48 protein-coding genes (1 of these 48 running past the window's edge) are annotated in these 57,671 nt (G+C 35.1%); 18 read left to right on the top strand and 30 right to left on the bottom strand.

Translation table 11 applies throughout. The features are described 5' to 3' along the window. Positions 1 to 155, bottom strand: a 155-nt coding sequence (locus KKG99_01100; protein MBU1011575.1) for a guanylate kinase, incomplete at its 3' end; no start/stop codon positions are given. Positions 156 to 157: 2 nt separating this feature from the next. After that, the gene (locus KKG99_01105; protein MBU1011576.1) at positions 158 to 1,033 is read right to left on the bottom strand and encodes a YicC family protein; all 876 of its coding nucleotides are present in this window, start codon (positions 1,031 to 1,033) and stop codon (positions 158 to 160) included. A 148-nt stretch (positions 1,034 to 1,181) separates the two neighbouring features. On the opposite strand from KKG99_01105, the gene KKG99_01110 reads away from it, so the two are divergent. Further along, the gene (locus KKG99_01110) at positions 1,182 to 2,258 is read left to right on the top strand and encodes a phosphatidylserine/phosphatidylglycerophosphate/cardiolipin synthase family protein (GenBank protein MBU1011577.1); all 1,077 of its coding nucleotides are present in this window, start codon (positions 1,182 to 1,184) and stop codon (positions 2,256 to 2,258) included. Positions 2,259 to 2,560: 302 nt separating this feature from the next. Here the strand turns inward: KKG99_01110 and KKG99_01115 are convergent, their stop codons facing one another. Next, a complete protein-coding gene (locus tag KKG99_01115; GenBank protein MBU1011578.1) occupies positions 2,561 to 3,091 on the bottom strand; it encodes a ferredoxin in 531 nt (176 codons plus the stop codon). Between the two features lie 138 nt (positions 3,092 to 3,229). Here KKG99_01115 and rocD point away from each other — a divergent pair, with 138 nt between their 5' ends. After that, a complete protein-coding gene (rocD, locus tag KKG99_01120; protein ID MBU1011579.1) occupies positions 3,230 to 4,450 on the top strand; it encodes an ornithine--oxo-acid transaminase in 1,221 nt (406 codons plus the stop codon). A gap of 173 nt (positions 4,451 to 4,623) precedes the next feature. Here rocD and KKG99_01125 read toward each other — a convergent pair whose 3' ends face one another. After that, positions 4,624 to 6,135 (bottom strand): C69 family dipeptidase, encoded by a 1,512-nt coding sequence (locus tag KKG99_01125; GenBank protein MBU1011580.1) that lies wholly within the window; start codon positions 6,133 to 6,135, stop codon positions 4,624 to 4,626. Positions 6,136 to 6,667: 532 nt separating this feature from the next. Here KKG99_01125 and KKG99_01130 point away from each other — a divergent pair. After that, entirely contained in the window at positions 6,668 to 7,069 is a 402-nt protein-coding gene (locus KKG99_01130) for a hypothetical protein (protein MBU1011581.1), read from the top strand. Between the two features lie 222 nt (positions 7,070 to 7,291). On the opposite strand, the gene KKG99_01135 is transcribed toward KKG99_01130, so the two are convergent. The 5 genes from KKG99_01135 to KKG99_01155 are packed head-to-tail and all read right to left on the bottom strand — an operon-like array spanning position 7,292 to position 14,520. Beyond that, entirely contained in the window at positions 7,292 to 10,693 is a 3,402-nt protein-coding gene (locus KKG99_01135) for an efflux RND transporter permease subunit (protein ID MBU1011582.1), read from the bottom strand. A 31-nt stretch (positions 10,694 to 10,724) separates the two neighbouring features. Continuing rightward, positions 10,725 to 11,855 carry an efflux RND transporter periplasmic adaptor subunit gene (locus KKG99_01140; protein MBU1011583.1) on the bottom strand — a complete coding sequence of 377 codons (1,131 nt, stop codon included), beginning with the start codon at positions 11,853 to 11,855 and terminating at the stop codon, positions 10,725 to 10,727. Between the two features lie 4 nt (positions 11,856 to 11,859). Continuing rightward, on the bottom strand, positions 11,860 to 12,480 hold the full coding sequence (locus KKG99_01145; GenBank protein ID MBU1011584.1) for a TetR/AcrR family transcriptional regulator: 621 nt from the start codon (positions 12,478 to 12,480) through the stop codon (positions 11,860 to 11,862). Positions 12,481 to 12,499: 19 nt separating this feature from the next. Beyond that, entirely contained in the window at positions 12,500 to 13,891 is a 1,392-nt protein-coding gene (locus tag KKG99_01150) for a TolC family protein (GenBank protein MBU1011585.1), read from the bottom strand. Between the two features lie 5 nt (positions 13,892 to 13,896). After that, a complete protein-coding gene (locus tag KKG99_01155) occupies positions 13,897 to 14,520 on the bottom strand; it encodes a hypothetical protein (protein MBU1011586.1) in 624 nt (207 codons plus the stop codon). A 262-nt stretch (positions 14,521 to 14,782) separates the two neighbouring features. Here KKG99_01155 and KKG99_01160 point away from each other — a divergent pair, with 262 nt between their 5' ends. The 3 genes from KKG99_01160 (at position 14,783) to KKG99_01170 (ending at position 18,550) form a co-directional block, all read left to right on the top strand. Continuing rightward, complete coding sequence (locus KKG99_01160) at positions 14,783 to 16,078, top strand: dicarboxylate/amino acid:cation symporter (GenBank protein ID MBU1011587.1); 1,296 nt, start codon at positions 14,783 to 14,785, stop codon at positions 16,076 to 16,078. A gap of 25 nt (positions 16,079 to 16,103) precedes the next feature. Continuing rightward, the gene (locus tag KKG99_01165) at positions 16,104 to 17,399 is read left to right on the top strand and encodes a dicarboxylate/amino acid:cation symporter (protein ID MBU1011588.1); all 1,296 of its coding nucleotides are present in this window, start codon (positions 16,104 to 16,106) and stop codon (positions 17,397 to 17,399) included. A 101-nt stretch (positions 17,400 to 17,500) separates the two neighbouring features. After that, the gene (locus KKG99_01170) at positions 17,501 to 18,550 is read left to right on the top strand and encodes a 6-phosphofructokinase (protein ID MBU1011589.1); all 1,050 of its coding nucleotides are present in this window, start codon (positions 17,501 to 17,503) and stop codon (positions 18,548 to 18,550) included. Between the two features lie 11 nt (positions 18,551 to 18,561). Here the strand turns inward: KKG99_01170 and KKG99_01175 are convergent, their stop codons facing one another. The 4 genes from KKG99_01175 to KKG99_01190 form a co-directional block, all read right to left on the bottom strand. After that, entirely contained in the window at positions 18,562 to 19,125 is a 564-nt protein-coding gene (locus KKG99_01175; protein ID MBU1011590.1) for a nitroreductase family protein, read from the bottom strand. Positions 19,126 to 19,314: 189 nt separating this feature from the next. After that, the gene (locus tag KKG99_01180; GenBank protein MBU1011591.1) at positions 19,315 to 21,459 is read right to left on the bottom strand and encodes a S46 family peptidase; all 2,145 of its coding nucleotides are present in this window, start codon (positions 21,457 to 21,459) and stop codon (positions 19,315 to 19,317) included. A 46-nt stretch (positions 21,460 to 21,505) separates the two neighbouring features. Next, positions 21,506 to 21,883 carry a RidA family protein gene (locus KKG99_01185; protein MBU1011592.1) on the bottom strand — a complete coding sequence of 126 codons (378 nt, stop codon included), beginning with the start codon at positions 21,881 to 21,883 and terminating at the stop codon, positions 21,506 to 21,508. Positions 21,884 to 22,131: 248 nt separating this feature from the next. Then, positions 22,132 to 24,789 (bottom strand): hypothetical protein, encoded by a 2,658-nt coding sequence (locus tag KKG99_01190; protein MBU1011593.1) that lies wholly within the window; start codon positions 24,787 to 24,789, stop codon positions 22,132 to 22,134. Positions 24,790 to 24,899: 110 nt separating this feature from the next. On the opposite strand from KKG99_01190, the gene KKG99_01195 reads away from it, so the two are divergent. Further along, complete coding sequence (locus KKG99_01195) at positions 24,900 to 26,000, top strand: N-acetylmuramoyl-L-alanine amidase (GenBank protein MBU1011594.1); 1,101 nt, start codon at positions 24,900 to 24,902, stop codon at positions 25,998 to 26,000. A gap of 26 nt (positions 26,001 to 26,026) precedes the next feature. After that, complete coding sequence (locus KKG99_01200) at positions 26,027 to 26,974, top strand: MCE family protein (protein ID MBU1011595.1); 948 nt, start codon at positions 26,027 to 26,029, stop codon at positions 26,972 to 26,974. Here KKG99_01200 and KKG99_01205 read toward each other — a convergent pair. Further along, a complete protein-coding gene (locus KKG99_01205; protein MBU1011596.1) occupies positions 26,971 to 28,494 on the bottom strand; it encodes a hypothetical protein in 1,524 nt (507 codons plus the stop codon). The genes KKG99_01200 and KKG99_01205 overlap by 4 nt on opposite strands. Positions 28,495 to 28,770: 276 nt before the next feature. On the opposite strand from KKG99_01205, the gene gatE reads away from it, so the two are divergent. After that, on the top strand, positions 28,771 to 30,774 hold the full coding sequence (gene gatE, locus KKG99_01210; GenBank protein ID MBU1011597.1) for a Glu-tRNA(Gln) amidotransferase subunit GatE: 2,004 nt from the start codon (positions 28,771 to 28,773) through the stop codon (positions 30,772 to 30,774). 20 nt (positions 30,775 to 30,794) lie between these two features. Beyond that, positions 30,795 to 32,180 (top strand): Glu-tRNA(Gln) amidotransferase subunit GatD, encoded by a 1,386-nt coding sequence (gene gatD, locus KKG99_01215; protein MBU1011598.1) that lies wholly within the window; start codon positions 30,795 to 30,797, stop codon positions 32,178 to 32,180. Between the two features lie 50 nt (positions 32,181 to 32,230). Here gatD and KKG99_01220 read toward each other — a convergent pair whose 3' ends face one another. After that, positions 32,231 to 34,006 carry a chloride channel protein gene (locus KKG99_01220; protein ID MBU1011599.1) on the bottom strand — a complete coding sequence of 592 codons (1,776 nt, stop codon included), beginning with the start codon at positions 34,004 to 34,006 and terminating at the stop codon, positions 32,231 to 32,233. Between the two features lie 223 nt (positions 34,007 to 34,229). Between KKG99_01220 and xth the strand changes: the two genes are divergently transcribed. Next, entirely contained in the window at positions 34,230 to 34,997 is a 768-nt protein-coding gene (gene xth, locus KKG99_01225; GenBank protein MBU1011600.1) for an exodeoxyribonuclease III, read from the top strand. 226 nt (positions 34,998 to 35,223) lie between these two features. Then, positions 35,224 to 35,754, top strand: coding sequence for a hypothetical protein (locus tag KKG99_01230; GenBank protein MBU1011601.1), 531 nt, complete (start codon positions 35,224 to 35,226; stop codon positions 35,752 to 35,754). A 582-nt stretch (positions 35,755 to 36,336) separates the two neighbouring features. Here the strand turns inward: KKG99_01230 and KKG99_01235 are convergent. The 4 genes from KKG99_01235 to KKG99_01250 form a co-directional block, all read right to left on the bottom strand. Beyond that, complete coding sequence (locus KKG99_01235) at positions 36,337 to 36,522, bottom strand: PLDc N-terminal domain-containing protein (GenBank protein ID MBU1011602.1); 186 nt, start codon at positions 36,520 to 36,522, stop codon at positions 36,337 to 36,339. Further along, complete coding sequence (locus KKG99_01240; protein MBU1011603.1) at positions 36,515 to 37,033, bottom strand: TlpA family protein disulfide reductase; 519 nt, start codon at positions 37,031 to 37,033, stop codon at positions 36,515 to 36,517. The genes KKG99_01235 and KKG99_01240 overlap by 8 nt, the downstream gene beginning before the upstream one ends. Before the next feature lie 33 nt (positions 37,034 to 37,066). After that, positions 37,067 to 37,669 (bottom strand): hypothetical protein, encoded by a 603-nt coding sequence (locus KKG99_01245; GenBank protein MBU1011604.1) that lies wholly within the window; start codon positions 37,667 to 37,669, stop codon positions 37,067 to 37,069. A 629-nt stretch (positions 37,670 to 38,298) separates the two neighbouring features. Then, positions 38,299 to 38,592: a hypothetical protein gene (locus tag KKG99_01250; GenBank protein MBU1011605.1), complete on the bottom strand. Its 294-nt coding sequence runs from the start codon at positions 38,590 to 38,592 to the stop codon at positions 38,299 to 38,301. A 217-nt stretch (positions 38,593 to 38,809) separates the two neighbouring features. On the opposite strand from KKG99_01250, the gene KKG99_01255 reads away from it, so the two are divergent. Next, positions 38,810 to 41,191 carry an ABC transporter permease gene (locus tag KKG99_01255; protein MBU1011606.1) on the top strand — a complete coding sequence of 794 codons (2,382 nt, stop codon included), beginning with the start codon at positions 38,810 to 38,812 and terminating at the stop codon, positions 41,189 to 41,191. Between the two features lie 271 nt (positions 41,192 to 41,462). Here KKG99_01255 and KKG99_01260 read toward each other — a convergent pair whose 3' ends face one another. From KKG99_01260 to KKG99_01290, 7 genes are all read right to left on the bottom strand, one after another. Then, the gene (locus KKG99_01260; protein ID MBU1011607.1) at positions 41,463 to 41,771 is read right to left on the bottom strand and encodes a hypothetical protein; all 309 of its coding nucleotides are present in this window, start codon (positions 41,769 to 41,771) and stop codon (positions 41,463 to 41,465) included. Between the two features lie 162 nt (positions 41,772 to 41,933). Continuing rightward, positions 41,934 to 43,304, bottom strand: a complete 1,371-nt coding sequence (gene radA, locus KKG99_01265; GenBank protein ID MBU1011608.1) for a DNA repair protein RadA — start codon at positions 43,302 to 43,304, stop codon at positions 41,934 to 41,936. 36 nt (positions 43,305 to 43,340) lie between these two features. Continuing rightward, positions 43,341 to 43,832 carry a D-glycero-beta-D-manno-heptose 1-phosphate adenylyltransferase gene (rfaE2, locus tag KKG99_01270; protein ID MBU1011609.1) on the bottom strand — a complete coding sequence of 164 codons (492 nt, stop codon included), beginning with the start codon at positions 43,830 to 43,832 and terminating at the stop codon, positions 43,341 to 43,343. Further along, positions 43,819 to 44,838: a flippase-like domain-containing protein gene (locus KKG99_01275; protein ID MBU1011610.1), complete on the bottom strand. Its 1,020-nt coding sequence runs from the start codon at positions 44,836 to 44,838 to the stop codon at positions 43,819 to 43,821. The genes rfaE2 and KKG99_01275 overlap by 14 nt, the downstream gene beginning before the upstream one ends. 4 nt (positions 44,839 to 44,842) lie before the next feature. Next, complete coding sequence (locus tag KKG99_01280; GenBank protein MBU1011611.1) at positions 44,843 to 45,190, bottom strand: aspartate 1-decarboxylase; 348 nt, start codon at positions 45,188 to 45,190, stop codon at positions 44,843 to 44,845. Positions 45,191 to 45,247: 57 nt separating this feature from the next. After that, complete coding sequence (gene panC / locus KKG99_01285) at positions 45,248 to 46,093, bottom strand: pantoate--beta-alanine ligase (GenBank protein MBU1011612.1); 846 nt, start codon at positions 46,091 to 46,093, stop codon at positions 45,248 to 45,250. A 29-nt stretch (positions 46,094 to 46,122) separates the two neighbouring features. Beyond that, positions 46,123 to 46,641, bottom strand: coding sequence for a thioredoxin family protein (locus KKG99_01290; GenBank protein ID MBU1011613.1), 519 nt, complete (start codon positions 46,639 to 46,641; stop codon positions 46,123 to 46,125). A 108-nt stretch (positions 46,642 to 46,749) separates the two neighbouring features. Here KKG99_01290 and KKG99_01295 point away from each other — a divergent pair, with 108 nt between their 5' ends. Continuing rightward, positions 46,750 to 47,412 carry a metal-dependent transcriptional regulator gene (locus KKG99_01295; GenBank protein MBU1011614.1) on the top strand — a complete coding sequence of 221 codons (663 nt, stop codon included), beginning with the start codon at positions 46,750 to 46,752 and terminating at the stop codon, positions 47,410 to 47,412. Positions 47,413 to 47,579: 167 nt separating this feature from the next. Beyond that, on the top strand, positions 47,580 to 48,086 hold the full coding sequence (locus tag KKG99_01300; GenBank protein MBU1011615.1) for a flavodoxin: 507 nt from the start codon (positions 47,580 to 47,582) through the stop codon (positions 48,084 to 48,086). Positions 48,087 to 48,142: 56 nt separating this feature from the next. Here KKG99_01300 and KKG99_01305 read toward each other — a convergent pair whose 3' ends face one another. Next, a complete protein-coding gene (locus KKG99_01305) occupies positions 48,143 to 51,052 on the bottom strand; it encodes a pyruvate, phosphate dikinase (protein ID MBU1011616.1) in 2,910 nt (969 codons plus the stop codon). A gap of 678 nt (positions 51,053 to 51,730) precedes the next feature. Here KKG99_01305 and KKG99_01310 point away from each other — a divergent pair. After that, entirely contained in the window at positions 51,731 to 52,390 is a 660-nt protein-coding gene (locus KKG99_01310; GenBank protein ID MBU1011617.1) for a response regulator transcription factor, read from the top strand. A gap of 210 nt (positions 52,391 to 52,600) precedes the next feature. On the opposite strand, the gene KKG99_01315 is transcribed toward KKG99_01310, so the two are convergent. Then, entirely contained in the window at positions 52,601 to 53,707 is a 1,107-nt protein-coding gene (locus KKG99_01315) for a hypothetical protein (protein ID MBU1011618.1), read from the bottom strand. 254 nt (positions 53,708 to 53,961) lie between these two features. On the opposite strand from KKG99_01315, the gene gdhA reads away from it, so the two are divergent. Further along, complete coding sequence (gene gdhA, locus KKG99_01320; GenBank protein MBU1011619.1) at positions 53,962 to 55,305, top strand: NADP-specific glutamate dehydrogenase; 1,344 nt, start codon at positions 53,962 to 53,964, stop codon at positions 55,303 to 55,305. A gap of 122 nt (positions 55,306 to 55,427) precedes the next feature. Here gdhA and KKG99_01325 read toward each other — a convergent pair whose 3' ends face one another. Further along, positions 55,428 to 56,309 carry a transglutaminase-like domain-containing protein gene (locus tag KKG99_01325; GenBank protein MBU1011620.1) on the bottom strand — a complete coding sequence of 294 codons (882 nt, stop codon included), beginning with the start codon at positions 56,307 to 56,309 and terminating at the stop codon, positions 55,428 to 55,430. Positions 56,310 to 56,408: 99 nt separating this feature from the next. Beyond that, a complete protein-coding gene (locus KKG99_01330; protein ID MBU1011621.1) occupies positions 56,409 to 57,281 on the bottom strand; it encodes a nucleoside phosphorylase in 873 nt (290 codons plus the stop codon). Positions 57,282 to 57,354: 73 nt separating this feature from the next. Between KKG99_01330 and KKG99_01335 the strand changes: the two genes are divergently transcribed. After that, positions 57,355 to 57,671, top strand: the beginning of a protein-coding gene (locus KKG99_01335) for a competence/damage-inducible protein A (protein MBU1011622.1). It continues 919 nt past the right edge of the window; 317 of the gene's 1,236 nt are visible here — the first part of the coding sequence; it begins with the start codon at positions 57,355 to 57,357; its stop codon lies off the right edge, out of view.

Here is a 57,671-nt window from a genome sequence, read left to right on the forward strand (position 1 = left end):
TAGTAATCCTGCCCATTTATTTCAGTCTCTCGTTTTGGACGGCTACATGCAGAAATTGAGAACTCAAGTCCGAATTCCTGATTCAGCATTTCTTTAACGATGGTAGTTTTACCTGCACCAGATGGTGCCGAAAATATGACAACTTTACCATCCATGCTTACAAAATATTAAATAATTGCTCTTTGATTTTCTCCAGTTCATCCTTCATTTGAATGACGATCTTTTGCATGTTCACTTCATTGGCCTTTGAACCTAAGGTATTGATTTCTCGTCCGATTTCCTGAGATATAAAACCCAATTTTTTACCTAAACTTCCATCGCCAACGATGGTTTCTAAAAAATAATCGCAATGCTGTTTTAACCTTACTTTTTCTTCAGTAATGTCAATTTTTTCAATATAATAAATCAACTCCTGTTCGAAACGATTCTGGTCAATATTCAACTCAGTTTGTAAGTTGTCCAGATTTTTTTGAATACGTGCCTTAATTTGATCAATGCGCGCAGTTTCAAAAGGCTCAACTTCCGCTAACAAATTTACAACTGTGTGAATTCTGTCTGTAATTTCCTTTTGTAAATGTGTACCTTCCTGCAAACGAAATTCATCAACCTGAACGATGGCATCTTTGATAATTTTTTCCAATTCGTTCCACTCACTCTCATCCAAATCTTCCTTGTCGGCTTTTAGTACATCCGGCATCTTAAGAATGATTGGCAGGAAATTTGTAAAATCAGACTGGTCAAGATCATCGGCCAGGCCTTTTAACTGATCGTAATATTTGCGGGCCAAGGTCTTATTAATTGAGAAATTTGAATCTTGACCAGTTTGTTCCAACTGTATGTTCAACTCTATTTTACCACGTTCTAATTCCTGACTGAGCAGATTTCTGATTTCAAGCTCTTTTGCTCTGTAAACAGAAGGCATTCGTGTGTTTAAATCCAGTTGTTTACTATTAAGGGTCTTGATCTCAACCGTTACTTTTTTATGATTAAGTTCAGATTCAGCTTTACCGTAACCGGTCATTGATTTGATCATAAATACTTGTTTTTAAAGCAAAGATAAGAATGATAGGCCTTATATCAAACAATATAAATTTCGATTAGATTTATTGCAGGTATCAAAATTTTGTATCTTGTTAACAAATCTGAAATGGAATTATTTTAACAGATTTCTTTTTTTACGAATGAAAAAAATTACCGAACCTTACCATATTTTTGACGATCCGATGAGGTATTATTCTTCGATGTTAGAAGACATTGAAAGTGCCAGGTATACAATTTATTTACAAACATATCGTGTTGGAAACGATTCAATTGGAATAAAATTCAGGGATGCGCTAACTAAAAAAGCAAGTCAAGGTATAAAAGTTAAAATTTTAATTGATTCGTGGGGGGGAAATGCCATTCCGGACTATTTTTTCAAAGAACTTATAGCACATAAAGGTGAGGTGCGCTATTTTGAAAAATTAAAGTTCAATTTCGATTTTTTCACCAAAGGCCATCGCCGAAATCACCGTAAATTGCTGATCATCGACAATCAGATCACTTATATAGGATCGACAAATATCACGGAATATAATTTAAACTGGCGGGAATCGGTACTTCGCCTCACTTCTGATATTGCACTCAAATTTATAATGCTATTTGATGAAGATTGGGAGAATTACAATAAAAACATCATTGACAAAAAAGTTAATTCCCGCATGGTTCGTCACGAAACATGCGAGATTTTAAGGGACGTACCATCCATTGCCATCCAACGTATAAATAAGCGATATGTCCAGTTGATTCAAAAAGCGGAAGATCAGGTACTTGTTGAAACCCCGTATTTTCTCCCGGGCTACTTACTTCGAAAAGCATTGATGGATGCTGCCAAACGTGGCGTTCAAGTCACCATTATCCTTCCGAAACATTCGGATGTTGGTTTAGTTGATATTTTAAGGAATAAATACCTCGGGCATCTTTATAAAAGCGGCATCAATTTTTTGTTTTACATTCCGCACAACCTTCACGCAAAAGTAATGCTGATTGATGATAATAGATATTCCATTGGCTCTTCCAATTTCGATTACCGCAGTTTCAGATATATGTACGAAATTGTTTTATTGGGAAAAGACCCTCAAATTATAGATCAATTGGAAACCCATTTTAGCGAAACCATTAAAAACACCCATGCTTTTGATTACGAACGTTGGTTAGATCGCCCTGTGATAAATAAGTTTTTTGAGTGGATACTCTTGCCTTTCAGGCATCTGCTTTAATTTGAAAATATGATGATTTGAAGATTTGAAAATGATCATGTGTTTTATAGTACTTACTTCCCAATAGCCATATTATCAAAATTTCAAATTAAATTTACTCTTTGTAAAAAATGGTTGCTTTCTTAATAGTGCAGATCCAAAAATCCACGATGTCAGGGAGTGGCTTGTGCGAAGGTTTGATTCGGATTTTTTTGATTTTTTGGTTCTATTATCTTGATACAAATGAACAGAATAAAATTAAATACATAATTAATTATGTCGAAATCAGCACATTTTCAAATCATCAAATTTTCAAATCAAATTTACCCTCTATCAAAAAACGGATTTTTAGAAGTTGATGTCAGCGGAATACCATAAGCAATCTTAACTTTATCCCCCAATAAATTCATATCCAAAACAGCTTGTCCAACCGTATACATGATGCGATTATCCGCACGGTTATCCATTGCAATACTGGCTGCCGATCCAATGGCAATCCCTAAATCTCCGGTATTAAAAACACATGGTATGTTTGGATGTTTATTTTTTTCGGTACAATTTTTAAACCCGCACATTCCACATTTAATCAATCCCAATGATTTAATCTCAGTGCCGAGTAAAACCATAACAGGAGAATTCAAAATATTTGCGGCATCACGAATAAAGGCCTGAGCTCCTGATTCGTTTCCAATTTCGATCATGCGATCAGAAATGGCTTTAATTTCATCCCCTTCAACCAAACTAATTACCATGTTATCGGTTCCTTTTCCTTTGGGTGCCGTTCTTGCAGCAAGCATCATTTTCTTAGCAACTTCTTTTAGCGTTGCGTTGTTTAGTTCTTGTTCGCGTATCATCAGAATCTTATTAAATTAATCAAGGTTAAAATCGGAGATAAATTTAAGTAAAATCAATTGTTTCATCCAATCTATTCTTGTTAAAATATATACCTTTGCAAAATATATTAAATATTTAAAAATTTAAATTTTCTACTGATGACGGAAATGACTTCAAAATTGGCAATGGAATTGGAAAATAAGTATGGAGCACATAATTATCATCCATTACCTGTTGTTTTAGCAAAGGGCAAAGGCGCCTTTGTTTGGGATGTAGAAGGTAAGAAATACTTTGATTTTTTATCAGCTTATTCAGCTGTGAATCAAGGCCACTGCCATCCTAAAATTGTTGATGCCATGGTTGACCAGGCTCGTACTCTTACGTTGACGTCCCGTGCATTCTATAACGACCAACTTGGTCCTTATGAAAAATTTGTGACCGAATATTTTGGTTACGATAAAGTATTACCCATGAATACGGGTGCAGAAGCAGATGAAACTGCTTTAAAATTAGCGCGCAAATGGGCTTATTTAAAAAAAGGTATTCCAGCTAATCAGGCAAAAATTATTGTTTGCGAAAACAATTTCCACGGACGAACCATAACGATTGTTTCCATGTCGACTGATCCTGATGCAAGAAAGGATTTCGGGCCATTCACACCCGGGTTTGCGACTATTCCTTATAATAATTTGGATGCCCTTGCAAAAGAACTCGAAGATCCTAATGTTGCAGCCTTTCTGGTTGAACCTATTCAGGGCGAAGCAGGTGTTTATGTTCCGGATGAAGGATATTTGAAAAAATCTTATGACATGTGTAAAGCAAAGAATGTACTTTACATCGCCGATGAGGTACAAACCGGAATTGCACGTACAGGTAAATTATTGGCTTGCGACCATGAAAATGTTCATCCTGATATTTTAATTTTAGGAAAAGCGCTTTCAGGTGGGGTTTTCCCTGTTTCCGCCGTTTTGTGCAACGATGAAATTATGCTTTGCATTAAACCGGGCGAACATGGTTCTACTTTTGGAGGAAACCCAATTGCCGGTAGGGTAGCTGTTGCTGCATTAACCGTTGTTAAAGAAGAAAAATTGGCAGAAAATGCTGAGCGTTTAGGCAAACTTTTCCGTGAAGAATTAAGAAAAATAAAATCAGACATGATTGAATTGGTTCGTGGAAAAGGTTTATTAAATGCAATCATTATCAAACCAAAGAATGGTAAAGAAGCGTGGGATGTTTGTTTAAAAATGGCTGAAAATGGTCTTTTAGCAAAGCCGACCCACGGTCATATCATTCGATTTGCGCCTCCTTTAATTATAACTGAAGCCCAAATTCTGAACGCGGTTGAAATTATCAGAGAATCAATACTTTCGTTTGAATAAAAATTATTTGAGGAGTTAATAGCTCCGTCAGTTCTATCTTCCGCCTTAGGCGGATAAATGTCGTGAACTGAAGTCACATCTCGACATGCTTCGAGCTCAGCACAACTGCTCGATATGACACAAAAAAAGCCCGCGAACTAATTCGTGGGCTTTTTTATGAATGGGTGTTTCATTTAGAAATTCCAACGCATTTTAACCCATAGTTCGTCACCTAATTCCCACCATCTATTAATGGCTGCACCGGCAAATGCATTGGTGTATTGAGTTAAATATTCTCTACACAATTGGGTTGGGTTGCCCTTTTTGGCATTTTCCTGATCTTTTGCATATAATTCTTTTGCTCTGGTTTCGACGAATTCACTTTCATCGAATAATTTATTTTCGTATTCGGCAACAACCGGATCAATTACCTTTTGTCCATCAGCCCATTTTACTAAGGCCAGGCGGCTAGCACGTCGGAAGGACCAACCTGCTGCATCACGATTGAAATGATCTTGATTATCGATGCTGAAACTATTTGGCAAATGTAAATTGCCTGCATAAATTGGGATTCTGGGAGTTGTACGAGGTAAGTCAAATCCGAACAATAATCGTCCACCAATTTCATCAGGTAACCAATCGCGCAATTGAACTACAAATGAATAAGCACAATATTGAACGGCAATCGGACGATTCCCTCCATATGAATTGGGTTTTAGGGTATTTATTAAATTTTTCATATCACGGTTCATCCATGGATGTGCAGATGGGCTGATGATTGAGTCGGTATATTCTTTTCCGTCTTTGTCTTTAAGGGTTATTGCTACCTTCAAATCTTTAATGGGGCTCCATTCAGTTCCGTCATAAGACTCACGATACAAAGCCAATACATCACGCACACTTAATTTTTCCTCAGGTTTAACAGAGAATGGTAATTCATCTGAGTTTAAATCCAATTTTAATGATGGCGCAACTTTATTGAATACATAAAAATCGCGAATTCCAAATGGTTTTCTTCCGGTATATGCTTTCCAAAATTTGAACGTTTCTTTACCATCCCAGAATTTCATTTTTTTGGCAACTTCATAAACATTCTCTGAAGCCATGTAAAAATCTTTGTTTTTTAGGTCGATTTCTCCAATTCGGCAAATATTGGCAGAAATTCCAATGTGATCATCAGGAATCCTTTGTGCAGCCCATACCCCACCAATCTTGTCAGGGCCTTCGCCCATGATCTCCATTTGCCAGACTTCCTTTTTATCGGCAATGGTTATACATTCGCCGCCATCACCATAACCATATTCTTTAATAAGGTCACCGATTAATTTTATGGCCTGTCTGGCTGTAGAGCATCTTTGCAAGGCAATGCGTTCCAATTCTTCGATCAAAAATAAACCGTTTGTGTTTTGTAATTCACGTTTGCCACCAAAGGTTGTTTCGCCAATGGCTAATTGTTTTTCATTAAGACTTGGATAGGCTGTGTTTAAATATGCAAAGGTTGATTTAGCTTCAGGAACAGTTCCTTTTAGAACAAGTTTTTCATTGCTCCATGCCGTAGAAGTATGCATTGTCCCCCAAAATACATTATGAGTGGTATCTCTTTCAAATTTCATAGCAGGAACAATGTTAACCCATGTTCGGTAATATGCATCACAAGTATGAGCAGTCATTACTGAACCATCAGTGCTGGCATGTTTGCCAACCATAATACTGGTGCAGCTTTCTTTGTAAGCCGGATCATCATCTTGAGCCTTAGTTGTTTGAACAAAACTGAAATGGGCCAAGAATAGTATCATGGCCGTTTTAAGAAGGAAATTAGCTTTCATGTTAGTTTGATTTATTTTAAAATAAGTGCTAAAGATAAAAAGAATAGCTAAATGATAAAAACTACTTGTCGTCATTAAGATAGATTTATCTACAAACACTCAAGCTTTTTATCGCAACACTATAATCTTCGCTCTCAACGTTTTTTTGGAGTTTGAACTGTAATAAAAGACATCCCTTTTGGAAACTCATTAAAATACTTTAAAATTCAAATTAGATGAGGAGAAAAAGAAATTTAAAATTTACTATTAAATTATATCTTTGAATCAAAAAGAATTACACTCAGTATTGTCAAATATTGCTATGAAACTCCAGAATAGATTAAAAAAGATTTGGATATTGGGTATATTGGGATTATGCATTATTACATCCTGCAAAAAAACGAGCGAATTCTCTTATTTTAAGGATATCAAAATGGAGATTTTATTATCTGATGACGAAGGATTTGATTTGTTTGATCCTGAATCATACACTTATTATTATCCAGACAGTATCAAAATATTTTATATTATCAACGATTTGGAGGTTGAAATGAACAACCCGCTTTTGACTCCCCCTCGTAACTTTTATGTTAATTATGCAAACGGAAGATACCGATTGCAATTATTCCCAAATCATGATGATTCAATAGAATTTCCGGTTACCCTAATAAAACTTAACAAAACTATTACTGACACCGTTCGCTGCGGTTATGAGAGAAATCCCGGTTCAATTACTTGCACTAAAGTTTGGTATAATGGTGATATTGTATGGCAAAAGAATGCACCTGATCAGGCACGTTCGTTTGAGATTATAAGATATAAAAAGAAGAAGTAATCTCGACATTAAATTTTGAGGCGGTTTTTTTAATCCCATTCTATTTGGGATATCCTTTCCCGAATTCGACACAAACATCCTTTTAAACTTTTAATCATCAGATATGTAGTTTATTAAATGTTTTGATTTGTTCGTTTTTGGGTGACCCACTGTCGAAGGCAGGAAAAAAAAGGTCGGAATTTCTTCCGACCATGACAAGGGCGAAAGCCCCCTTTTTTTGTTTTAAATGATACCTTTTATTTTAGCTTTGACCATATAGGCAGTGTGATACATAGTCGGAACTATTATCAGGGTCAAGAATGTGGAAAAGGTTAAGCCAAATATTACTGTCCATGAAAGCGGGCCCCAAAAAGTGACCATATCACCACCAATTGAAAACTGTGGGTCGAAATTCGTTAAAAGTGTATTAAAATTAATGTTCATTCCAATAGCCATTGGGATCAGTCCTAAAATTGTTGTAATAGCGGTTAACAAAACAGGTCGTAATCTGGTCTTCCCACCTTCTACAACGCAATCAATTGATTGTTCGGGATTCAACATAGCATCTTCTTCCATTCCAAGTTCCTCGCGTTTTCTACGTTTAAGTAAATCAATGTAATCTACCAAAACAATAGCATTGTTTACAACAACTCCTGCAAGAGAAACAATACCGATACCAGTCATAATAATTACAATGTCCATATTAAAGGTTGCAATCCCTCCAAATACCCCAATCGTACTAAATAAAACGCTTGTTAAAATGATCAATGGTTTTGCTACTGAATTAAATTGTGTCACCAAAATGATCAGAATTAAAGATATAGCAATAAGCAAGGCACGAGCTAAAAAGCTGGTTGATTCCTGCTGATCTTCCTGCTCGCCGGTAAATGAGTATTGGTATCCAACAGGTAATTCAATGCTTTTAAGCCGTTCTTTAATTTGGGTATTGATTTCGTTGGCATTATATCCTTCGATTACGTTAGAGTAAAGTGTAACAACCCTGTCGGTATTTTTGCGTTTTACAGCACCATAGGTTGTACTGTAATCCACGGAAACCAAAGCTGAAATTGGAATTTGAATTATTTTACCACTATTGTTCCTGAAAGTCATTTTTTGGTTTAGTAAGTCAGGCACATTATAACGATATTTATCCATCAATCTTAATTGGATGGGATATTCATCTTCACCAACTTTATAGTCTGAAATTTCTTTCCCGAATAATGCAGTCCTTATCGTCATCGCTATTTGGGCAGTTGACAATTCAAAACGTCTGGCTTTATCGCGATCGATATGAACAATCATCTCCGGCTTTCCAATATCCAAATCAATTTTAAAACCCTCGATGCCATCAATCTTTGCTTCCTCAATAAAGGTTTCAAGCGTATCAGTTAATGCAAGTATTTTAGAAAATTCTTTGCCACTGATCTCGATATTAATTGGCCTTCCGGTTGGTGGCCCCATGCTGTTTTTCTCAACAGATACTAAAACGCCAGGGTACTTTCCAATAATTGCATCACTAACCTCTTTCATTAATTCGGAAGTATTAAGTCCATCGCGGTATTCATAATCCACAAACGTAACAGTTATGCGGCCCTTATGGGGGGTTTCCCCTACTGCCAAGAAATCATTCTCGCTATTTGAGCCGGAACCAACATTTGTAAGCACCGATTCAACTACTTTACTGTAAGGTTTTAAAACCTCAATCACTTTATCTTCGAGAGTCGACATAAACTCGTTTGAAACAGTGATGTCTGTACCAATAGGCAACTCGGCCAATACATTAATGTATTTAGGCTCACCATCGGGGAAGAACAATATTTTGGGTTGTCTGAGGCCAAGAAGGATTAATGTCACAAATAAAAGAACAAAAGTCCCTACAATAGAATAGTATGGATTTCTTTTTCTCAACGCGAATTGCAAGACTTTTAAATAAAAGTTTTCAAGTCGAGGTAAGCCAACATCTTGAAACCATTGTCCTTTTGATTTAAAATAGTAAACATTGAACAAGGTAACCAAAGAGACAATCACAATTAAATTTGCGATTACATAACTCCCCATTGCATAAAAGATGGCAGCTATTGCCATAAGTATCAAAACACGAATATTGACTTTTCTTTTATTGCTTGGTTTTAATTGTTGAATAGGATTGAATGTAGCAGCAAAAACAGGGATAATAACCAACGCTACGAATAAAGACGAAGTTAGTACTACAACTAAAGTTATGGGTAGGTATTTCATGAATTCACCAATGATCGAGTCCCAAAAAATTAAAGGGAAAAAAGCGGCCAACGTAGTCAATGTCGATGAAATAATTGGCATGGCAATCTCTCCAACAGCATCTTTGGCTGATCTGAACATACCATATCCTTTATTGTTAAAGCGAACAATATTTTCGACAACAACAATAGCATTGTCAACAAGCATTCCCAATGCAAGGATTAAAGCGAATAGAACCATCATATTAATACGATAGCCCATTAGCGATAAGATAACAAAAGAGAGGAACATCGACATTGGTATTGCAAAACCTACAAAAAGCGCATTACGGGTCCCTAAAAAGAAAAATAAAACAATGATCACAAATAACATCCCCAGGATAATACTGTTCTCTAGGTTGCTTAGTTGCATCCGAACCATCGCGGAGGTATCGTTCGTGATCGAAATGTTCAGGTTTGCAGGTAAAGAGTGTTCATTTTTAGCTTTATCCAGAATTTCAAACACCTGATCTGTTGTAGCCAGAATGTTTTCACCACTTTTTTTAACTATCTGAAGCGATACCACCGGTTGTTTATTCAAGCGTGCAAAACTATTGGGCTCTGCAAACCCATCAATAACTTCGGCAATATCCTTTAGGTAAACAATATTTTGATCTTCGTTTTTGATGATGATGTTTTCAATTTCCTTCATGCTGGTGAACTCTCCCATCGTTCTGATAGATCTGCGAGTTCCTCCCAATTTAATTTCTCCTCCTGAAATTGAAAGATTCTCAGCAGCGATCGCATTTTCTATATCATCGAAATTAAGTTGATTGGATGCCAGTTTATGCATGTCAACGTTGATCTTGATTTCGCGCTCATTTATCCCGGTAATATCAACCCGGGCAACTTCATTTATGGTTTCAATCTCCTCTTCAAGAAATTCAGCATATTTTTTGAGTTCGATCAAACTATAATCACCTGATAAATTGATATTGATGATCGGAAATTCTGACATTTCAATATCATCAACTACCGGGTCGCTATCCAAATCATTGGGTAATTTACTTTTTGCTTTATCAACAGCGTCTTTAACATCAGTTAATGCTTTCGAAATTTCAATATTTGTATTAAACTCTATAAAAACCAATGAATAATCCTGCGCAGAAGTTGAGGTCATTTTTTTAATGCCTTTAATGGTCTCAATTTCTCTCTCCAATGGTCGACTGATGAGGTTTTCAATATCAACGGGTGCGTTGCCCGGATAAACTGTTGTAACTAATATCCATGGTACTGAAATATCAGGTTGTAATTCTTTTGGAAGCTGAACATATGAAAATAACCCAAAGGCAGCTAATGCAATCGTTAGGAGAAATACCGTATTTTTATTTTTAATAGCCAGAGTGGTTAGCTTAAACTCTCTGATTACTTTTTCAACATTTTCTTTCATACTTATCTAATAAACATTATTCAGATAAAACTTAATTTATTTTAATTTCAGATCCATCGGATATTAGATTATATCCTTCGATGATTACTTTTTCGCCCACTGATAATCCTTCAACAATCATGGTTTGATCCTTAAAAGAAACCCCTGTTTTTACATATCTTTTTTTGGAAACCAACTGAGAGTTGGCCTGCTCGGCAACATATAAGAAAGAACCTTTTATATCCTGCTTTATAATGATGGATGGAACGACCAAAGTTGCGTCGGATGAAAAATCATTAATCCTGATAACGGCCAATCCGTTAGGTTTTAGCATTTCATTTTTATTATTGATTTGTAGTTGAATGTTTACCGTTCGGTTATTGGGGTTAATAATGTTTCCGACACGATGGATCGGAACGACCATATCGAGCTCGGGAAAGCTCGGGAAGCTCAATTCAACTTTATCCCCTTTGTGAACAGAAGGCAAGTAAGATTCTGAAATATCAGCATTGATATTTAGTTTGGTAAGACTAACCAGTTCCATCATTTGCATCCCGGGTGTGGCCAATTCTCCTTCTTTTTGAATAACATTATCAATAATTCCATCAAAAGGAGCTTTGATAAATGCTAATTCTAATTGTGCCTTAATGGTTTCTAACTTATCCTCCAGAGCTTCCTTGGTATTTTTAGCGGTCAGATAGTCGATTTCGGATCCAATATTTTGATCCCACAAATTCTTTTGCTTAGCGAAAATAGTGGTAGCTAATCTTAAACCTGTGCTAATTTCATCCATACTTTTTTCAATCATGGAGGTATTTAATTTGGCAAGTAATTTCCCCTCGCTGACATGCTCACCTTCTTTCACGTAGATATTCTTAATTTGTCCGGACATTTCAGGACTGATAAATGCAGCATTTACAGCCTCAATATTACCGCTAATTTCAATAAAGTGACTAAAAGATTCCGGCTTAAGCTCTTTAACGGCAACCAAACTTTTATAAGATTGAATGGTTGTGGCATCCTGAGAATTTTCTAGCTCCTTTTCCAAAGTTGCAATTCTATTTTGAATTGTATTTAATTCTGTTTTTAAATTAGTAAGTTCAGCCTTTTTAGCCTCATTATCCGATTTAGAGCCACAACTGGCCAAACTCAACATCAATACTGCAATAATTAATTTTTTCATCTGTTTATTTGTTTATTTTTTTTAGTTCCTGATTTAAAAATTCATGTCCTTTTTCGCTAACGATTCCATGAAGATGATATGAATACATTTCTTTGATAAAATGAGGAGATGTGATTTCCTCAAAAGTAAAATTGTCACTTTCGATAATACTTTCAGATAGATGAATAATAATCCGTTTAACTACATTCACATCCAGGTTTTCTCGATATAGACCCTCAATCATCCCTTTTTTTAAATTTGTTTCAAAAAAAGAAGAGAGTTTTTCGTTTCTGTTTTTACGAAAAACACTATATATTTCCGGATAAAATTTTTGAAGATCAAATATCATATTGGCTGAATGAGACTGGTGCATTTCGGTAAAAAAACGAACCACTGCTAAAACTTCTTCGATGGCATTAAAGGAAGGATCCAGCAAACTTTCAATTCTTTTTGAATTTTCTTTAAAAGTTGCTGCAACAACCTTGCTGATCAGTTCTTCCTTATCTTTCACAAAACGGTATAGTGTCTTTTTTGAAATCCCTTGGTTGGTTGAAATATCATCCATTGAAACACTCCTGATCCCATAAGTACTAAAAAGCTCTAAGGACTTTTTTAAAATACTTTCTTCTTTTTCACTACAACACATACCTAATCTGCTTTAAAATTTATTCAGTAAATAATTTCTCCAAAGCTATCTTGGCATTAACCAATTCCAGGATTGCATTATTATGTTCTGATTCCGCTGCTAAATACTGATTATAGGCCTGCAATAAATCCATGTTTGACGAAATACCTTCCGAGAATTTCAAACTTGTATTTTGATATATTTTTTTAGCCAATTTCAAACTTGTATGTTTATTGTCGAGAATGAGTAAAGCATTTTTAAAATTGGTTTTTGTATTCTTTTCTTCAATAGTAAGACTTTCCTGTAATTGCATCCCCATTTCTTTAACTTTCTGAAGATTTAGTTTTGCTTGCTGAACCTTGGAACCTCTTGAGCCGCTGCTAAAAATTGGGATATCCATTTGCAAGCCCCATACCGTTGTTGGATACCAGCGCTCACCGCCAGACAAGAAGTTATATTTATCACGCATTGCGTTGGTTTGGGCAGTGAAAAAACCTGAAATTGAAGGTAAATAAGTCGATTGTTCGTTTTTAAGGGATAATCGAGACAAGTCTTTCTGGTTCTCTAATATTTTATAATCAATATGATGATTAAAATCGAAAGGCGCGATCAATAATGAGGTTTCAGAGTATTGTGATAAAAGACTTTCTATCTGATCACTTAAATAAATGGGTTCATTTATATCGAAGCCCATCAATAGTTTGAGGTAATAACGAGCAAGCACAATTTGATTGTTTACATAGACAAGGGTAGCTTCTAGATCTTTAACCATCAAATTAATCTGATCCACATTCAGCTCTTCAATAAAACCTTGTTTGTAAATTTCGGCAGTTTCTGAGGCCATATTTATTAAGCTTTTTAATGTACTGTCCAATACAATCTTATTTTGTTCTGTAGTCAGTACAAGAAAATAAGCTTTCGAAATTTGCTCTTTTGTGTCAATGTTACTCTTTACAAGTTGAACCTTTGATTGATCCAAATAGGCTCTTGCCGCTTGCAAGCCCACAAGATATGAACCATTAAAAATGAGTTGGGCTACAGATAATTCGGCAGTTGCATTATATTTAGTACCAAATTGAGCTGGAAAAAACGTGGCATCTCCTAAGGGATTTATCGGAGTCAATCCAAAATCATCTTCATTAACTTTATGTATGATTGGGGAAAGAAAATCCGGCATAAGGGTAGTAGGAATATTAATATAATTTGTATTGGTTATTTTCCCATTTACTTGTGGCAGCCCAATGGCTGTGGTTTCTCTAACTTTTTGACGTGCTAATTCAACATCGGTTTGGGCATTTTTTACATTATGGTTATTCATTAATGCAAATTCAATGGCTTCATCGAGTGAAAAGGAGGACTTATTTTGTGTGTAAGCTATATTCCAAAATGAAATTAAAGCAAGGATAAGTACTGTTAAGCTAATATTTCTCATTTGTTTTAAATTGAAGGTGTGTTGAGTGATTTTATTTTCTCTTCGTAATATTGAAGACCTTTACTATTGGCTATTCCCCTAATGAGGTGATCAAACATGAAATTGAATAACGTGTCGTATGAAAATTTTTCGGGAGGGAAAAATTCAGGATTGTGCAGATCAATCAATCGGCTTATGAACAATCGGGCAACCAACTCAATGCTTAGGTCCTTACGGTAAAAGCCTTGGTCAATACCTTTGGTTAAATTTATTTTAATCTTTTCAAACACAAAATTCTGCCTGATTTCAAAATGCTGTTGATAAAGCTCAGGGTAATATTTATTCAAATCATAAGTTAATGAAGGATAAACATCTTTAAAACGCAAAGCCACCTCTTTACCAACAGTTAACAAGATATCAATTGCGTTAACTCCTTCAAAATTATATTCATCAAAAATTGATTTGAATCGCTCTCTTTCAAATTCTAACAGTTTAATGACAAAATCATTCTTGGTCTTAATATGGCTATTAAAATCAGTTTTTGAAACAGCTAGCTTAGTTCTTATTTCATTAAGTGACATGCTACGAATGCCATAAGTAAAAGAAAGATTTCGGGCCTTTTCCATCATTTCTTGTAAGCGTTGATCCATTTTTTTAGGATTAAATTTTCGGCAAATATAAAAAAAATATTATATGGGAAACAAAATAATAGTTAAAAGTTTCCATAGTTTCCATATTTGTCTTACATGAAATATAAATTCTCATTAATAGTGATGGGTAGGATGCAAAAATATATTCATAGATTAAAGTTTAATGGTTATCGATATGTTATTATGAGGGCTGATTTTTATACCAAAAAAATAATATATTTGCATCACTCACAAAAATGGCTGTTATTAATATTATCTTCTTATGAAAAAGAAAATCCCTCTTTGGTTAAAAATTATCATTGGCATGATCCTCGGAGTTGTTTGGGGTCTTATTGCTGTTAATATTGGATTTGAGAAGTTTACTGCCGATTGGATTAAACCTTGGGGTACTATTTTTATCAAATTATTAAAATTAATAGCAGTGCCTTTAATTTTTATTTCACTGGTTAAAGGGGTAACCAGTATAACTGATATTTCAAAACTTTCGCGTATTGGGATTAAAACAATTTCTCTTTATCTGGCCTCAACTGTTATTTCAATAATAATTGGTTTGGTACTGGTAAATGTGCTCACACCGGGTGCTACTTTCCCTGAGCAGAAGCGAAAGGAATTCCAGGCACAATATGAACAAACCGTAAAAGAAAAAGAAATTCAAGCTGCCGAAGTTAAAGATCGTTCCCCACTTTATATTATCGAGGAAATGGTCCCGGATAATATTTTTCTGGCAATGAGTGATAATACCAAGATGTTGCAGGTAATATTTTTCTCAATATTATTTGCCTTCTCCATGATCCTTTTGGAAAGCTCAAAAGTTTTAGCAGTTAAAAATTTGTTTGACAGCTTAAACGACATTGTTTTGAAAATTGTGGACATTATTATGAAATTTGCACCGATTGGCGTATTTGCATTGTTAGCCTCTTTGGTTACAGATTTTTCGGGTGATGCAGATTTATTTCTTGCATTAGGTAAATATGCACTACTTGTTTGTCTGGGTCTTGTTGGATTAATTGTATTCTTGTATCCTCCATTTATATTATTATTTACTAAGATTAAACTTAAAACCTTTTTTAAAGCACTGTTTCCTGTTCAAATGGTGGCATTTTCAACCAGTTCAAGTGCTGCAACCTTACCAGTAACTCTGCGTCAATGTACAAAAGAATTAGGGGTATCAGAAGGGGTGGCGAATTTTGTTTTACCGGTTGGTGTGACCATCAACATGAACGGAACTTCTTTTTATCAATGTATATCCGCAATTTTTATAGCTCAGGTTTTTGGTCTGGATTTAACACTTATGCAACAATTAACGATCGTCCTTACTGCAACCCTTGCTTCTATTGGAACACCGGGGGTTCCCGGGGGAGGTATCATCATGATGGTGATCGTTTTGAGTGCCTCTGGTATACCGGCTGAAGGTTTAGCATTAATCTTAGGAATTGACCGCCCGTTGGATATGATACGTACAGCTGTTAATGTAACAGGTGATGCAGCAGTATCGGCCATTGTAGCACACAGTGAAAATGAACTTGATTATTCCGTACAAAAAAATTTCTCTTCTTAAAATAAAATAATAAAACCGGATTATTATGTGGAAAAAACTACCTATTTGGGGAAAGATCATTATCGGGATGGTTCTTGGTTTAATTTGGGGTTTAATTGCTACAAAGATTGGGGGCGAAAAGTTTACCCTTGATTGGATCAAGCCTTTTGGGACAATATTCTTAAAGCTTTTAAAAATGATCGCGGTACCCTTGATTTTTGTATCACTGGTAAAGGGGATTTCAAGCCTAACGGATATGTCAAAACTTTCCAGGATTGGCATGAAAACTATGATTTATTATATTGTCACAACTTTAATTGCCACATCCTTCGGAATTTTAGTTGGGCATATAGCACAGCCCGGAAACACCTTCCCTCCTGAAAAGAAAGCAATATATCAACAAAAGTGGGAGAAAACACTAAACGATAAACAGCAATTGGCAGACGAATCAAAATCATATCCTTTAAGTTTTGTTGAAGATATGGTTCCGGACAATTTTTTTCTGGCAGCTTCGGATAATACAAAAATGTTGCAGATTATTTTCTTCGCCATTTTGTTCGCGGTTGCAATGGTGATGTTGGGCCAAAAAAGTGTTTATGTGAGCGATTTTATAGGATCGTTAAATTTCATTGTCCTTAAAATCATTGACATTATTATGAAGTATGCCCCAATTGGGGTATTTGCACTTTTGGCAGGGGTTATTGTTGATTTTTCGGGTGATGCAGATATTTTCATTGCACTCGGAAGATATTTCTTTACCGTTGTAATCGGTTTGCTATCAATCATTTTTATTTTCTACTCAGCATATATTAAATTATTTACCAGAGTTAAACTTAAGGATTTTTATAAGGCAATGTTACCGGCTCAATTGGTTGCCTTTTCAACAAGCTCCAGTGCGGCAACACTTCCTGTAACAATGAAGCAGAATGTTGAAGAATTGGGAGCTTCCGAAAAGGTATCCAATTTTGTTCTGCCTGTAGGTGTAACTATCAATATGGATGCTACAGCCTTTTATCAGGCTGTGGCTGCATTGTTTATTGCACAGGTCTATGGAATTGAACTAAGTATCGGACAACAAATAATTATTGTTCTAACCGCAACATTATCCTCGATCGGAACACCTGCAGTTCCGGGTGGCAGTATTGTAATGATCCTGATTGTTATGGGAAGTGTTGGATTGCCTGTGGAAGGTATTGCCTTGGTTTTAGGGGTTGATCGTCCATTGGATATGTTAAGAACGGTAATTAATGTTACAGGCGATTCTACCATCAATTTAATTATCTCTCAATCAGAAGGTGAATTAAATTACCCCGTGGATAAAACCAAGATCTCAGAATCCTAGTCTTACTGGCTCAATAATACTTTTCTATTTTGGCAGAAGCTTTTTGTTTTTCTTTCTGAATTAGTTGTAACTTAGGTTCACAATCATTCATAGATAATAAAGTGGAAGAAAAGAAAACTAAGCGCATAGGAATACTCACAGCCGGTGGAGATTGTCCTGGTTTAAATGCAGCAATCAGAGGGGTTGGAAAAACAGCAATCATCAAACACGGAATGGAAGTCATAGGATTTTCATCCGGCTTTTCGGGATTGATCCATAAAGATTATGTGACTTTAAGCGAAAGTCAGTTGTCAGGAATTCTGACTCTAGGTGGTACTATTCTTGGAACGTCCCGTGAGAAACCATTCAAAAAAACAGCCAAGGATCTAAACTTTGAAAATAAACCAAAGCTCATCAAAAAAACTTATGATGAATTGGCTCTCGATTGTTTGGTTTGTATAGGTGGAAATGGGACACAAAAAAATGCGGCTAAGCTTGCTGAAGCAGGAATGAATGTGATCGGAATCCCAAAAACGATCGATAATGATGTTTGGGGAACAGATGTTACATTTGGCTTCGAATCGGCACTTTCAGTTGCTACTGAAGCAATCGACCGACTTCATTCCACTGCAAATTCACATAAGCGAATAATGGTCATCGAGATTATGGGTCATCATGCAGGTTGGCTGGCATTATATGCAGGCATGGCTGGTGGAGGTGATATTATTTTAATTCCGGAAATAAAATATGACCTTGATGCAATCTATAAGTATTTACTGAACCGTGCAGAACAAAAGAAGTCGTACTCGATCGTTGTAGTTGCGGAAGGAATAGAGAAACCCAAGAATAAATCTGCAGCCCGATATATTTCACAAAAAATCAGGAACAATACCGGATTAGAATCACGGGAAACCATCCTTGGATATGTGCAACGTGGAGGAAGTCCCAGTGCCATGGACCGGATCTTGGCAACTCGTTTTGGTGCATATGCTGCCGATCTTATTTCGAATGAAGATTATGGCAAAATGGTATGTAAAAATGGAGAAACGATCGTATCAATTCCATTAAGTGATGTAGGGGGAAAGCTGAGAAATGTTCCCCTTGATCATCCGCTCATTAAAAAAGCACGCGGCTTAGGTGTCTGTTTTGGAGATGCTTATCTTCAAAAATAAAGTCAGCTTGATTAAATAATCAAATCACCTAAACTTCTTTTCGGGACATGATGTACGCCATTTTTGTCTCGCCAGTACTTTATATCATCTGAATTTATTTGCTCAATTACTACCTTTTCTTTAGGGTATCCTAAGGCAATTATTAACACAATTTCCAGATGTTCTGGAAGGTTTAGCATCGTGTGGAGCTCTGTTTTTTTTATGGAGCCAATAATACATCCACCTAGCCCCAATTCTACAGCACCCAATAAAATACTTTGACATGCAATTCCGGGATCATGTCCAAAATTATTCGTGAGGGTAGTATCTACTAATTGAATAATGTAAGCAGAGGGTCTTTCACCCATAATTGGGCCATCCCAATCTTTTAAATACCCTGCCCAAGCTACATTTGGAAAGATAATTCCATTGGGGTTTTCATCGTTTGACAAGAAATATTTGAGTGGCTGTAAATTCTTGCCTGAAGGAGATAATCTGGCCAAATCAACCAAAGAAATCAAGGTTTCTTTCGAAATTGATTTTTCTTCATAAAACCTACGGTAACTTCGATTTTTTTTGATTAAGTCTTTTAACATTGGGTAAAAAGATTAAAATGATGATCATTTAATCCGCCTTTGCGTTCGCTTCGGCGGACGAGAAGGCTGTGGTTTAATCCTCTTGGGCTAACCCAGAATAAGGACAAAGAGCTTGCTCTGGGGTTAATACCATTTATTTTATTTAATCGATTTTTTCATTCAGAGAAAAATAATCTCATTCAAAAATAATCACTCAACAATCGTCATCTCTTCAACCAAATGCCCTGCACCTGCAAACTTATCGATGATGAATAAGCAATACCGTATATCAACGGATATGTTACGGCAAAATTCAGGATCATAATAAAAATCGCTCATGGTTCCTTCCCAAACCCTATCGAAATTCAGGCCCAATAAATGTCCGTCAGCATTTAAAATGGGGCTTCCTGAATTGCCACCGGAAGTATGGTTGGTAGCAATAAAACACACATGCATACTACCGTCTTTATCGGCATAAGGGCCGTAATCTTTATTCTTATACAACGATTTTAATTTAGCTTCAACCACGTAATCATAGATGTTCGGATCTTCTTTTTCCATGATCCCTGCCATGGTTGTGAAATGTTTATATGCCACACCGTCAATTGGATCAAATGGTTTTACCTTTCCATAGCTGATCCGGAGAGTAGAGTTTGCATCAGGATAGAACCTTTTATTTGGCTGCATTTCCATTTGGGCAAGCATATACACCCTTTGTAATCGGGCCAGCTGATTTTCCAGTTTTGTAATTTCAGGCTTTAATTTTCCATCATCCAGTTTTGCCAAGTCTTCAGCAAGTTTGTAAGCAGGATCGTTTTTCAGTTTATCTAATTTACCAAATACGGCATTTTTTAAAAACTCAGACAACACGGATTCGGATGCAAAAATTGATTTTGCGAAAATATAGTCGGCATATTTCCCGATATTTCCTTTATACTTCGACTGAATGGTGCTAAAAAAATCAGGCAGAAACTCTTTATCACAACCTTGTTGATACATGCCGATTATTTTTTCAAAAACCTCCCTGTCAATAGGTTGATGGTAATCTTTAAAAAATTTGACGACATCTTCCTGTTTTTTCGCCAAGGCTTTGTCAAATTTTGATTGTTCGTCGATTTCGATCAGGCTCTTAAAATCAGATACAAACTTAATGAGTTCCACACCATAAGCCGCTTCACTGATGTAAGTGGCGGCTTTTTTATAAGATTTAAGCCTTGCATAAATTCCCTCAAATTGGGGGATCAAATCGCCATATTCGGCCTTTAATTGAGGGCTCGAATTGGCCCATTTTATAAATTCCTGCTCGTATGCTTGTTTTTTACCAACAACTTCATTGCGCACGATTCCCTTATTGGCCCCGATCCATTTTTTCCAGGCATTGGACACACCATACGATTTCGATGCATATTTGATGCGCACCAATGGATCCTGTTCCACATATTTATTGAATATATTTAACCGTTGTGTACGAACATCAATGATGACAGGATTAACCACGTTTGCGGTTAAATCCAACCCAAATGAAGGGATGTATTCATCGGTACGGCCGGGATATCCAAAAACAAAGGTAAAATCACCTACATCGGCACCTTTCAATGAAATTGGAATGTGGTATTTTGGTTTGTAAGGCACGTTGTCTTTTGAATAATCGGCAGGCTTATTGTCTTTGCCCGCATAAATCCTGAAAATGGAAAAATCTCCGGTATGGCGGGGCCACATCCAGTTGTCGGTATCTCCCCCAAATTTCCCGATATTTGAAGGAGGGGCACCAACCAATCGTACATCTTTATAGGTTTCGGTAAGAAACATGAAATATTGGTTTCCATAGTAAAAAGGCTTAATGCTTACTTCGTATCCGCTTTCCTTTTCCATTTTGGCGGTAATATCCTTAATATTTTTTTTGATGATGGAATCCCTGGCATCTTCAGTCATTGATTTTTCGACACCCTTTAAGACATCTATAGTTACTTCATCAATGCGGATTAAAAAACGGGCAAACATACCTGGGTTTGGCAGCTCTTCAGATTTGTTCATGGCCCAGAAACCATCAGTTAAATAATCATGTTCGAGGGTACTGTGTTGTTGAATCCTCGAATATCCGCAATGATGGTTTGTAATAAGCAATCCCTGATCGGATATGACCTCTGCAGAACATCCACCAATATGTACAATGGCATCTTTTAAACTCGAATGATTGATGTCGTAGATATCCTTAGCAGTTATGCGCATACCCAGATCTATCATTTCACGTTCATTTAGTTTTTGCAATAAGGAAGGTATCCACATACCTTCTTCAGCATTAAGGCTGGCAAAACTTAGAAAGGCAATAAATAAGGTTAAAAAGAGCTTTTTCATGGGTTAAAATTTTAATTAATCAGATTTATATCTTGAGACTAAGAAATTATTCGGTTGCAATACAAGAAATTTCAACCTGTACGTTTGCCGGCAAACTTTTTACTGCTACTGCTTCGCGTGCCGGTGGATTCTCTTTAAAAAATGTTCCATAAACCTCGTTAATGTCGGCATAAAAAAACATGTCGGTCATAAAGATGGTACATTTAACCACATCGCTGTAATCAAGTCCTGCCTCTTTCAAAATCACTCCAATGTTTTCCATTATTTGCTGCGTTTGGGCCTTAATGCCTCCTTCAACCAGTTTACCACTTGCAGGGTCGATCCCTATTTGCCCCGAAACATATAAAGTTCCGTTCGATAAGGTGGCTTGACTATAAGGAGCTAAAGGTTTTGGAGCATTAGAAACGTTTATTATTTTTTTCACCTTTTAAGTTTTTTGATAAACAAATTTAGGGTTTTTCTTTTCAATTCTTGTTGCTGTAACAGTTTTATCGTTGTAAGCATATCAAATTTGGATGAACAGCATATTCTTTATGATGTTTATATTTTAATATTTAATCCAAGTTAGAATAGGAGCGAGGTAATGATTCTAATATTTTAATCGCTATTTTTAATAAAAAAGGTTTTTAGCATTGAGAATCAAGATTCAATACGGCTATTTAAAGATGAATATTAATAATTATCTCGGTGGTCTTTCTTTTTATCGAGTTTTAAATCTTGTAATACAGAAGCTTTAACATTAAGTGAAAAACTCCAACTTTTATAGTTCCCTAAAGGAATCCAATTAAAACTCATGTTCCAGCAGTGTAAATCACGGAGTATTCTCAAATCAATATAAGCAATTTTTTTATTTTCAAAATCATAATCGGCCCTGTATTCCACTTTCCATTTAGGAGTTACACTCACATTTCCACTTATACCCAATGTTTGAACTATTTTTGACTCCTTGTCTTTTTCAAAATTTTGATATTTGTTGGTATTGGAATAGTTAAAATTATAATTGATATTCAATTCCCAGGGAATGGTCCAATCAATATAATGTTCAGGATGGTCGTTAATATTTCTTAACTCAGCTTCAGATGCTGTTTTTGAAGTCCTTTCAGAAATTTCTCCTTCACCCTCTTTGGCCCCGTCTGCACCCGATCCTTTCATTTTAGATTTTAATTTTAAGGTCAATCCAAAGCGCCACGATGAATTTTCGGGTCGAAACAGTTTTTTATGAGCTTTCCATTCGAATGTGTTTATTGGTCTTCCTGCTGAATCTACTGCATAAAGGTTCCAGGAGCTTGCATAATTTAAATCAAGTTTATCAAACAATTTAGTATTTCCGCTCATCGAAATTGGCGCCCATTTCAAGGAATCTGCAACAATATTATATGATGTACTGATATTAAAACTCCTTATCAGCACAATTTTTTTAGTACCGGTAATGGTGTCTTTTTTTGAACGTACTTTTATTTCAAGGTTATTGCCTATGCTAAAATTTATATTTCCCTGTTTTCTGCTCGGAGATGTACCAAAAAGATTTCTTTCATAATAAGAGTATTGAGTGCTGTCCGTATGGTCATTATTTTTATAATAATAATCATAATAACCATAACCGGGTTTACTAAAATCAGGCTGATAGCTAAAGCCAATAGAAGGTGTGACAACATGGCGAATGGCACGCAAGGCACTGGTTTTTTTGAAATCGACCTGTCCGTAAACCGTTGTTTGAATATTGGCAGAAACGCTATAATCAAATACATTGTAAAAACCGGGTACAGTATCTGATTTCAAATAGCTTGTATCTTGACCGTTGGTCAGTGTTTCAGTTACACGGTTTTTTTCTATCCTGCTAAAATAGTTTCTATTGTTAAACTGTGCGGTTGTATTAAAATTAAAAACTTTTAGAATTTTCAAATTACTACTGATGGGAATGGAGTGTTTTATTCCATTTTTTATTTGAGGAAACATTTCAGGTTTAAACAATAGGGAATCAGCAATGGAAACTTCGTTTTTTGCATTCATGCTATAGCTCATACTGATATTATCGTACCATTTAAATTGCCCTGCTTTCCCTTTTTTCCTGAACGGATAAAATTGATTTACAGAAAAACTCATATCGGGTAAGGTCATAGTTACCATTTTATTCAGTGTATTTTGGCTATGACTTGCTCTCATTGTAAGCGGGTATTTACCGGCTATTTTAGTTTGATACGAAATACTTGATTGAAATGTATTAGCTAGACGATCGGCTGTTGTTTGTGGGTTATATGAGTTGAATTTATTACTTACAATATTTACATTGGCCGAAAATGTGCTATTTGGACGTGCTTTGGCATCCTGACTGTGTGACCATTTGATCGAAAAATCTTTACTTTTATTTTCATTATCTTCGCCTGTTATATTGATTGCATAACCAAGATCAAGAGAACCTCTGTATTTATATTTTTTAACGTAGTTCACAACAGGTTTGATGGCCCAGCTCCCCCTGGAATAAATATCCCCGGTAATCTTAAAATCAAGATAATCGTTTATGGCAAAATAGTATCCTCCATTTTCAAGAAAAAATCCACGATTGGCTGATTCACCATATCTTGGCATTAAAATACCCGATCGTTGTCCTGTTTTGTTCGGAAACATTCCAAAGGGTATGGCCAATGGCGTAGAAACGCCTTCTACTACAAGATAAGCCGGACCGGTAACTATCTTCTTTCCGGGAATAACTTTTGATTTATTGAAACGAAATTCAAAATGGGGATGCTCAATATTGGAACAAGTAGTAAACGAACCATGACTCACGTTTATTTCATTATTAGCCAGTTTCATAATTTCATTGCCGTGTAAAAATCCTTCTCCATCTTCAGTAACAACATCTTTTATAAAACCTTTTTTGGTTCTATAATTATACTTCATGAATTTCGATTTATAGGCTTTTTCATCTTCGGTGAAAACCGGATTCCCAACAAGCACTCCGGCAGAGTCTTTGACCCCTTCGGCAATCAATTCATTTGAATTAAATTCGATGCGGATATAATCCGCATCAATTTTAATTTTGTCGTAAACAATTTTTGCATCTTCATACATGTGAACCCTGGAAGTGTTCATCTCAAAACGGATGGAGTCTTTTGATTCGTATTCAACATTTGCACCCAAACCAAGGTTTGAAGTTCTGGAAATAATAGTATCGGCAAGATCACTTAGCTTTTGCACTAAAGTGCTATCCATACCATTTGTAATTTTTTTAACAATGGTATCTTGAGCATAGGATGAAACACCCATTAATAAGGCAAAAATCAGAGTTAAAAAAGCCTTCCAGTAGAAGCCTGTTAATAATTTGGCAAACAATTTATAAATAGTAATTATGTTTATATGTTATTTTTGTTTGAATGATGCAGCAAAGATTGTAAAAACTATGCAAATGTACTTATCAAATCTATTAAAATAAAACCTAATAGATGAAACGAATCATTTTTATTTTAATTATTAGCTTTTTAGTATTTTTTATAACAAAGGTATCACCGGCTCAAACGGGCCGTGCATTGAGAACTGTAGTAATTGATGCAGGACATGGAGGACGGGATCCCGGGGCCATTGGAAAAAATTCACGTGAAAAAGATATAAATCTGGCTATCGCCCTTAAACTTGGGAAACTTATTGAGAATAATCTTCCGGAATTACGCGTGATCTATACTCGTAAAACGGATATTTTTATCCCGCTTCATCAGCGTTCAAAAATTGCAAATGATAATCAGGCAGATTTTTTTATTTCAATTCATTGTAATTCTAATCCTTCATCAAAAATCTATGGGGCCGAAACTTATGTGATGGGCTTACATAAAAGCCAGGATAATTTGGAGGTCGCAAAGCTTGAAAATTCATCAATCTTGAAAGAAGAAAATTATTCTGACTATTATGAAGGCTTTAATCCAAATTCAGCTGAGGCATACATCATTTTTAGTTTATATCAGAATGCCTCTTTGGACCATAGCCTTGATTTAGCATCAAAGATTCAGGATCAATTTAAAGCTTTGGTTGGTGTTCGGGATAGGGGCGTTTTACAAGCAGGTTTTTTGGTCTTGTATCGAACCACTATGCCTGGGGTTTTAGTTGAAACTGGTTATATCAGCAATATCAGCGACGAAAAATATTTAATGTCCAAAAACGGGCAAAATTTTATTGCATCCGCTATTTATAGAGCATTAAAGGAGTATAAAAACGAACAGGGAATCCAATCGGCAAAATTAACTGATAACGCAAGTAAAAAGAAGATTGAAACCACTCAATCATTAGTAGGAGTGTTATTCAGGGTGCAAATTGTAACGTCAAGTACCAAAATAAATTTGAATTCAAAACGTTTTAATAATCTTAAAACCCTTTATGAATATCAGCATAATGGAATGTACAAATATTGCACTGGGGAAAGTAATAGTTTTAGTAAAATGGATAAGCTAAAAGTGGAAATGCAAAAAGAGGGATTTAAGGATGCTTTTGTGGTAGCTTTTAAGGACGAACTCAGAATTTCAGTTAGTGAAGCAAGAAAGCTTACCGAAAAATAATTAACTTTGCATAAAATAATTAGGTTGTGAAAATGTCTCGCGAAATAAAAGTTGGTATATTATTCCTTGTTAGTTTAGCCTTCCTGATATGGGGTTATAACTTTTTAAAAGGAAAAAATATATTTAAGAAGGAGCGCGTTTTTTATGCTGTTTACAATGAAATTGACGGATTAACCAAATCTAATATTATTTCGATTCAAGGATTAAAAGTAGGACAGGTAAATGATGTTTATTTTGATCAAAAACATATTGGGAAAATTATTGTTGAATTAGCCATTTCAACCGATTATCCCATTCCAAAAAATTCAATAGCCAGAATTTTTAGCTCCGGACTGATGGGATCGAAAGAAGTAACCATTATTATTGGTGATCAAAAGGAATTAGCCTTAAATGGGGATACCCTTTTATCAGACATTGAAGGTTCATTAAAAGACGAAGTGAACCGTCAGGTTCAGCCATTGAAGAGAAAAGCAGAAGAATTAATGAGTTCCATTGATTCAATGGTTACTATTTTTCAAACTATTTTTAACAGCAATGCCAGAAACGACCTCGCAAACAGTTTTGATAATATTAGTAAAACATTGCATAATCTTCAACATTCTTCATCGAAAATGGATACGCTTATTACCGATGAAGCTGATAGATTGTCTTTGATTATAGGCCATATTGAATCGATAAGTAAAAACTTGGATGAGAATGAAGGTAACATTACCAATATTCTTGCAAATTTCTCAAACATCAGTGATTCGTTGGCGAAGGCAGATGTTGTAGGTACTTTTAGTAGTGTCAATAAATCGATGGACGATTTACAACAGATTATGCAACGAATTAGTAACGGTGAAGGGACGGTTGGAAAACTTTTGCAGAATGACTCACTATATTTTCATCTTGAAAAATCAGCCTCCGATTTAAATCGTTTACTTGAAGACATTAAACTTAATCCTAAACGCTATGTTAAGATTTCGATTTTTTAATCTTTCCTAAAAATATCGTTTTTGTTAAGTGGCCTTTTTGTGATCAACCACATAAATCCTTTCAGCTTTCTATCTTCTCCAACAAGTCCTGTTTCTGTAAAAAGGGTCATTTTAGGTTGCTCCACATAAAGTATTGACTGGGGCTTTTTATCTTTAATAAGTATAACCATGTTGTTTGCTATAGCTTTATTGATTCCTATTAAACTCTGGGTTTCCTCCTCCCGAACATAATATATCGTCTCTGAATTCCCATCGACATTAATTCTCACCAATTCATTTTGACTGAAATACCCGATAACATTTCTCCCTTTAATTTGATTAAATTGAGTGGTGTCTTTTTCTTGGGAGTTAATAAACGCATTGTTGAATAAAACCAAAGAATCAAGTTCCTGATTTGTGATAAAGATTTTGATAGAATCACTTGTTAGCTGGTTTTCGTCCGACCATAAAACAGGGTTTATCATCATATTAATAACGGAATCATTTACTTCATATATTAAAGAATCACAGGCGCCCTGTAAAGTCTTTCTAAAAAACTTAACCCCACGGAAAGCATATAGTCTTTCGGCGGCATTTGTGGTATCAAATTTTAAGCGAAGTGTATCGGAATGAAGAAAAAGTGAATCATTCCCATCAACAATAATAGCGAGAGCACTATCTGTTGCATAAGCAAATCCATTTTCCTTAAAATATTCAATAAAATCACCCTGAATTACAACATCTTTTTCTTCATCAACAAGCACAGCATTTTTAAATACTTGTCCAAACCCGGATGCTTTCTCATAATAAATGGAATCGCCGGTTAAAAGATGTTGTTTGTGCTTAACCATTGCTTCCCTTTTAAGGCCGGTAATACCATTTTTTGTGTCGGAGGAACCCCGGTAAGCAAACATGTAATCATCCTTTCCGGTTAGTGTTGTCGGCCCCAGAAAATATACAATTTCGGTCTCGGAATTATAACGCATTGTATCGGCCTTAATGACATAATCGGGAGTTGTAACCACTACACTATCCCTGAAAAGGAACTCGTCCAGATCAGTATAATAAAAACCCAGCCTGCTCACCATTACATTCCTATCATCAACAATTTTCCCGTGTTGGTTATAGTAGGCAGTCTTTGTATATCGGTTATAGGTTGCATAATTGGTGTATAGCGTAGCCCGATTGTCAATCAAAACAACATTATCGAAAACCTCTCCAATTTTTGTTTCTCCATTGTAGTAAATTTTATCACCAAAAAGCTCAACTGAATCCCCCATTAGCATGTGCACATTTCCATAACCGTCAAAAGTGTTTAATTCCAGGTCCAGGACGGCACTATCACAATAAAGCGTGCTTGTATCCTGATACATCACTACATTGCCAATTAATATATTAATCGTTTTTCCATCAATATTTCTGCCAAGCATTCTGTCTTCCTTATGCCTGATTCTTGTTTTTTGAGCTAATATTCCGTTGGAAATAAGCAATAAAGAGAGGACAAAAAGTCTTAAAATTAATATCTGATTATGATGCCTCATATTAATGTGTTTTTACTGATTACAAATGTACTTAATTTTATTCGCCCTTCTTCAATTCAAATTCTAATCGATAAAAATCACAATCCCGTGTAATAAAATTACCTGAATTTCAATCGGGTGATTAGAAGCAACTATTAAAATCACAGATCAAATAAATATTGTAATTTCTCCTCTGAAAAAAACCGAATTATTGCAAGTAATCACCTCTTCAGTTCTGATATTATCCGTACATTTGGGGTTCAAAAAATGATAATTTTTACACCTGATTGAAAACGAATGAAGCAGACTAACAGCCAGGAGAAACAGCTCAATAATCAATTCGACCCGATAGAGAACTATCAAAAAAGTTACGAAAGGGTTGGTTATGTAAAACGAAAAGACGCCAATCAGGAAACCTACGATCGCATTGGTTTTATGTCGGGCCTAGAGGTTCATCAGCAACTATTGACAAAAAAGAAATTATTTTGTCATTGTCCGGCAGGAGTTTATCATAAAAGTGCTGATTTTGATGCTGAAGTTATCAGGCACATGCGCCCGACTTTAAGCGAATTAGGTGAATATGATGGTACCGCTTTGATGGAATTTAAAACCAGAAAAGAGATTGTTTATCGACTAAAACATGAAACAACTTGTACTTATGAGGTGGATGACACGCCACCGTTTCCTGTAAATAGAGAGGCTTTGAATATAGGGATTGAGATATCATTGCTTTCAAAACTAAACATTGTTGGTGAAGTTCATATTACCCGCAAGCAATATTTGGACGGAAGTATCCCGACCGGATTTCAACGAACCTGTATTCTTGGGGTTGAAGGTGAACTTCAATTGAAAAATAAAAAAATCCGACTTATTCAGCTTAGCCTGGAGGAAGATTCATGTCGCGAAATATCTGACATTGGCCACACCCGAATTTATAAAACCGACCGATTAGGAATGCCCTTGATTGAGACGGTTACTTATCCCGACATGGTTAACCCTGCTGAGGTTAAAGAAGTTTGTGATTATATCCGTTTTTTGAATAGGAGTACCGGAAAAGTAAGAACCGGAATTGGAGCGGCCAGGCAGGATGTCAATGTTAGTTGTAAAGGAGGAACAAGGGTTGAGTTAAAAGGTGTAGCCCACACAAAATGGATTCCCGAATTGACACATAACGAATGTTTCAGACAATGGGCGTTACTGCAAATTAAAGATGAATTGTTAAGTCGTATTGCACATCCTGAAAAATGGAAACCAACTCACGAGTTTTTGAAATTTCATTCTTTCAAATTTACACATAAGCCAATAAAAGAGGCAAAAACCTTACATCATAAAATTGTAGCCGTTAACCTGCCAAATTTTAAAGGGATTTTATCACATTTTACGCAACCGGGTAAAATGTTTGCAGATGAAATAGTTGAACGATTAAAAGTTGTAGCTTGTTTGGAACATCCAAATAATACCCATTCTGAATCTTTCGAAGGCCATATTTCAAATAAAGACTATGGGCAAATCCGAATCCTTTTAAATTCAGGTGAAAATGATGCTCAATTAATATTCTGGGGTCCTGAGGCTGATATTAAAACCGCACTTGAAGTGATTGAGGAAAGGTGCAAAATGGCTTTTCAAGGTGTTCCGAATGAAACGCGAAAGGGATTAGAAGGCGGGATTTCTATTTTTGAAAGAGTACTTCCGGGAGCTGATCGTATGTATCCCGATACAGATTCTGCACCTATTCCTTTAAAAAATGAAGACATTGAAGAATTAGGCAAAAATCCACCATCCGATATCATTGATCGCTATCATCAGTTAAAAAAATGGGAAGTTCCTGAAGATAATTATACGTATATCTTCAAAAAGAATTTATTCTTATTGATGAAGTCCATCATCGAAGATTTAAAAGTTAATCCACGATTTCTTGGATCATTTTTAGGTCAAAAGCTTAAATATGTTGAAGGTCATGTGCGACCTGCCGATGCATTCAACTACCCCAAAATATATGACCTATTTAAGTTTTTAAAACAAAATGATTTAAAAGTTGAATTAGCTAAGCGAATGATTGCAATTGTTTATGAACATCCAAAAATGGATTTTGAATCGGTACTTGAAATCATCAATTATAAAAAGGTAACTGCCGAGAGCATCTATTCTCACATCTTGTTTTTAAAAGAAAAATTTGCTGAAATAGGGATGAATCACACTCCTGAAAATGAAGTAAACTGGATCATGGGCGAATTAAAAAATGTTGCCATAGGGAATATAGAAATGACGGACCTGGCAATTCGAATCAGAGAAGCTAAATAACAGCATTAAAAAATTATTGAATGAGCGAAGATTTTTTTCAAGGATATAAAGGAGCTTCTTTAGAAATATTGAAGAAATACAATTGCAGGGTTTGGGGACAAGCAACTGTCGAAACCACCCGTGGAACTTTTAATGGAACTGTTTTGCCAAGATCGGAAAATGATGACGACCAACATATTGTCATGAAAATCATAACCGGTTACAATATTGGAATTGATATCGTAACCATCACATCGATGAAGGAAACCGGGTATAAAAAAGCCAATTACAAAATTCCTGAAAAGGAATTCCCTTATACAAAAGGATTGCCTAAAGTAAAATTATTCGGGACAGGCGGAACCATTGCTTCACGATTGGATTATCGGACAGGTGCCGTTATTCCGGCATTTTCACCGGGCGAACTTTATGGAGCCGTTCCTGAATTAGCGGATATTTGTAATCTGGAAACAGAAAAAATATTTGCCGTATTCAGTGAAAATATGGGGCCAAAACAATACATGGCGCTTGCAACTGCTATCGGTAAAGAAATTGAAAATGGAGTGGACGGAATTGTAATTGGACATGGTACCGACACCCTTCATCATACCGGTGCGGCATTGACATTTATGGTTCAGAACTCACCGGTTCCGATCGTTTTGGTTGGTTCTCAACGATCTTCTGATCGTCCCAGTTCCGATGCTGCCTTAAATCTAATGCATGCGATGACAGCAGCCGGACATTCTGATATCGCTGAAGTCATGGTATGTATGTTTGGTCCTACTTCTGATGATTATGGATTATTGCACAAAGGAACCAGGGTTCGTAAAATGCACTCCTCCTATCGTTCTACATTTCGCACCATTGGTGATACTCCATTGGCAATGATCAATCGTAAGGGTGCAACAATGATCAAAAAAGAATACAAACATCGTCGCAAGGATAAAAATGTGACGATACTACCTTATTTCTCGGATAAAGTAACTATGCTGTATTACTATCCCGGTATGAAAGCTGACACATTGGATTCATTGGTGGAAGCAGGTTATAAAGGCGTTATTATTGTTGGAACGGGATTGGGTCACGTAAATAAAGAACTATATCCCGCGATTGAAAGAGCACACGCAAAAGGCGTTCATATGTTTATGACCCTTCAAACTATTTGGGGGTTTGTTCATATGTTTGTTTATGATACAGGAAGAGACATGATGGCCAAAGGAATTATTCCTGCAGGGAATATGTTACCGGAGGTTGCATGGGTAAAGTTGAGCTGGATTCTTGGTCAAACAGAAGATCCTGCCGAGGTAAAACGCATGATGCTAACTCCAATCAACGATGAAATTACCGAACGTGAGCCTTATAATGGATATTTGGTTTATCAGGGTGGCGTTTCGGAGGTCGAAGATTTTATAAAGAAAGTGCACAAGTAGATGTCATTTATGACAGGATAAACAATGGCTATAATCCAGAAAGTAGATCTTTAATCGTCCGAAAAATACTTAAGCAAACTTCTGTATTTCGACAAAACTTTAGCCCTCGAAACAAATCCAAGGTAAACTCCGTCTTTAATAACTACAATATTAAATTTACCCGAATCCCTGAATTTTTCAACAACATCTTCCATCGATTCTTCGGGATCGATTGTAACTTCAGGAGTTACCATGATGGAGGTAATAAGAGTTGTTTTGTAAAGCTCAGGTTTAAAAATAATTTTACGGATATCATCCATCCTGATTATTCCGTAAAGGCGATTATCCTGATCAATTACAGGGAAAATATTACGGTTCGATTCGGAAATCAATTGAATCAGGTCGCCCAATGTTTGATTGGGGCCAATACTTAAAAAATCCCGCTCAATTAATTTCCCGACTTTCATCATGGATAGTACCGCCTTATCCTTATCGTGGGTAAAAAGTTGCCCTTTTCTTGCCAGCTCATGGGTATAAACCGAATGAGAAAGAAAGATTTTAATGGTACCGTACGATATTGTGGCAGTAATCATCAACGGGACAATTAAGTGATAACCTCCGGTAATTTCGGCAATTAAAAAGATTGCAAATAAGGGCCCATGCAGAACCCCTGCAATTAAACCTGCCATTCCTACCAGCGCAAAATTACCTTCAGGCAGGATCCCTAATCCAAAATAGTTAACCAGTTTTGCAAAAAACAATCCTGCGATCGATCCAATAAACAAGGTAGGAGCAAAGATTCCTCCAATTCCACCTGCTCCAAAAGTCACCGAACTCGCAACTACTTTTAACAAAATAATCATTAAAAACAACAGGAAAATAACCCCCATATTGTCTTTTAATGAATAGAAAACACTTTTGTCGTATAAAAAGTTGATATCTCCCTGAAGGCTTGCATTAATTGAACTGTAGCCCTCACCGTAAAGGGATGGGAAAAAGAAAATGAGAATTCCTAAAATAGAGCCTCCGATCATTAATTTAACATACCAATGCTTTACCTTCACAAATAATCGTTCGATAAAAATGTGAACCTTGGTAAAATATACAGAGATTATCCCTGATAAAATTCCGAGGATGATGTAAAAGATGGTGTTTTTTAGTAGAAAGGTCTCCCTGATTTCGAAGGGGTATAATACAGCCTGACCCAAAAAAAAGTAAGACGAAATAACCGCGGTAACTGAGGCCACTAACAATGGAAGTGCAGAGGCCATGGTTAGGTCCAGCATTAATACTTCAAGCGCAAAAACAATGGCAGCAATTGGGGATTTAAAAATAGCGGCAATAGCTGCAGCTGTAGCCACTCCAATCAATAAAATGATTTGTTTGTAGTTTAAATGAAGCAGGCGGCCAATATTTGAGCCAATAGCTGCACCGGTTGCAACTGTGGGTGCCTCTAACCCTACCGAACCTCCAAACCCAACCGTGATTGTTCCTGCAATAATTGAGGAAAACATATTATGGCGCTTGATAACTCCTTTGTTCTTAGAGATTGCGTAGAGTACACTTGCAACCCCATGTCCGATATCCTGACGGATAAAATGCCTAACAAAAAATACAACAATCAATATCCCGATCATCGGGAATGCCAAATAAAGATAGTTTTCGTACTCGTTGGCAAAATTGCTGGTAAGAAATGAAGAGATATAAGAAGCTGATTTCTTAATGATGATAGCAGCTATGCTTGCAAGAATTCCGATCAGAACACTTGCGATTAAAATGAACTGCCTGTCGTTTATATGCTTCAGGCGCCAAGTTAAGAACCGTTTTAATACCTTATATTTAGTCATTTTAAGTCGGGTGCAAAATAATATAAAATATAATTAGCGAACAATTAATTCATCACTTTCTTTTATCTTAGCCAAATCAAAAGTTAGGTTAGTTTTTAATCTTTCTAAGTAATTAGTATTATGCAAACGTAAAGATAAAAAAGCGATTCGAAAATTTAAATAAAATCTTGTGTCCCTGCTTGCGGCAGGTTGATACTTGAATCTATAATCTTAAATTTTAAAAATGAAAATAATATCATATAATGTAAATGGAATTAGGGCCGCCATGAAAAAAGGTTTTATGGAATGGGTAAATGCAGTAAATGCGGATGTGATTTGTTTGCAGGAAACAAAGGCTCAAGGCGACCAAATCCCTATTTTTGAGTTTGAAGCTGCCGGATATAAAACGTATTTTTTATCTGCGGTAAAAAAGGGATATAGCGGAGTTGCTATCCTTGCCAAAAAAGAACCCGATAAAGTTGTTTACGGAATTGGCGTTCCAAAATACGACGATGAGGGAAGGTTTATCAGAGCCGATTATGGCGACATTTCCGTTGTCAGTGTTTATCATCCTTCAGGATCGAGCGGTGAATTCAGGCAGGCTTTTAAAATGCAATGGCTGATCGATTTTCAGCATTATATAAACGAATTAAAAAAAGAACGACCCCAATTAATTATTTCGGGCGATTACAATATTTGTCATAAACCCATTGATATCCACGATCCGGTAGGGAATAAAAACAATTCGGGTTTCTTGCCTGAAGAACGTGAATGGATTGGGGAATTTATTAACAGTGGTTTTGTTGATTCGTTCAGGGCATTTAATCCCGAACCGCATAATTATACCTGGTGGAGTTACCGGTCAAATGCGCGTGACAACAATAAAGGCTGGCGTATCGATTATCATATGGTAAGTAAAAATTTAAGAGATAAAATGCAAAGAGCCTTGATTTTGCCCGGAGCCATGCATTCGGATCATTGCCCGATTACGTTGGAGATAGACATTAACTAATTAGGGATGTTATTGTATTGGCAATTTGGAAATCCCACAATTTCTTATGGGATTTTTTTACTTTTTCATCGTTTTTTAATGATATAAAAAGTGTATTTTAGTTTTTCATTTACTAAAAACACAACCCATGAAAAAACAGTTTATCTTTCTTTTGGCCCTATCCTTATTCATTTCTTCCAATACCAAACTTAAAGCTGATGCAAAAGAACGCCTTAGCGATAAGGAATTGATTGTTTTAAATGATAGCACCTTAGCTAAAGAATTTTGGGAAAATTTAAAAGCTTTAAAAGGAAAAGCATTTGAAGGACAATTGATGAGCACTCCTGCCAACGATGATTTTGCAGGTAAAAAATTAGTGATGCATGTGCTTTTTGCAGATGATGAAACAATCTTGATTCCATTCAATGTTGGCGATAACCGATCAAGAACATGGATTTTGAAATACAAAAACGGCAGGATTGAACTCAAACACGATCACCGACATGAAGATGGCAGCCACGATAAACAAACCATGTATGGCGGAACATCAACAAATTCAGGAACGTCCAATATGCAAGTATTTCCGGCCGATCAAGAAACTGTTTCAGTAATTCCTGCTGCTTTTTCAAACGCCTGGTGGATTACTGTTGACAGCACCGTATACACCTATAACCTTAGACGATTGGGTACAGAAAGGGTATTTACGGTTTCTTTTGATTTAACCAAAGAAGTTGAAATTCCAAAACCTTCCTGGGGATGGGAAAAATTCAATAAATAATTAACAATTAATAATCGACAAATAAAAAACTTCGTAAACGAAAGGTAATGCTGAACAATAATTTCTCCATTAGTTCTCAATTTGATTAAGTTTCATTTACTTAATAAACTGGAGTATAATAAAAAAAGCAGCGATTAACCCAATAACGACCATTGTAATCGGCCTTATTTTAAAGCCCAGAAAGTGGGTGTATCTTGAAAGCCATTTTATTTTTGCAAGTGTAATGGTTTTTAGCGGTTTACGTTATGTGATCGAATAAATCTAATTTACATCCTCATTCGTCTAACAATTTATCAGCAAAACCCAGTCCACAATCTACCATTTATGCAGCTGCGGCTCTATCCATAAATGTTGCTGGACCATCAGTACTTCAATTGCTAGTGTTACAGCAGTAGATCCAGCAATACATAAAAAGTACCTTCAATATATTCTGGCATTAACTTCAAATTCATAAGCTTTTAGAATGTTAGGATACATTTAAAACCCTAAATTAAAATCAGGAATTCAAGGATTTAACGGACAAAAAGTAATACTATTATCAATTTGATGCACAAAATAAATGTATTATTGATAAATTCACAATTATTTCTTCCAAGGTTTTAACTTCAAATAGAAAAAGATACCAATAAGTGGCACAACACAAACAATAAAAATCCAGTAAAAAGGAATTTTTTGTCTTTTAAAATTTCTTCTTAAAATATCTGTTAAGCCATATATACTTGGCAAAAACCCTAATATTCCAACGATGAAAAAGAAGGATTTAGTCATACACTATATTATTAAAGAATTTATTCCAATCACTTTTACCTACTATCCTATTATATAGACTATCATTAATATTATGAAAAGTAGTAGGATAATTATTGATTTTAAAAGGATTGTTGGCTTTATCAATGGTGTAAAATTTAATATTTCTTAAGCCCATAAATTTTTGAAATTCATTTACTTTCTCAACAGCCTCCTCTGAGATAAAATAAAATTTGACTTGATTTGTTTTATAAATTAAGGCATCCAAATCATTAAATTCTTCGACACATGGCTTACACCAGGATGCCCAAAAGTGTATAAAAATATTTTTATTATCAAGGTCAATCTCAATTTCTTTTTGTTTTGAAACACTGTAAATATTTATGAATTTTTGTTTAATCAGGATTTTCGAATTTCGATTTAAAAGCATTATTTGATCAAACTTCTGAATTTTTTTATATACCGAAAATCCAAATGACCCAATTACGGCAATAACGGCAATTATGATTACTAGTTGTATAATTTTTTTCATTGATTCGAGAAGATGTATCCTACTCTTTTTTTATTAATTGGGTATTAATTCATTATCTGTATCGTCTGCACACCAAGCTGCACAGGCAATTGCAACAGAACCTGCACAACTTGGGCCAATTATAGTACAAACAAAATCACATTCAGGATCATCTGCGCATGCACCCCAAGCATCACCAACACACTCACGAACACAAGTCCACCATGAGCGCTTTAAGGTTAAGTAAAGACTGTTTTTATCTAATTTAAGTGAGAATGTTTGTTCATCAATCTTATCGCAATTTAACAAAAATGCAGTTTCTCCATAGACACTATTATAATTAAAACTTATTATATCACCTATTTCATTGCGTGTAAATAGTTCAATGATAGTAACAAAAGATCCTGTTTCTGTTGTTGTGAAGAGAATATTTCCAAGAATTTTTTCATTAATTGCGGATTGTAAAGAGTAAAATGTAACTCCTTTTTCTTGAGATTGATTAAAATTATTCAAGTCAAGCCCTTTTGCCAGTGATGGATATGTTGACTTCAGGGTTAAAAAGTCATTACTTTTTAAAAAATTGCATAACAGTTTAGGGTATTCGTTTGTATCAGATTGCTCCGTTCCTATTTTTGAGCAAGAACTTAATACTATCATAAAAAATGAAAGTATCAAAAAAAATGGTTTTTTATGGTTTAAACTTTTAATTTGACAATAATTGAATAGTTTTCATCTATCTCGAATTAATACCTGATCAGTTTAATTGTAAAGCAGGATCATAAATGCTATTTATTCAAGCTTAGCGTTTTGTTAAGTTTTATGCTGACCGATAAAACATGCAACCAAAAAGCAGTAACGAATCAAATCAAACTAAATACTAAATATAATTTGGGGAGTATAAAAATTGAAAAATCAATAGGCAAATCACCTGTTAATTCCAATTATCGCTAAAAGGTAACCCTTCTAACTTGGATATATTTTCAATTTAGAATAATTCTCGATAAGCATTTGAAGTACACCAAAGTTTTCATAGGTATACTGCTGAAAAAGAAGATCATAAATATCAAGCACTAATTAGTATTCGCCGTTTTTTCTGACCTGCCCTATGCTTCAACATATCGCTCATTTTTTTCTGAAAAATTGACCTATTAAAATTCTTAAAGAAGCTCCTTTTGCAATAATAAGGGTGGAAATCTTGTAAGCAATCGCAAAGCTTTCAAATGTTGGATTCAAGACAAAAGAACAAATCAATTTTGAACAAACTAATGTTGTGCAAAGTTTTAAACTTAGCACAGCGATGAAATTTCGACATTTGAATGAGTATTTTCTAAAATAATAAAAAACACAAATCCAACAATAGGAATAAACCCTAATAATGATTTAAGAAAACTCTTTTTCAAGCCATAAAAAAGGGTGATCGGAAAGGCCGTAAAAAAGAATGTGATAAAAATGAGAAAAACAATCTCAGACAGGTTCGTGTAAAATTTAAAAGTTTTAATGCCTTCTTCAAAATAAAAAAACAAATTACTAAAAAGGAAGGCAATCAGAAAAAAGATAAAAAATTCTTTGTTTTTTTTCATGCGATTGTAATTTAATTGTTTATTGTCTGCTCTTTATACCATAAAATTAATAATGTCAAGCTAATATTCAATAGATTTTTAAAATGAAATTGGTTATTGAATTTAATGGAATCCTATTCAGCTGAACATTGTTGTGCGAAGTTTAAAACTTCGCACAGCAAATTTAAGTGTAACATTTTGAACAAAGAGTAGTCTTATTTACAAAAACCTTCCAATCATGATAAAAAATTACTTCAAAACCACCTTTCGCATCTTTATGCGCAACAAGGGCTATACTTTTCTGAATATTTTCGGCTTATCAATCGGGATGGCCATAAGTATTATCGGGTTGCTCTATGTGTTTAATGAGCTGAGTTACGACCGTTTTAATAAAAATGCAGATCGGATTCATCGCATTGCAGTGGAAGCCTTATCCGGAACCACAGAAATTTATCAAACTTATACAGCAGCGGCATACACGAAGGCCTTGTATGACGATTTTCCGGAGATTGAAAAAATTACCCGAATTGCTTCCTGGGATTTCGAATTTGAATATCAGGATAAAAATTTTATTGAGAATGAAGTTTTTATTGTCGATTCTACTTTTTTCGACATCTTCACCATTCCTGTCATAGCCGGAAAGCCTGACAGGTTGTTGAACGAACCCAATTGTGTAGTTTTAACTGAAAGTACCGCAAAAAAATATTTTGGCAACGCAAATCCGATCAATCAAATCATTCGAAGTGATACAGTAAGTTATAAGGTAATTGCAGTTGTTCAGGATGTTCCTAAAAATTCACATTTTCATTTCAATATTGCTTTATCATTAATCAGCATTGACGGTTCTTACAATAATCCCGCTTGGTTTGCCAATAATTTCAGGGCTTATATTTTACTTCATAAAAATGTAGATTATAAAGCAGTTGAAGCTAAATTTCCTGCCTTTGTCGACAAATACCTATTTGGTGGTACTTATGCCGAACGTAGTTCGGGAGGAAATAAATGGGAACTTTATTTACAACCACTGCTTTCCATTCATCTGAATTCCGATTTACGGGGAGAATTCGAAGCTAATGGCCGTAAGGAATATGTTAATGTGTTTTTAATTGTATCCATCTTCATCTTACTTATTGCCTGTATCAATTTCATTAATCTTTCAACAGCGAAATCAACCAGAAGGGCAAAAGAGGTTGGGATCAGGAAAGTGATTGGATCGGGCAAACTTGAATTAATAAAACAGTTCATCGGTGAATCGTTAACAACCAGTTTTATTGCTTTAATCTTAGCTCTCGTTTTTGTTGAAATCATTCTTGCACTTTTACCCGAATTTATTGGCCTCGATTTACAAATGCCCTATTTCAGTATAATTTATACCATTCCGGGTTTAATATTTCTGGGCATATTTGTCGGGATCATCTCAGGAATTTATCCTGCAATGGTTTTATCGGCATTTCGCCCAATTGTAGTTTTAAAAGGCACCTTAAGTCAGGGAGGAAAGTCTGCCTGGTTAAGAAATGCCCTGGTTATTTTCCAGTTCATGATATCAGTCATTCTGATTATTGGAACATTTGTCATTTCCAGTCAACTCAATCTTTTACAAAATGAAAATTTAGGTTTCAATAAAGAAGAGGTTATTGTAATCAATAATACCAGTACACTTGGAAATTCTATTCAGGTAGTTAAAAATGAAATTAGTACCCTTCCTTTTGTGCAGAATGTGTCTTTTTCAAGCCGTTTGCCGGGAATTCCATTAAGTAATTGGGGTTGCAGGGCCGAAGGCAGGGAAGGTGGCTTTACTTTAAATTTATTTTATTCGGATGAAGACCTGGATGATGTATTAAATTTAGAATTGACAAAGGGAAGGTATTTCTCAAAAGAATATGGAACAGATACTCTGGCCATCATTATTAATGAAGAAGCTGAAAAATTGATTGGGTTTGATGAAATATTAGGAGCAAGGATAACCTTCGGCAGAAATGTATACCTGCATGTAATTGGGGTGGTAAAAAACATTCATTATGAATCGAAACACCAAAAAATACACCCAATGGCAATTCTTAATAACAATAGCAGAAATAATTTTTCGGGATATTTGACCGTCAGGGTTTCTTCTGATAATGTTGCTCAAATGATCACCGGATTGACCGATATTTGGGATAAACATGCCCAAGGCATACCAATCGATTATAATTTTTTGGATAAACAATATGATGCATTATATGATAATGAGATGCAGACAAAAAAATTATTTTTGGCATTTTCTTTCCTTGCAATTTTTATTGCTTGTTTAGGATTGCTTGGCTTGGCTTCTTACATGGCTCAGCAAAAAACTAAAGAGATCGGAATTAGAAAAACCTTCGGGGCCTCGATGACTAACATTACACTATTGCTATCAAAGAGTTTTTCAAAATGGGTGATTATTGCCAATATTATAGCATGGCCTATTGCTTGGTATTTTTTCAATAATTGGTTAAATAATTTTACGGAAAGAGAAGAACTGGCATGGTGGTATTTTGCACTTGCGGCTGTTATTTCGATTTTTATTGCATTATTAACCATAGGTTATCAAACGATTAGTGCTTCAAAAGCAAATCCCATTGATTCGTTGAGGTACGAATAATTTGGTTTAACTAGTTTATAATTTGATTTTGCTAATCTAGATTTGGAGTGTCCGGACAAGTTGATTAATTAAATTTCTTATTTTAGCTAAGCGTTTTTTAATCATTAAAGATCCTAATTAGCATAAATCAGAGAAGTATTTACTATGATTGAATTCCTAAGTTTTGGCAATAAAAAAGGAGAATAATTTCTTATTCTCCCTTTCAATTTAAGCGGTTCTGTTAAAAATGATGCGCTAACAGCGTATTATAGTATCATTTGTTTGATTCATATTAACACATACGATTAATCATCTGACTCCACGAATCACGATCTTTCACAATAAACTTTAATTCTTTACCTTCTTTGGTAATCAGGCTCAAACCATTCTGGAAAATCATTCGGGTTTTAAAATACATTAATTCGCGAATTTCTTTAGGCTCAATCTCTATGTTTAATCCATTCACTTTATCAGCAAGTTGTTTGAAATAAAGTCGTTGATTTGTTAAAATTAATTTCCCTTTTACCTGATTATCGGTGTTTAAATATTGAGCATTACCTGCTTTGGTAACTACTTCGTTGGCGTATAGTGCAATGGTCATGATATATTCTTTAAATGTGTTTACTTCTGCTAATTATAAAAGCATGAATTATGCCAAATGTTTTAATGTGTTGTAAGAGAGTAATAAAGGAAGGTTTTACCCTATTCATAATAAGGAAGAAATGTACGAATACATTACAATTGTGTACGAAATTATGCAGTATCAGCCAAATAGCAACTTAAAAATATCTTCAATTTTTCGAACAGGAGTGATCTTAATACCCGGATTTTTGATGTCCGGGCCCTTTAAATTATATTTTGAAACAAAAATTTGCTCAAACCCAAGTTTTTCAGCTTCGATGATTCTTTGATCAATACGGTTAACGGGTCGGATTTCACCTGAAAGCCCAACTTCTGCAGCAAAACAATTTTTTTGTTCAATAGGGATGTCTTCGCTTGAAGATAAAACCGCACTAACTACTGCCAGATCGAGAGCAGGGTCATCTACTTTAATCCCACCTGCGATGTTTAAAAATACATCTTTAACACCTAACCTGAATCCACTTCGTTTTTCGAGTACAGCAAGGAGCATATTTAATCTACGCAAGTCAAACCCTGTAGATGAACGTTGAGGTGTACCATAAGCAGCAGAACTTACGAGGGACTGAATCTCAATTAACATGGGCCTGATCCCTTCAATAGTCGATGCAATTGCTACTCCACTTACATTTTCATCTCTTTGTGAAATTAATATTTCGGAAGGATTTGGAACTTCGCGTAAGCCACTGCTCTGCATTTCATAAATCCCAAGTTCGGAAGTTGAACCAAATCTGTTTTTTGTGGATCGTAGTATTCGATAACCATGATTGCGATCTCCTTCAAATTGAAGAACCGTATCAACCATGTGTTCTAATATTTTGGGTCCTGCAAGTTGGCCGTCTTTTGTAATGTGCCCTATTAAAAACACAGGAGTTTGAGTTAATTTCGAATATTTCTGCAATTCGGAAGCACATTCACGAATTTGCGAAATACTACCGGCAGAGGATTCAATATAATCGGTGTGAAGCGTTTGGATTGAATCGATGATCAATACATCCGGTGCTATTTGCTCAATTTGATGAAATATATTTTGGGTTGAGGTTTCGGTCAAAACATATAAATGATCTCCAGTTAACTTAACACGTTCAGCGCGCATTTTGATCTGTTGGCTACTTTCCTCACCGGTTACATATAAAATTTTTTGGGTGTTCATTTTTAGGGCAACCTGGAGCATCAAAGTAGATTTTCCAATCCCCGGTTCACCTCCAATTAGTATTAATGAGCCGGGAACCATTCCACCTCCTAAAACCCGGTTTAATTCTTGATTTTTAGTATCAATTCGATTCCCCGAACTCATTTCAATATCGCTGATCAATTTCGGGCGACTGTTTTCTCGCGAGGCTAATTGAAATGGGAGATTCGTTTTTGTTGATTCTTTTTGAATGATCTCTTCTGCATAGGTGTTCCATTCGCCACAGGAAGGGCAGTTCCCAATCCATTTCGAAGATTGCGAACCACAATTCTGACAATAAAAGGTAGTCTTGGTTTTGGCCATTGAATTATTTTTCTGGAAGATAAAGATAAGAATTTATTAAAGGTCTTTGATCTTGTTTTCAATGATTGTGGTAGAATAACCCGGCAAAAAATCAAGTGTAATGATTTGGCCACCTTTGGCTTTTACAATGTCATGACCAACAATGTCTTCAGCATTATAATCACTTCCCTTTATTAAAACGTCCGGCTTTATTATATTGATCAAATTCCATGGAGTTTCCTCTTCAAATAGGACTATTGCATCAACAAAAAAAAGTGAAGCAAGAATTGAAGCTCTGGAGTTTTCATCGGTAATTGGTCGGTTTGAACCTTTTATCTTTCGAACAGACTTATCGGTATTCAAGCCAATAATCAGAATATCACCAAAGTCTGATGCTTTGGAAAGGTAATCAATATGTCCTAAATGCAGCAGGTCGAAGCAACCATTGGTAAATATTATTTTTCTTTCCTTAAATCTCCAAATATTTAATTGAGATTTTAATTTCCTGGATGAAAATATTTTATTTTGAATGATCTCAGTTTTTTGCATGATCATCAATTTTTTGAGCGCCTACAAGCATAAAATAAGAAAAGGTTCCAACAACAATGAGCATTAAACTTTGTGAGGTGTGAATTAAAGTAGCCCAAGTTGCAGCCATGTCATTGGGAATTTTATAGATTTCGAATAAAACGGCTTTAACGATAAAATGATAGGCGCCTAATCCTCCCGGAACAGGGGCGACCATACCTATGCTTCCAAGGGTAAGAACTGTTATACCATCAATAATTGTCAGATGTGATGTTGCCTCCAGTGAGAAAAATACTACATAGGTCATTAAAAAATACATGCCCCAAATAACCAGGGTGAAAAATAAAAAAGCCGCTCTTCTTTTTAATTTCATTATAGTTTTTAAACCGTCAAGAAACCCCTTAAAGAATTTAGAGCTTTTTATATACAAGTTGGATTGATGAAGCCTGGCTTTAAAAATTTTATATAAAATGGTTACAACAACAATTAAAACGGTTAATGCGATAAGGAAAATCAAAATAACATATAGATTATTCGAAAACTTTGATAATAGGGGTTCGATAATGAGCTTGTTCACAAAGCCGCCAACAATTTCTAATTGAAAAACAACGACAAAAATCATCATTATGATCAATACGATTAAATCAAAAAAACGCTCGGCTACTACGGATCCAAACAGAGAGTCAAATGGAATATTTTCGCGTTTGCTAAGCATGCCGCATCGTGAAACTTCGCCTAAACGCGGCAATGCCAAATTAGCAAAATAGCCAACCATCACAGCATAAAATGTTGTTTTGGTTCTGGTTTTGTAACCCATTGAGTTAATCAGGATATTCCACCTCATAGCTCTCGCTAAGTGACTTATTATCCCCAAAACGAAGGATAGAAGGATCCACCAGTAATTCGCTTTAAATATTTCTTGTATAACATTTCCAACATCAACTTTTCTAAAAACCAACCACAATAGGGTTAACCCTAACATGAAGAATGCTAAAAAGTTGAGGGTAGAAAAAAGTTTCTTTTTCAAAAGCTTATTTTAATTGATTACTAGTGTCGGGGAATAAAATATGGGGTTTGAATTTTTTTGCTTCTTCAAAGTCCATGCTTGCGTACGAAACAATGATAACCTTATCACCTATTTCTGCTTTACGCGCTGCTGCTCCATTTAATGAGATAATACCTGACCCGCGTTGCCCTTTGATTACATACGTATCCAAACGCTCACCATTATTGATATTGTAAATATGAACTCTCTCGTTTTCAATTAGATTAGCAGCATCCATTAAGTTTTCATCAATGGCAATGCTCCCGATATAATTTAGGTCAGCCTGCGTAATAGTTGCCCGGTGTATCTTTGATTTTAATATATCAATTTTCATGAGGCAAAATTATAAAACAATTGTTCAAAAATTAAATATAAATAAAAATTTAGATTTTCAGCCTAATTTAATATTATCTATTAAACGTACATTACCTAAAAATGCTGCAATTAAGGCAACCGAATCCTTTTTAGTTGTAGTTTGAGCATCGAAAGGGAGGAGTGATTTGTTGTTGACAATTGCCAGATACTCAACCTTAATTCCCTCAAGTTGGTTTAAATTTTGAATGGCTTTTTGAATGATCTCAGCAGCATTTTCTCCGTTAAAAGAGTGTTTTATTGAAATTAAACTTTGATAAATTTGAGGGGCAACAGCTCTTTCTTTCTTAGTCAGACGCATATTTCTTGAACTCATCGCCAGACCGTCCTTTTCCCTGATGGTAGGGCAAGGGATGATTTTTACCGGGATATTTTCCATTTCAACCAAACGATGAATGATTGCCAATTGTTGAAAATCTTTCTCTCCAAAGTAGGCGAAGTCGGGTTGAACTATCTCGAATAATTTTTTTACCACAATAGCAACTCCATTAAAGTGTCCGGGCCTGAACTCTCCTTCCAATATTTTATCAAGTTGTCCAAAATCAAACTGTGTCATATCTGGTTCAGGGTAAATTTCAGAAACTTCCGGGATAAAAACCATTTGACATCCGGCCTTTTGTAATTTCTCGCAATCCGATTGCAGATCATGAGGATATTTTTCTAAATCTTCTTTATTGTTAAATTGAATTGGGTTTACAAAAATACTACAGACACAAATGTCGTTTTCGGAAACAGCTTTTCTGATTAATACAAGATGGCCTTCATGCAGAGCACCCATCGTTGGTACAAATCCGATTGACTTGCTTGCAGCACGTTCTTTATTCAGGGCATTTTTTAGGGCACTTATCTGTTGAATACGAATCATTTAGGAAGCGTTTGTTTTTAATAAAAGTTTTATTGTTCCTTTTGAAGAATTTTAAGTAAATCCATTTCTAGGGAAATTTTTGGATTTTCAACAATTCTGCCAATCTCATTGTCGTTTTTATAAATAATGAAGGTTGGAACATACTTTATTTTAAGATCGTCAATACTTAATTCATGGGATTTTTTTAATCGATCAACTGCGATAATCGTAAGATTTAAATCATCAAAGCCGATCTCATCAAGTACTTTTATAAATCTTGGAACTTGTATTTCACTATCATAACACCAAGATCCGAAAACAAGTTTAATAGTGATATTTTCAAGATGATTTTTTAATTTTGTAATTGTATAAATGTCGGAGTTATATCCAGCATATTGAAAGTTAAAAGCCACACCAAATGTTCCTTCTTTAAGTCCATCCCGATTACATTGGTCGATCAGGATTTCGCTCCCAACCCTTTTGTCAATGTATTTTTCATTGAACTCTTGCGCAAAAATACTATTCATATTTATGACGATAAATAAGCAATAAATAAAGATCCGTTTCATAATTTATAGGTTTTAGAAGAACAAATATAACGATATACTGCTTGAAATTTAAAAATTTTATTATACATTTGTTAAGTTCTATAAACAATTTAATTAAGGGTACTTAAAATGGATGTTTCTTCTACCGTCGAGAAATTTTTAAAAACGATTTATAATTTAGAGTTACGCCATCAAAAAGCATCGGGTTCGAACATGGCATCAAAGTTGAATATTTCACCAGCTGCAATAACAGATATGGCAATCAAGCTTGCCGGGCAGGACCTTATTAATTATCAGAAACATAAAAGTATTACACTTACCCCAAAAGGGAAAAAAATCGCATTATTAGCATCCCGAAAACATCGGCTTTGGGAAACATTTTTACATCGAACATTGAGCCTTAATCTGGATGAGATTCATGTGGAAGCCGAGCTAATTGAAGGCTATACATCTGAATTTTTATTAGGAAAAATTGATGAATATTTAGGATTTCCGGAACATGATCCTCATGGAGACCCAATACCTGATAAAAAGGGGGTCTTACCTGAGGAACAAGATTTTTCCCCTTTAAACAAAAGTAAACCCGGATCCTATCAAATTGAGCGACTTTATTTTGAAAGCGATGAATTGAATGATTTTTTCACGGAATACGAATTTAAGGTTGGTGATATTCTTGAATTGGTATTGATTTTCAAAATGGATAATGCATTACTTATTAAAAGAAATAAAGTGACCATGGTGATCAGCGAAAATATTGGATCAAAAATGCTGGTGAGCAAATTAAGCGAATAATAAGTTAGCAAAAGATCTGATTCTTACCTGATAATATTATTTTTATTATAACCTAACTATTTCGGAATATTCATTTAACATCATTTATTCATTATTTGGAATCAAACTAAATAATTAATTATCTTTGCAGTTGATAAACGAATTAATTGTTGGTTAAACTATTACAGATGAAAAAAATTGGAATATTCTATGGATCTTCAACAGGCAATACAGAAGTAATTGCTGATAAAATCCAACAAATGTTCGGCGAAGAACATGCTGATGTATTCAATATTGATGCCGTAGAAAAGAGCGAAATTGAGCCATACCAATATCTAATCTTTGGAACTTCAACTTGGGGTTTAGGTGACATGCAGGATGATTGGGAAGAATTTATGGATGAATTAAAAACAATAGATCTTTCAAAAAAGAAAGTGGCCTTATTTGGTCTTGGCGATCAGGAAGTTTATTCAGGAAGCTTTGTTAATGGAATGGGTGAATTGTTTGAACAGATCTCAAAAAGAACAAAAATCGTTGGCCATTGGCCCATTGATGATTATGATTTCGTGGCATCAAAAGCCTTGAAGAATGGTAAATTTGTTGGCTTGGCCATCGATTTTGATAATGGGCAAAAGAAAGTTGATGAATACATTGAAAAATGGGTAAAACAGCTTAAAGAAGAATTTAAAGGTTAAATTAAAGGCTGCAAATATGCAGCCTTTATCTTTAAGTTTTGAATATTATATTGTGTTCAAGAAGTTTTAGGCTCTGTTGTAATGACCATATCTTGTTTTTTCCCATCCATCCTAATTAGTAGCGGGTTTTTAAAGCGGATATGTTTAAAGTACTTGGTTTGATTGACAACTTCTTGTTTTTTAAATAAATCTTTGTTTATAAAACTTGTCGAAAATTCTTGCTGAATGGAGTAATACCCAACATTCATTGCGGTTACATTATGAAAAAAATGTGAACCGGAAGAACCATCCAATGGATAATCTTGTAAGCTGGTTTCAATAATGACAGCAGCATTCGAAATTTGAGGCCAACGAACTGGAATTCCAATCCATCGATCCCGAGTCCCCCATCTTCCGGGACCGATTAAAACATATTTACGATTTTCATTGATCATCTTCCTGTTTAGCTGATCAATTTCATCCACCATCGCTGAAGTTTGATTTTTATCAAATGTAGTTTCATCAACATAAATGATATCATCAATATGCTTTAAAAGTCCATTTCCCATTCCCTTTTCTGCATAAATCAGGATGTCTTCATTATTAATATTGTCAATATTAAATTCGAAATCATGGGCATTGGCAATAAGGGGTTTGATTTGTAATAAGTAGAACGATGCTTTATTATTTTCGTCTTTTCTTAAATCTACTGCATATTCAATTTCAACCGGCGATCCCAAGGCTTCCTGCACTACATCAAGAACAGTCTCAATGGTTTTAGCTAATGGGATGTAATTGTATTTTAAAATGTTGGCAAAATTAATAATTCGAGGACCTGGCCTGTCGATACCCGGATAAATAGAATTGTTGTCTGCATCATAAACAGAGGCACAATGGGTAATATTCTTGTGCTTTTCAGCTAAATCAATATCCAGATAGGAAAGTCCAGCCGTATCGCCTTCGAGCAGGTTCAAATCTTTTTTCCCGAGGTCAACTGCATAAAATTTCAACTGAGAATTTTTAAACTGATCCTTAGGTGAATTAATTTCTGTTTGTGGATATTTGGGCGAGAAACGATAGGCTTTCTCTCCTTCAACCACATACTTACCTAAACCTACTGCAGCAACAGCAAAGCCTTCTTCAGGTTTCATATGCCCGAAGGGATAGTAATTATATGATTGCGCCACTCCTGAAATATGCGGATAGTAGTAATCACCATATGTATTTCCAACTACTTCCTGTAATATGATGGCCATTTTTTCATCTTCAATTTTATAATTTACAGCTTCAATATAGGCCATAGCAATCGGCGAATAAATAGAAGCATATACCAATTTGATTGCATTCATGGTTTGTTCAAGACGAATATTGATGTCAGGATGATTATTGGGCAGTAAAAAAGTGTCAAAAATTCCTGCAAAAGGCTGCATTAACGAATCTTCAAATAATCCTGAGGATCTGACTGCTATTGGGTTTGTGATTTTGCGAAGTATAATTTTTAATCTTTTTGTTAAAGTTTCACTAAGACTACTTTGTATGAATATTTTTTTGACACTTTCATAATCAACACCGGAAATCAGAATCTCCCTTAGGTTATTCTTTTCAATAAACCGCTCAAATTCATTGGTTCCAATAACTGAGGTTTTGGGTGAACGAATATTGATATCTGAAACATGTTTTGAGAAATTATAATTATAGATCAATGAATTAATGAAAGCTAATCCTCTTCCTTTTCCGCCCAGAGATCCGTTTGATAAGCTTACGATATTTGATTCATCAAGGATCGCACCTTCATCAAATGGGATGATTTTACCTTTATTCTGTTCATTTCTAAACTTTTGTAATACATCGATTAAAACTTCCCTCAGGTTTTCTGCATCTTTAAAATCAGTTACTTTATGAGGACGTAAAACTTTCGCGGCTTGTATTTCACCACGGGCCATCAACCACAATGAGAAGTGGTCTTTTTCTGCATGATATAGAAGCGTTTCTGCAGAAATCGTTTTTAACTGAGCTTCAAATTCTTTTAGTGAATGAGCAATTCCGATTTGAGCTCCCTTTTTATCACGGTAAATAAAATTACCAAAACCAAGATAATAGGTTATGAAACTTTGAAAATCAAGTAGTAATGTTTCAGAATTTTTATTGATAAATGTTGACTTCAGATCATATGCTTTTTTTGCATTGGACTGATCTGATGATTGGATAATGATGGGAATATTGCTAATTCTATTTTTTATATATTTGGTCAATTCAAATCCGGCATTTGAGTTTTCTTCACCGTCTTTAGAATAGCTTACATCCGTAATTAAGCAAAGCAGATTGTCCTTAAATTTATTAATAATCTCAATGGCACCTTCATAGGTAGAAACTAATAGGATTTTTGGCCGAGCCCTCATTCGAAGCACTTTAAATAAGTCATCGGTGCTCACATCGTCAATTATACGTTTGGTTTGTTCCATTACTATTTGGTAAAGTAATGGCAGATAACGCGAATAAAATATTGGTGAATCTTCAACAAGTAAAATAATTCGCACCATTCCAATTTGAGTATCATTTTCAGCATTGATCATATCTTCAACTAATTTGATCATAGAGAAGAAGATTCTGGAATCGCCATTCCAAACAAAGGTGCGATCGATACTGATGGTGTTTTTGGTGATTCGCTCGTAAAATTCGATATCGCTATTATTGTTTAATAAAACAAAAATTGGAATATAAGGGAATGATTTTTTAATCTGTTTACTCAAATTTGGCGGAGTTACCCTATCCACCCCAACCATCAAAATAATTAAATCAAAGTGTTTCGAGTTTAATTGTTCAAAAGCTTCTTCGCTTGACGAAACCCCGGTTATTCTGGGAACGGAAGTCAAATTTAATTGATGATATTCACCCAATACGTGCTCAGAAAATTTTCCTTCTTTTTCAATGCTATATGCATCATATAAATTGGCAATCAATAAAATCTCTTTTACCTTAAATGGCATTAAGTCATGATAGATGTCACGATTAACATTGCTTTTGTTCAGGAACTTTTGCAATAGTTTCCGACCCGAAATAGGTGATTGAAGAGTGGGTTTTATTTCTTCTGATGGCGCTTTACCAGTTTTAGACAGTAATTGTTTGGCCTTTAAACTATTGATATATCCGATAATTAAATTGGAGATATTTATGATCAGGTGCCTTTCTTCTTCCAAAAAGGGTCCCTCATCAAAATCAGGGAATTTTTTCGAATAAAATACCTCAATATTCCCTTTCTGACCATCTACGCTTTCAAAATCTTGAATTTGAACCCATTTTGTCTTCTTAAAGCCGGGAGAGGTGCATTGTTCATCCGCGTAAGTTATTCTAACAGATGTGAATTCAGGGTATTGATATGCCCTGGGTAATATGAGGCAGATTTGCTGTAAGGTTTCGTTAATTGGCTTTCCGGCCTTTAAAATCTCAGTAGTTTGATTAATGGCCGCAAGTTCCTTTAGTCGCTCAATATTTTCCTTCTTTAATCTCTGATATCCATTATTTGATCCTGAAACTATCATAATTCGTTTGTTTTATACAAAACTAAATGAAAATGTTTTGAAATTTAATTTTACAATGTATTTAATTAGGCATTTCTTCAGAAGATTATTAATTTCGCATGCGGTTAAACCAGCGTATCAGGTTAGATGTCAAAAATCAGTATATTCATTGTTGACGACCATCAGGTTGTTTGTGACGGGATTAAAGCCTTATTATCTGACGCAGATGATATTGAGGTTCTTGGCACGGCCAGCAATATCGACAATTTAATTTCCAAAACAAAAGAAACAGCTGTTCATATTTGCCTGATTAACATTTATGATCCCACTGATGCTGAGATAGAAAATATCCGGAAAGTAAAAAAAGAACTGCCCAACATGAACCTGCTTATCCTTTCGATGAATAAAAGCAAGAGTTTTATTTTGAAAACTCTGAAGGCAGGAGCAAGAGGATATTTGACAAAAGACACCAATCGTAGTGAATTGATCGAAGCCATATATACCATTCGTGGAGGTTATGATTATTATGCAAAATCAATTGCGAATATTGTTCTTAATAATTATTTGAAAGAAACAGATGTTGCCCATCAATTAATCGATCAACAGGAAAACAGTTTATCAACCCGAGAAATAGAAGTACTGGAATTGTTCGGACAAAGTCTTACTAACAAAGAAATTGCTGACACTTTATTTATTAGTGTCCGAACCGTTGAATCGCACAAAAATAATGTGATGAAAAAACTGAATCTGAGAACAACTGTTGACCTTGTCAAATTTGCCATCTCAAACAATATTATCAAGATTTAATCAGTGAGCCTATGATTTTGATTCCCAAAATCATTTAGCCGAACTCCTGCCAGACGTTATATCCGCCGAAGGAGGGCATGCTGGGATCCCGAGCGATAGTCGAGGGATCTCATGGGTTTAATTCCCAGAAGCTTGCTCCGGAAGAAAGGGTTCAGGACTAGCACTGGAGTTTAATATCATTGATTCATCACGTCCAATACCTTATCTCATTCAAAGAATATTTATGTTGAACACTTCAGTAGTCAGTTCTCCGCTTATGACAGTTACTGGATCAACCTTAAAAATAATGCTATCACCGATATTAACCGTGACATAATAACGTGTGGTTTCGGGCATTGTAAAATCACTATCCAAAGGAACGGGAACATCATTTTTGTAGAAATTTCCAATAGAGTCAGTTGTTAGTTTAAATGAAATAGCTGAAGTGAGATTCGTAAAAAAAATATTTGCATCTCTAATTCGATTAACCCTATTGGTCGAAACATAACCTTCAATTCGGGCATTTGGTATTGGAAGATGCTCGAGAGAAAAGTTGAACTCATGATTTGTATGCTCATAAATATAAATTGCTTGTTCAAATAGGTCTGCAACAGCTGAATTTATTTCAACCTTATATTTTGCGTAATCAATGGCAGCTTCCTTAAACTGATTATTTGCTAAAATTTGGGCAGAAGAGGAGGCTTGACCTTTGTTACTGTTTGTTCCCGGAAGATTTGACATGTGGCTGATTTTACCTGAAATAATCCCGGTTAACGTCTCTACATAAAAAATATAAGTTCCGGTTTTTACATAAGCTCCTTTCCAATGCCCTTCAAAAGAATTGTTAATAGGGTTAAAATTTAGTTTAACTTTTTCAATCAACTTGCCATTTATATCTACAATATTACCTTGTTTCGAAATGTCAAGTTTTGTTTTTATAACAATTCCGTGATCGGACCCGGTTCCATTATTTGAGATATAAACTTGGGTTCTTGCATTTTGGTCAATCAGTAAATCAGCAATACCAACATAATTGTTAACGATGGGCAAGCTATCAATTAAAAGTTCGCCATTATGATTTGTGAATCCATTGTAAATAAGTTTTGAAGTTTGACTCACGCTATCCAATAACATGAATTTAATCTCTGCATTTGGTAAAGGAAATCCCTGAATATTTGTCCGAGTAATTATTTGTCCCGAATAAAGTGTATCGGAAGAACTGGCACTTTTAAGAAAGTTGATTTCATCAGGAATCATAGTTCCATTTAGCATTACTAAAGAGAATAAAAGTAATATGGAGATTAACATTAAAGTTCTTGGTTTTTCATTCTTCTTCATGCCACTTATAGTTTTTTGGATACAATAATCGATTTCTACGCTAAAAATACCTTAATGTTCACATCCATAGTTGTCAAGCTAAAAAAACGTCCTAAAAACTGCCATAACATTGCAAAACTGCCTTTGCGTGTTTTACTGATTTTGATACGTGAACCACCGAAATTAGTCCTTAAAATGTAAATCATGGACTAAAATTTTTTAATATTGACCTGTGAAAAAATTAACATCACTTATTAATTTAAAAACTTAAAATTATGGCATTAGATCAAAAGGTAAATGATTTTATGGCAAAAGTAATTGCTAAAAATCCAGGTGAATCTGAATTCCACCAAGCCGTTCACGAAGTAGTTGAATCTTTGATTCCTTACGTTGAAGAAAACCCAAAGTACAAAGCTGCAAAGATTCTTGAGAGACTAACTGAGCCTGAAAGGATTATTTTATTCAGGGTTCCTTGGTTGGATGATAAAGGAGAAATCCAAATCAATAAAGGATACAGAATTGAAATGAATAGCGCCATTGGACCTTACAAAGGGGGATTGCGTTTCCATCCAACAGTAAACCTTGGTGTTTTAAAATTTTTAGCATTTGAGCAAGTTCTTAAAAACAGCCTAACAACACTTCCTATGGGTGGAGGAAAAGGCGGATCTGATTTCGATCCTAAAGGAAAATCAGACAATGAAGTTATGCGCTTTTGCCAAAGTTTTATGACAGAATTACAACGACATATTGGTCCTGACACAGATGTTCCTGCTGGTGACATTGGTGTTGGTGGTCGTGAAATTGGTTTCTTATTCGGACAATACAAAAGACTTCGTAATGAATTCACCGGTGTTTTAACTGGTAAAGGATTAGGTTGGGGTGGATCATTAATCCGTCCTGAGGCAACCGGATATGGTGCTACTTATTTTGCTCAAAATATGCTAGCAACAAGAGGCGACTCTTATAAAGGAAAAATCGTTGCTATTTCTGGTTCCGGAAACGTTGCTCAGTATGCTTGTGAAAAAGTTACCGAATTAGGTGGTAAAGTTGTTACTTTATCTGATTCTGCAGGTTTCATTTATGATAAAAATGGAATTGATGCCAATAAATTAGCTTATCTGATGGAACTGAAAAATGTTAAACGAGGTAGGATTAAAGAATATGCTGATAAATTCGGTTGTGAATATTTCGAAGGAAAACGTCCTTGGTTTGTTAAATGTGATGTAGCGATGCCTTGTGCTACTCAAAATGAAGTTAACGAAGAGGAAGCAAAAACTTTGATCGCAAATGGATGTTTCGTTGTTTCTGAAGGAGCAAACATGCCTTCAACCCCTGATGCAATTGCAGTTTACACAGCAGCAAAAATTCTTTACGGCCCTGGTAAAGCAGCTAATGCTGGTGGTGTTGCCGTTTCTGGTCTTGAAATGTCACAAAACTCACTTCGCCTATCTTGGACACGCGAAGAAGTTGATAGCCGTTTAAAACAAATTATGAAAGATATTCACACTACTTGTGTTACTTATGGAACTCAAGGTGAATACATTGATTACGTAACAGGTGCCAATATTGGTGGTTTTGTAAAAGTTGCAGATGCCATGTTAGCCCAAGGTGTTGTATAACACAATTAACTAACCTAATTAGTCGAACCCTGTCATTAAATGACAGGGTTTTTTTATAATTTTCATTTAAAAGTCTCAGGATTATTGATCTATTTTATGAATACAAAATTTATTCAGAAATTTTATATCTGAACAGCCTCTAAGAGTTTTTTAAGTTCTGCGATTTTGTCGTTGTACCCAAGTTTTGTATATGCTAATATCATATCTTCAAGAAGACGATGGATGATTGTTTTGTTATCACAGGGAACATAATAATTATCGCTTGGCTCCAGTTTCATTTGCCTGACGAACAGATCAATTTCATTTTTAGTAAAAACTTTTCCTTTATTAAATGGGTTCAAATAGAATAAAACATCATCTTTTTCAATTACATCATTTAAAATGGATATTTCATCAACATAAGCCAAAACAAAATGATTAGGCAAATTGACTCCGTAAACAGGAATTTTTAAACTACGACAGACTATTAGATATAGAAGGCCAAGCGATATGGGGTTTCCCAACTTAGTTTCAAGTAAATTATTAAGAAAAAAGTTCTCAGCGGCATAAAAATTCTTCTTGTTATTTCCGAAATGAAACAGATCAAAAAATACATGATTGATCACCTTTATCTTTTCTAACCCTGTAAGATTATTATTTAATTCAAGCCAAACATCTTGAATAATTTTTGCTGTTTGGGTAATAATTTTAGTTGAATCCAAATCAGGATAATTGTATTTTGTAACAATGATATATCCCAATAATAAATCCTCAAATTGAAAATGAGCCCATTTGTTCAATTCCAGATAGGTGTTTTCGAATTGAATTTCATGGATTAAATTCAAACTTCTTTGCTGAATAGTATCATCAAATGAATTCTCCCAGGCATTTTCAAGCGCAGGAATTGCTTCCGATCCATAAAGAAATATTTGCTCCTTTACTTTAGAGTATACTTTCTCATTGGGATCGTCCAATAAACGAACCAATGCCAGAAGTTCCTTACTATCTTTCTTATTACTTGTCATAATTATATCGCATCAAAGATAAGATAGTATCAAGAGAATAAACCCTTATGACAGTTAGCTTCTTAACAGGTCAATGTTGAAATTTATCGGGTCGGATTATTAAGCAGTGATCCTTTCAAGCAATAATTTTATAAGTGTTTCAACAGGTTTGTGATGATTGGAAGAGTACTCTTCGGTAATTCTGTTAGCGATTACGGCACAAATAGTTAAAACATTATGGCCAAGCGATCGCCCCAAACCGTATAAGGCAGAAGTTTCCATTTCGAAATTCAAAATTCTTTCATCTTTGTACCTGAAAGTTTCTAGTTTTTGGATAAAATCTGGGAAGTTCAACTCCATTCTCAAGGTCCGTCCCTGTGGCCCATAAAAACCGGGAGCTGTGACGGTAATTCCCTGATGCATGTCGAAGCCAATTTTTTTTGCCAGACCATCAGTACATTTTACAATATAGGATTGGGCAATTTGTTCAGGCCATTCTATTTGTTCTTCGACGAAGACACACATCTCTTTTTCAATAATACCATCCGGTACTTTATAAAAATTCAGAACCCCATCAAGCCCTAAGCCATATTTCGACATCACAAATGAATCAACTTCAATGTCTTTTTGAACAGCACCTGACGTTCCCAGTCTGATTAGATTCAGGGCTTTATGTTCAGGATTTATAGTTTTATTGCCTAAATCAATATTTGCAAGGGCATCTAACTCATTAATTACAATATCAATATTGTCGGGACCCATTCCGCTTGATAATACGGTAATCTTTTTCTTGCCAATCCGGCCGGTATGTGTATTTATCTCACGATTCTGCCCCTGAAATTCAATTTCATCGAAGTATTTTGATATAGTAGGCACTCTTCCCGGGTCACCAACAATGATAACGGTGTCAGCAAGATTCTCAGGTTTAAGGTTTAAGTGATAAATTGCTCCTTCTGCTGTCACAATTAACTGAGTGTTTTTAAGCTTTTGCATAATTGAATCTTTATTGATTTACAAATTTATGAATATGTTCTTATAAGCACGGTTAATTCTTTACTTTTGCATCATGAAGATTGAAATTATTAATATTGGCGATGAATTGTTAATTGGTCAGGTAATAAACACCAATGCTTCCTGGATGGCCGAACAGTTTAATCTGGCTGGATTTGAAGTGGTTCAAATAACAGCTATTTCTGATACTTATAGCCATATTTTTGAAGCACTTGATTTGGCTAAAAACAGAGCCGACGCTATTGTAATGACTGGTGGCTTAGGCCCTACTAATGATGATATTACTAAAGAAGCCTTGTGTAAATATTTTGATACAAATTTGGTCTTTAATGAGGAGGTTTATGTTCAGGTAGAAGCACTATTTAAGTTACG

The organism is Bacteroidota bacterium (assembly GCA_018816945.1).
Classification (GTDB): Bacteria; Bacteroidota; Bacteroidia; order Bacteroidales.

Excerpts from the sequence above, each read along its gene's own strand:
- KKG99_01220 (MBU1011599.1), bottom strand. The coding sequence starts at position 34,006 with ATGACTAAATATAAGGTATTAAAACGGTTCTTAACTTGGCGCCTGAAG.
- rocD (MBU1011579.1), top strand. The coding sequence starts at position 3,230 with ATGACGGAAATGACTTCAAAATTGGCAATGGAATTGGAAAATAAGTAT.
- KKG99_01125 (MBU1011580.1), bottom strand. The coding sequence starts at position 6,135 with ATGGTTGGCAAACATGCCAGCACTGATGGTTCAGTAATGACTGCTCAT.
- KKG99_01280 (MBU1011611.1), bottom strand. The coding sequence starts at position 45,190 with ATGAAAATTGATATATTAAAATCAAAGATACACCGGGCAACTATTACG.
- KKG99_01315 (MBU1011618.1), bottom strand. The coding sequence starts at position 53,707 with ATGAAGAAGAATGAAAAACCAAGAACTTTAATGTTAATCTCCATATTA.
- KKG99_01175 (MBU1011590.1), bottom strand. The coding sequence starts at position 19,125 with ATGTTAAAAGACTTAATCAAAAAAAATCGAAGTTACCGTAGGTTTTAT.
- KKG99_01295 (MBU1011614.1), top strand. The coding sequence starts at position 46,750 with ATGGATGTTTCTTCTACCGTCGAGAAATTTTTAAAAACGATTTATAAT.
- panC (MBU1011612.1), bottom strand. The coding sequence starts at position 46,093 with ATGATTCGTATTCAACAGATAAGTGCCCTAAAAAATGCCCTGAATAAA.
- KKG99_01205 (MBU1011596.1), bottom strand. The coding sequence starts at position 28,494 with ATGAGGCATCATAATCAGATATTAATTTTAAGACTTTTTGTCCTCTCT.
- KKG99_01300 (MBU1011615.1), top strand. The coding sequence starts at position 47,580 with ATGAAAAAAATTGGAATATTCTATGGATCTTCAACAGGCAATACAGAA.
- KKG99_01130 (MBU1011581.1), top strand. The coding sequence starts at position 6,668 with ATGGAGATTTTATTATCTGATGACGAAGGATTTGATTTGTTTGATCCT.
- KKG99_01235 (MBU1011602.1), bottom strand. The coding sequence starts at position 36,522 with ATGACTAAATCCTTCTTTTTCATCGTTGGAATATTAGGGTTTTTGCCA.
- KKG99_01140 (MBU1011583.1), bottom strand. The coding sequence starts at position 11,855 with ATGAAAAAATTAATTATTGCAGTATTGATGTTGAGTTTGGCCAGTTGT.
- KKG99_01145 (MBU1011584.1), bottom strand. The coding sequence starts at position 12,480 with ATGTGTTGTAGTGAAAAAGAAGAAAGTATTTTAAAAAAGTCCTTAGAG.
- KKG99_01330 (MBU1011621.1), bottom strand. The coding sequence starts at position 57,281 with ATGCAAAAGCTTAAAAACACTCAGTTAATTGTGACAGCAGAAGGAGCA.
- KKG99_01105 (MBU1011576.1), bottom strand. The coding sequence starts at position 1,033 with ATGATCAAATCAATGACCGGTTACGGTAAAGCTGAATCTGAACTTAAT.
- KKG99_01165 (MBU1011588.1), top strand. The coding sequence starts at position 16,104 with ATGTGGAAAAAACTACCTATTTGGGGAAAGATCATTATCGGGATGGTT.
- KKG99_01155 (MBU1011586.1), bottom strand. The coding sequence starts at position 14,520 with ATGGATCAACGCTTACAAGAAATGATGGAAAAGGCCCGAAATCTTTCT.
- KKG99_01245 (MBU1011604.1), bottom strand. The coding sequence starts at position 37,669 with ATGATAGTATTAAGTTCTTGCTCAAAAATAGGAACGGAGCAATCTGAT.
- KKG99_01305 (MBU1011616.1), bottom strand. The coding sequence starts at position 51,052 with ATGCCATTTAAGGTAAAAGAGATTTTATTGATTGCCAATTTATATGAT.
- KKG99_01135 (MBU1011582.1), bottom strand. The coding sequence starts at position 10,693 with ATGAAAGAAAATGTTGAAAAAGTAATCAGAGAGTTTAAGCTAACCACT.
- KKG99_01310 (MBU1011617.1), top strand. The coding sequence starts at position 51,731 with ATGTCAAAAATCAGTATATTCATTGTTGACGACCATCAGGTTGTTTGT.
- KKG99_01260 (MBU1011607.1), bottom strand. The coding sequence starts at position 41,771 with ATGACCATTGCACTATACGCCAACGAAGTAGTTACCAAAGCAGGTAAT.
- KKG99_01115 (MBU1011578.1), bottom strand. The coding sequence starts at position 3,091 with ATGATACGCGAACAAGAACTAAACAACGCAACGCTAAAAGAAGTTGCT.
- gatD (MBU1011598.1), top strand. The coding sequence starts at position 30,795 with ATGAGCGAAGATTTTTTTCAAGGATATAAAGGAGCTTCTTTAGAAATA.
- KKG99_01325 (MBU1011620.1), bottom strand. The coding sequence starts at position 56,309 with ATGACAAGTAATAAGAAAGATAGTAAGGAACTTCTGGCATTGGTTCGT.
- rfaE2 (MBU1011609.1), bottom strand. The coding sequence starts at position 43,832 with ATGCAAAAAACTGAGATCATTCAAAATAAAATATTTTCATCCAGGAAA.
- KKG99_01240 (MBU1011603.1), bottom strand. The coding sequence starts at position 37,033 with ATGAAAAAAATTATACAACTAGTAATCATAATTGCCGTTATTGCCGTA.
- KKG99_01250 (MBU1011605.1), bottom strand. The coding sequence starts at position 38,592 with ATGAAAAAAAACAAAGAATTTTTTATCTTTTTTCTGATTGCCTTCCTT.
- radA (MBU1011608.1), bottom strand. The coding sequence starts at position 43,304 with ATGGCCAAAACCAAGACTACCTTTTATTGTCAGAATTGTGGTTCGCAA.
- KKG99_01290 (MBU1011613.1), bottom strand. The coding sequence starts at position 46,641 with ATGAAACGGATCTTTATTTATTGCTTATTTATCGTCATAAATATGAAT.
- KKG99_01160 (MBU1011587.1), top strand. The coding sequence starts at position 14,783 with ATGAAAAAGAAAATCCCTCTTTGGTTAAAAATTATCATTGGCATGATC.
- KKG99_01180 (MBU1011591.1), bottom strand. The coding sequence starts at position 21,459 with ATGAAAAAGCTCTTTTTAACCTTATTTATTGCCTTTCTAAGTTTTGCC.
- xth (MBU1011600.1), top strand. The coding sequence starts at position 34,230 with ATGAAAATAATATCATATAATGTAAATGGAATTAGGGCCGCCATGAAA.
- KKG99_01195 (MBU1011594.1), top strand. The coding sequence starts at position 24,900 with ATGAAACGAATCATTTTTATTTTAATTATTAGCTTTTTAGTATTTTTT.
- KKG99_01150 (MBU1011585.1), bottom strand. The coding sequence starts at position 13,891 with ATGAGAAATATTAGCTTAACAGTACTTATCCTTGCTTTAATTTCATTT.
- KKG99_01110 (MBU1011577.1), top strand. The coding sequence starts at position 1,182 with ATGAAAAAAATTACCGAACCTTACCATATTTTTGACGATCCGATGAGG.
- gdhA (MBU1011619.1), top strand. The coding sequence starts at position 53,962 with ATGGCATTAGATCAAAAGGTAAATGATTTTATGGCAAAAGTAATTGCT.
- gatE (MBU1011597.1), top strand. The coding sequence starts at position 28,771 with ATGAAGCAGACTAACAGCCAGGAGAAACAGCTCAATAATCAATTCGAC.
- KKG99_01255 (MBU1011606.1), top strand. The coding sequence starts at position 38,810 with ATGATAAAAAATTACTTCAAAACCACCTTTCGCATCTTTATGCGCAAC.